Raw genomic sequence first — 55,430 nt, forward strand, 5'->3', positions numbered from 1 at the left:
TTTGCTCGGCCAGTGAACTAGCACAGCCGGCTGAACACCACGAGAGCGGAACGATCGGTCGGAATAGGACCGTTCGTTCACAGCGTCCTCGCTGTGTGCCACCCCGGAGGGTGGACTTTTTCAAAGGAACCTCGACCATCCGAAGATGGACGGGGTATCAACTAATCTGGCGTTGATTTTTGGCACGCTGTTGAGTTCTCAAGGAACGGACGCTTCCTTCGTACTCACCCTCTCGGGCTTTCCTCCGGGCTTTTCCCTTCGGTCTTTCGTGTTTCCAACCTTACCAGATCCTTTTCCGTTCCGTTTCCGGTTCGGATTTTGTTTCCGGTGGCCTGTTGGCTGCCTTGCCTTTCGGCGTGGTCACTACTTTAGCCGAATTCCCCTGCGACTCATAATCGAGCCATTCGGACTGGATTTCGGCATGCCGAAATCCGCACCCGTTGGGGTTCGTCGTAGGTAGTGGATGGCCGCTTCGCGGTGCTTGAACAAGCACGCCCCGTTTCAAGCGGCTCGCCTACGTTAGGCGTCCGCAGCACCCGAGTCAAGTCGGGTCAAGAGGACCTCTTGCGGGGCACATGGGCGCGGTACGGACTCACCGTCGGATCGTCGTCGATCCAGAAGCGCCACGGGTGCGGGGCTCCGTCGCCGCCCACTCCCGTACGGGGGCCGTTGCGCACCAGGTCGGACGTGGGTGGGGTGCCTGAGAGAAGGGAGAGAGGGGCGTCGGGGCCGGCGCAGGTGTCGGTGCCGTTCAAGGAGAGGGAGACGTCGAGGGCAGTGGCCAGGCGGGCCGGGCCCTTGGCCAGTTCTCTGTCGTATCGGGCCGAAAGTCGACGTTTGCGGGCCTGGTCGGCGCCCTCCAGGACCTGGCCCGCCCGCAGCAGCACCCCGCTCGCGTGGCCCTCGGGGCCGCACACCAGGTTGAGGCAGTGCCACATGCCGTAGGTGAAGTAGACGTACGCGTGTCCGGGCGGGCCGAACATCACCGCGTTGCGGGCGGTGCGGCCGCGGAAGGCGTGGGAACCGGGGTCGATGGCGCCGGCGTACGCCTCGACCTCGGTGAGGCGGAGTTCGAGGCGTCCCTCGCTCGTTCTCCGTACGAGGATGCGGCCCAGCAGGTCCGGGGCGACCTCCAGTACGGGGCGGTCGAAGAAGGTCCGCGGGAGCGGCGTACGGTCGGGGCTCTCGCTCATGGCGTCCGAGCGTACTGGGGTGCTCCGGGAAGTGCCGGGGAACCGGCTACGGTCGTCGCGCGTATGTAGAGGTCAAGGCCAAGCAGGTCCAAGAGGGAGTGTTCATGGGATTCAAGAAGCTGCTCGCGAGCCTGGGCGCCGGCGGCGCGTCCGTGGAGACGGTGCTCACCGAGGAGAACGTCGTCCCCGGTGGCGTCGTCCAGGGCGAGGTGCGGATCCAGGGCGGTTCGGTCGACCAGCAGATCGAGGGGCTCTCCGTCGGGCTGCAGGCGCGGGTCGAGGTCGAGGGCACCGATCAGGAGACGAAGCAGGACATCGAGTTCGTGAAGGTACGGCTCGGCGGTGCGTTCACGGTGCAGGCGGGTGCGGTGCACGTCGTGCCGTTCGGCCTGGAGATCCCGTGGGAGACGCCGGTCACCTCGATCGCGGGGCAGCAGCTGCGCGGGATGAACATCGGTGTGACCACCGAGCTGGAGATCGCCCGTGCGGTCGACTCCGGTGACCTGGACCCGATCAACGTGCACCCGCTGCCGGCGCAGCAGGCGATCCTGGACGCCTTCATCCAGCTGGGCTTCCGCTTCAAGAGCGCGGACATGGAGCGCGGGCACATCCGCGGGACCCGGCAGAAGCTGCCGTTCTACCAGGAGATCGAGTTCTTCCCGCCGCAGCAGTACCGCGGTCTCAACCAGGTCGAGGTCAGCTTCGTCGCGGACGACCGCGAGATGGACGTCGTCCTGGAGATGGACAAGAAGCCGGGGCTCTTCAGTGAGGGCAGCGACTCCTTCCGTGCTTTCAAGGTGGGGCTGAACGACTTCCACACGACCGACTGGGTCGCTTACCTGAACCAGTGGCTCGCCGACGTCGGTGGCAAGCGCAACTGGCTCTAGGCTCAGCCGGGTACAGCAGATCGGGCGATACGGAGGTACGGACGTGGCCGAGGGGAAGAGGGCGCCGCTCCCTCACGACTTCCATCCGCCGGTGCCGGCGTTCACCGTGGTGAGCGACGACATCGTGCCGGGCGGAGTGCTGAAGGACGCTCAGGTGTACGGGGAGGGGAACGTCTCTCCGCAGCTGAGCTGGGAGGGGTTCCCGGCGGAGACGAAGAGCTTCGCCGTCACCTGCTTCGACCCTGACGCGCCGACCGGCAGCGGGTTCTGGCACTGGGTGCTGTTCGACATCCCGGCGACGGTCACCGAACTGCCCGCCGGTGCGGGTTCCGGTTCCTTCGAGGGGCTGCCGGCCGGTGCCGTGCAGGTCCGTAACGACTACGGCTCGAAGGAGTTCGGAGGCGCCGCTCCCCCGGCCGGTGAGAACCACCGGTACGTCTTCACCGTGTACGCGGTGGACACGGAGCGGCTCGGGCCGGACGCCGACGCCTCGCCGGCGGCCGTCGGGTTCAACCTGCGGTTCCACACGCTGGGGCGCGCGCAGCTCGTCGCCGAGTACACGGCTCCCGCGGACAGCTGAGCGTTCGTTTGTTGTTTGCCCGCTTCTGGTCTTGGAGAGATCAGAAGCGGGCATCTTTCGTTGCGCAGAGATATTGCGTTGTCCTACCCGGCGCGCCCGGCCAGAGTTGATCCGAGCCCGGAGCCCTGTATCGGGGCGGGGCCGGCACACGGGAGGTGGGCACAATGCGGGACACGCTGGTACTCAACGCGAGCTTCGAGCCGCTGTCGACGGTCACACTCAACCGTGCGGTGGTGCTTGTCCTCCAGGACAAGGCCGTCGTCGAGCAGGTCCACCCCGAGCTGCGCATGCGTGCCGCCGCCGTCGACATACCGGTGCCCCGGGTGATCAGGCTCTGCCGCTACGTCAGGGTGCCGTTCCGAAGACAGGCTCCGTGGTCGAGACGGGGTGTGCTGGTCCGGGACCAGCACCGGTGCGCGTACTGCGGGAGACGGGCGACGACCGTGGACCACGTGGTGCCGCGGGCTCAGGGTGGTGGGGACAGCTGGCTGAACACGGTGGCGTCCTGCGCCGAGGACAATCACCGCAAAGCGGACCGGACGCCGGAGCAGGCGGGGATGCCGCTGCTGCACGAGCCGTTCGTGCCGACGCCCGCGGACGCGATGCTGCTGGCGATGCGGGCCGGTGAGCGGGCGGAGCTGCCGCAGTGGCTGGCCGGTTCGGCGGCCTGATCCGTATCCGTGGCTGTACGGGCCCGCTCCCCTCGGGGGGAAGCGGGCCCGTGTCGTTCAGCGGAGCAGCAGCTGCACGATGGCGGCCGTGCCGACGACGACGATGACGGCGCGCAGGACCGGGGGCGGGAGGCGGCGGCCGACCCTGGCGCCGACCTGGCCGCCGATGGCCGAGCCGACGGCGATGAGCAGGACGGCGGTCCAGTCGAAGTCGGCGACGAAGAGGAAGAAGAGCGCGGCGATGCTGTTGACGATCGCGGCGAGGACGTTCTTGACGGCGTTGAGGCGTTGGAGGGTGTCCGCGAGGAGCATGCCCATGAGGGAGAGGTAGATGATCCCCTGGGCCGCGGTGAAGTAGCCGCCGTAGACGCTCGCGAGGAGCAGGCCGGTCAGCAGGAGCGGGCCGCCGTCGGGGTCTCCTGGGCTGCCGCTGCGCTCGCGGCGGGCCTGGACGGCCTTGGAGATGCGGGGCTGGAGGATGACCAGGACCAGCGCGAGGGCGACGAGGACGGGGACGATGGTCTCGAAGGCCTGGGCGGGGAGGGTCAGCAGGAGGACGGCTCCGCCGAGTCCGCCGATCGCGGCGACGGTGCCGAGGCGCAGGATGCGGCGGCGCTGGCCCTTGAGCTCCTCGCGGTAGCCGATGGCTCCGCTGATGGAGCCGGGGATCAGGCCGAGGGCGTTGGAGACGGTGGCCGTGACCGGTGGGAGTCCGGTCAGGAGGAGGACGGGGAACGTGATGAGCGTTCCCGATCCGACGATGGTGTTGATGGTGCCGGCCCCGACGCCGGCCGCGAAGACCGCCAGTACTTCCCAGATGGACAACGCCATCTCCTTACAAGATCAGAGGCTCGCCTCCCCGCCCTGACGTCCGTCGGGGTCGAGGGGCTCGCACTGATCATGCACGACCGTGTGTACGCGTCAGTCGAGCGGGGGCGCTTCGCGGCGCTCGGAGTCGTTGCCGTTGCGGCTGCCGGGCACGGCGCCGGTGTTGAAGCCGGGCGCTCCGCCTCCGAGGTTGCCGAAGGCGCCGGAGAGGCCCTTGAGGGCGTCGCCGATCTCGCTGGGCACGATCCAGAGCTTGTTGGCGTCGCCCTCGGCGATCTTCGGGAGCATCTGGAGGTACTGGTACGAGAGGAGCTTCTGGTCCGGGTCGCCGGCGTGGATGGCCTCGAAGACCGTACGGACGGCTTGGGCCTCGCCCTCGGCGCGCAGGGCGGCGGCCTTGGCCTCGCCCTCGGCGCGGAGGATCGCGGACTGCTTCTCGCCCTCCGCGGTGAGGATCTGCGACTGGCGGATGCCCTCGGCGGTGAGGATCGCGGCGCGCTTGTCGCGGTCGGCGCGCATCTGCTTCTCCATCGAGTCCTGGATGGAGGTCGGCGGCTCGATGGCCTTGAGCTCGACGCGGTTGACGCGGATGCCCCACTTGCCGGTGGCCTCGTCGAGGACTCCGCGCAGGGCGGCGTTGATCTCCTCGCGGGAGGTGAGGGTCCGCTCCAGGTCCATGCCACCGATGATGTTCCGCAGGGTGGTGACGGTGAGCTGCTCGATGGCCTGGATGTAGCTGGCGACCTCGTAGGTCGCGGCCCGGGCGTCGGTCACCTGGTAGTAGATGACGGTGTCGATGTTGACGACGAGGTTGTCCTGGGTGATCACGGGCTGCGGCGGGAACGGGACGACCTGCTCACGGAGGTCGATCCGGTTGCGGATCGAGTCGATGAACGGGACGACGATGTTCAGCCCCGCGTTGAGCGTGCGGGTGTAGCGGCCGAACCGCTCGACGATCGCGGCGCTCGCCTGCGGGATGACCTGGATCGTCTTGATCAGGGCGATGAAGACAAGCACCACCAGAATGATCAGGACGATGATGACTGCTGACATCGTGTTCCCTGTGCCCTTCGCTGCCGGTTCTCTGCCGGGTGTGCCGGGTTGGTTTCGATGATCGAGTTTCCCAGAAGGCGGGCCGCCGTGTGTGGCGTTCGGTCAAGCGGCTCGGGTCACATGACCACGGCGGTGGCCCCGTCGATGTCGACCACGTCGACCTGGTCGCCGGGTTCGAAGCTCAGTCCGGAGTCGAGCGCGCGGGCGGACCAGACCTCGCCGGCGAGCTTGATACGGCCTCCGGCGCCGTCGACCCGTTCCAGTACGACGGCCTGACGGCCTTTCAGTGCGTCGATGCCCGAGGCGTGCTGGGGCGGTCCGTTGCGGTGCCGTGCCGCGATGGGGCGGACCACCGCGAGCAGCGCGACGGAGACGATGACGAAGACGACCACCTGCGCGACGATGCCGAACCCGAGAGCCGCGGTGACGGCTCCGGCTATCGCGCCGACGGAGAACATGCCGAATTCGGGCATCGCGGTGAGGACGAGCGGAATGCCCAGTCCCACGGCGCCGATCAGCCACCAGACCCATGCGTCGATGTCCACGTGGTCATGGTAGGGCGGTGGGGACGAGTCGGACAGGGCGCGATGCTGTGCGGTCGCGGCGCCCTGGCTCCGACTCCGTTGTGCGTCCCGCTACTTCAGCGGAAGGCCCTGTGCGGTGTAGCGGTCGCCGACGTGCTCGACGACGAGCGGGAGGCCGAAGCAGAGGGAGAGGTTGCGCGAGGTGAGCTCGGTCTCCATCGGGCCGGCGGCGAGCACCTTGCCCTGTCGGATCATCAGCACGTGGGTGAAGCCGGGGGCGATCTCCTCGACATGGTGGGTGACCATGATCATGGAGGGGGCGTACGGGTCGCGGGCGAGGCGGCCGAGGCGGCGGACGAGGTCCTCACGGCCGCCGAGGTCGAGACCGGCGGCGGGCTCGTCGAGGAGGAGGAGCTCGGGGTCGGTCATCATCGCGCGGGCGATGAGGGTGCGCTTGCGCTCGCCCTCGGAGAGGGTGCCGAACTTGCGGTCCAGGTACTCGGTCATCCCGAGGCGGTCGAGGAAGGCGCGGGCGCGCTGCTCGTCGACGGCGTCGTAGTCCTCGTGCCAGGTGGCGGTCATGCCGTACGCGGCGGTGAGGACGGTCTCCAGGACGGTCTGCCTCTTGGGGAGCTTCTCGGCCATGGCGATGCCGGCCATGCCGATGCGGGGGCGGAGGTCGAAGACGTCGACCTTGCCGAGCCGCTCGCCCAGGATCCTGGCCTTGCCGGTGGTCGGGTAGAGGTAGCTGGAGGCGATGTTGAGGAGGGTGGTCTTGCCGGCGCCGTTGGGGCCGAGGATGACCCACCGCTCGCCCTCCTTGACCGACCAGGAGACATCGTCCACCAGAGCCCGTCCGTCGCGGACCACGGATACGTCCACCAGCTCCAGTACATCGCTCATGAGCGCGTTGTCTCCCCTTGCGGTCGAGTCGTGTCGTCGCCGTGCGCCTGTGGGCGCGGCGTCCAGGGAAAACCTACGCCACTGTCGGAGCGGGCCGGTCCTTAGGTCCGGTACTTCCGTTCTCCGGTGCGGGGAGTCCCTACGCTGTGGGCATGCTTTCGGAACCACGCTCAGGACGGCTGGCCGCTTGGGGCAATGCCCTGTTGGCCGGATCGGTGTCGCCGGACGACGCGGCACTGGCCATTGTCGGGAACGACACGGTGCACCGCGTCGAGGGGCTGCCGGGTGAGGCGGCGCAGGTCGGCCTGACCCTGGCGCTCGGCCGGCTGCGGCGGCTCGGGGTGACCGGGTGGCGGGTGGCGCTGCCGACGCCGGGGCATCCGCTGGGGCTCAGCGGGCCTCCGGACTTCAACGCGAGGGCGCTGGAGGCGGAGGAGGCGGTGGTCGGTTTCGGCGCTCCGTACGGTCTGGTGCCCGAGGTCACCGAGGCGGGTCCGGCGGGTGACGTGCATGTGGAGGTGGTCTGGCGCTGCCTGACCGTGCGGGAGGCCCCGCCCGCGGACGTGCCGTCGCTGGGCGAGGCGGAGCGGGAGCTTGCGGAGGCGCTGCGCGAGGCGACGGCGGTGCTGACGCGGCTGGACGTGGCGGCGTCGGGCCCGGTGGCGGACGCGGCGCGCGACGCGTACCGGGCCCGGGCGGAGGCGGGCCGCGAGGTGCTGGCCCCGGGCTATCCGGCGCGCGCGGTACGGGTGTTGGAGCTGGCCCAGCGGGTGGGCCTGCTGATCGACCTGGCGTACGACCACGGGCACGGCGGCGCGGTCAGCGCCTCGGAGATGGCGGCGAGGGGGGCGGCTCTGCGGCCGGTGGAGCGGGTGGCCAGGCGGGCGCAGGTCGCCGCGTACAACGCGTATGTGGAGGAAAGGGAACGGGAACGCTGAGTCGCCGGTCGCGCGGGGGCTTCGGGGTACGGCTGAGCCCGGCGGCCCGGGGGGATGGTCCGGGGCGCCGGGCTCGTGGCGGGGGCGTCAGTGGTTGACGGCGCCGTTGCCGAAGGCCGGGTTGAGCAGGCCGATCACGTTGACCGTGTTACCGGAGACGTTCACCGGGACGTGGACCGGGACCTGCACCAGGTTGCCGGACGCGACGCCCGGCGAGTTGAGGGCCTGGCCGTGCGCGTCCGCGCCGTGCGCGGAGGCGACACCCGCACCCGCGGCGACGATGCCGCCGGCGACCATGGTGAGGGCAGCGGCCTTCTTCAGGTTCTTCACTTCAGGATCCTCCTGGTATTCGCCGCGGCCGGCCGCCGCAGCACGCCATGGAGAACGCCCCCGCCCCCGTCGGGTTGCGCCGAACGGGGGACATACACACGACGGTATGAAGATGAGAACGGAGGTGCCCCCTCCGCCTCATGCGTCTCACGTGGTCAGGCCGTGCCGCACCGCCCAGAGCGCCGCCTGCGTCCGGTCCGCCAGGTCGAGCTTCATCAGAATGTTCGACACGTGCGTCTTCACCGTCTTCTCCGAGAGGACGAGCGCCCGCGCGATCTCCCGGTTCGACCGGCCGTCGGCGATCAGGCCGAGCACCTCCTGCTCCCGCTCCGTGAGCGTCGTGCCGCGCCCCGTCCCTCCGTGCCCCTCCTCCGGGGAGAGCAGCGCCCCGGCCACCTCCGCATGGAGCAGCACATGGCCGGCGTGCACCGAGCGGATGGCGCCGGCCAGGGCGTCCGGGTCCACGTCCTTGTAGACGTACCCGGAGGCGCCCGCGCGCAGCGCGGGGACGACCGTGCGCTGCTCGGTGAAGCTGGTGACGATCAGCACCTTCGCCGGATTCGCCAGCTCCCGGACCTTCCGCAGCGCCTCGATGCCGTCCATGCCGGGCATCTTGACGTCCATCAGGACCACGTCCGGCCGCAGCTCCTCCGCCCGCGCGACGCCCTCGGCGCCGTCGGAGGCCTCCCCCACGACCTCTATGTCGTCCTGGACCTCCAGGAACGTCCGCAGGCCGCGCCGCACCACCTGGTGGTCGTCGACCAGCAGAACGCGAATGACCTTGTCAGCCACCGGGAACCTCCATCTCGATCGTGGTGCCTCCGCCCGGCTCCGATGTCACGGTGAGTCTGCCCCCGACGCCGCCCGCCCGGTCCCGCATGGAGACCAGGCCGAGGTGCCGGCCGGCCCGGCGGACCGTACGGGGGTCGAACCCCTTGCCGTCGTCGGTGACGGTGAGCAGCGCGCCCTGGCCGTGCCGGAAGAGCGAGACGGCGACCCGCTCCGGCTCCGCGTGCCGCAGGGCGTTGTGCAGGGCCTCCTGGGCGACCCGGAGCATGGCCTCCTCCTGGGCGGCGGGCAGCGCGCGCACGCCCGAGCTGTCGAAGGTGACCCGTGCGGTGTGGGCCCGGTCGAGGACCTGGATCTGCGTACGGAGGGTGTGGACGAGGCCGTCCTCGTCGAGCGCGGCCGGGCGCAGCTCGACGACGGCGGCGCGCAGCTCGTCCGCGGCCTCGGCGGCGAGGGCGGCGACCTGCTGGAGCTCGCCCTTGGCCCGGGCCGGGTCGCGGTCGACGAGGGCGGCGGCGGCCTGGGCGGTGAGCCGGAGCGAGAAGAGCTTCTGGCTGACGGCGTCGTGGAGCTCGTGGGCCAGGCGCGAGCGCTCCTCGGCGATGGTGAGCTCGCGGCTGCGCTCGTACAGCCGGGCGTTGGTCAGGGCGATGGCGGCGTGCTGGGCGAGGATCGAGAGCAGCTCCTCGTCCGCCTCGGTGAAGCCGCAGCCTCCGTCCGGCTTGGGGCAGCGCTTGTTGGCGAGGAAGAGGGCGCCGATCGTCTCCTCGCCGTCCTGGATGGGCAGGCCGAGGAAGTCGGACATGTCCGGGTGGGCGGACGGCCAGCCTTCGAAGCGGGGGTCCTTGCGGACGTCGTCGAGGCGCTCGGGCTCGGCCTTGTGGAGCATCGCCGCGAGGATGCCGTGCTGGCGGGGCAGCGGGCCGATCGCCCGCCACTGCTCGTCGCTGACGCCGTCGACGACGAACTGGGCGAAGCCGCCGTGGTCGTCGGGGACGCCCAGCGCCGCGTACTCCGCGTCGAGCAGCTCACGGGCGGAGGCCACGATCGTCTTGAGGACGTCGCGCACCTCCAGGTGGCGGCTCATCGCCAGGAGCGCGGTGCTCACGGCGGCGAGGCCGGAGCTAGGCCCTGTCGTCACCATGGCCCCCTGCTCCCGACCCCTGGCACGGCACCTCGCCGCGTGTCGGAGTCGCCCGAGTACGTCCGGTACGAGGGCGATCCTCCGCCTTGCGATGCGCTGCGCCAGCCGCCGCTCGCGGCCGGTGGTCATTTCGACGACACGAGCTAGGTCGGTGACTCATGGATCCACCGTACCGGCGGGCTGTGACAGTCCGTATCCGTCCGGGGACGGCGATCGCCTAGGACCGAGGGACTAGGCCGAAGTGCCGTGCGCGGTCGGGGCCCGCGGACGAGGCGGCGGGCGGGGCGGCCGCCGGAGGCTGGGTCCATCACCGGAAGAGGGGATGGATGCCATGGCTGTCGCGATCATCACGGGGGCGTCGAAGGGGCTCGGCCGCGCACTGGCCGGTGCACTGGCGGGGCGGGGCTGGGATCTGGTGCTCGACGCGCGGACGCCGGGGGCGCTCCAGGAGAGCGCCGAGGCGGCACGCGCGCGGGGGGCGCGGGTCGTGGCGCTCGCCGGGGACGTGACGGACGCCGCGCACCGCCGGGCACTGGTGGCCACCGCGCGGGAGCTCGGGGGGCTGGATCTGCTGGTGAACAACGCGAGCGCGCTCGGGGCCGAGCCTCTGGTGCGGCTGGAGGCCCTGCCGCCGGCCGGTCTGCGGGCGGCGCTGGAGACGAACGTGGTGGCCGCGCTGGGTCTCGTACAGGAGGCCCTGCCGCTGCTCAGGGCGAGCGCGGAGGGGACGGTGGTCGCGGTGTCGTCGGACGCGGCGGTCGAGGCGTACGGGACGTGGGGCGGTTACGGGGCGTCGAAGGCCGCGCTCGACCAGCTGGCGGCGGTGCTGGCCGTCGAGGAGCCGGGGCTGCGGGTGTGGGCGGTGGATCCGGGTGACATGGCGACGGATCTGTACACGGCGGCCGTCCCGGACGACGACGATCCGCGTCCCGCGCCGGAGTCGGTGGTGCCGGGGTTCCTCGCGCTGCTCGACCGCAGGCCCCCGAGCGGGCGGTACGCGGCGTCGGACCCTGCCGGGCCGGATCCGACGGATGCGGGGACGGCCGCGGGGACGGTTCGGGCGGAGGGGGTCCGATGAGCCTGCTGGAGAGTCTCGGGGTGCCCGCGGAGCTGTCGGCGCGGGTCCCGGCCGAGCAGCGGGGGCCGGGGCTGGGGCGGGACGACGTACGGCTCATGGTGTCGCGGGGGACGGAGGTGTCGCACCACGCCTTCCGGGAGCTGCCGGGGGTACTGCGGGCCGGGGACGTGTTGGTCGTGAACACGAGCACGACGCTCGCTGCGGCCGTGACGGGCCGGCTGGGCGCGGACGGCGGCGGCGACCCGGTCGTCGTGCACTTCTCGACGCGGAGGGACGGCGGGCATCCCCGGACGCGGTCCGGCGGCGGCCGCTGGGCCGTCGAGGTGCGGGAGCCGGACGGCAAGGGAAGCACGCTGCCGCGGCCGGGCGGTCCGGCGGGGTCGGTGATCCGGCTGCCGGGTGGCGCCGCTCTCGTCCTGACGGATCCGCTGCTTCCGGGGGCGACGAGGCTGTGGTGGGCGCGGGTGGACACCCCCGTACCGGCTCTGCTGGCGCGGTACGGGCGCCCGATCCGTTATGGGTACACGGAGCGGGACCAGCCGCTCTCCGTGTACCAGACGGTCTTCGCGCTCCCCTCCCCCGACGGCGCGGGGTCGGCGGAGATGCCGAGCGCGGGCCGGCCCTTCACGGCCCGGCTGGTGGCGGAGCTGGTGAGTCGGGGGATCCAGTTCGCTCCGCTCACGCTGCATACGGGGGTGGCGTCGGCGGAGGCGCACGAGCCGCCCTATCCGGAGCGCTTCGAGGTGCCGGCGGCGACGGCCCGGTTGGTGAACGCGGCGAGGGCGGGCGGGGGCCGGGTGATCGCCGTGGGGACGACGGCCGTGCGGGCGCTGGAGTCGGCGGCGGACGGCGGGGGCGTGGTGCGGCCGGAGTCGGGGTGGACCGAGCTGGTCGTGACCCCGGCGCGCGGCGTGCGGGCGGTGGACGGACTGCTGACCGGGCTGCACGAGCCCGAGGCCTCGCATCTGCTGATGCTGGAGGCGATCGCCGGGCGGCCCGCTCTGCACCGGGCCTACACCGAGGCGGTACAAGGGCTCTACCTCTGGCACGAGTTCGGCGACGTCCATCTCGTCCTCCCGGAGGAGGGCACTCACTGAGTGCATTGCGCGAGCAACGCCTGGTGAGTTCGTTACGTGCCCGATGTGAGCCCGGGCATAGGACCCACGTCACTTACGAAGGCTTCTAGTTGTCCGTTTTCGGCAGATGAGGGCCGTATAAGCAGGCCTCATGGGGGTTTTGGTGCGCTATGCACAGGCCCCTGATCCACTACCCGAGGTCGTACGTCACACCTTTGCCACAGCATTTTGCTGCCGCTAAGAATTGCGTTCGTCGCCGCCGAGCAGGCGCAGCGCCGCCCCGGCCTGAGCGACCCCCCAGCGATTCGAAGAGGTAGTCCCGCATGTCCAACATTCCTGGTCACTATCGCCTGAAGAAGACGCACAAGGCTTCCCTGGCCGGCGTCGCCGCCCTTGGCGCCGTCGCCCTCGGCTTCACTCTGGTCCCCGGCAACGCCGCCGCGGAGACCGAGCCGCAGGCACTCGGCAACACCCAGCAGGTCGCGTTGGCCTACGACGCGAACAGCCCGCAGGCCAAGGCGCTGCACACGAGCCTCACCGCTCAGCAGGACGCGATCAGCCTGAAGGCCAAGGCCGAGGCGGAGGCCGCGGCCGCCGCCAAGGCGAAGGCCGCCGCCGACGCGAAGGCCAAGGCCGCCGCCAAGGCGAAGGCCGAGGCCAAGGCCAAGGCCGACGCGAAGAAGCGCGCCGAGGCGAAGGCGGCCGCGAGCCGTGCCGCCGCCCGCACGCCCGTCTTCGCGAACAACCTCGACGGCTGGATCCGCGAGGCGCTGTTCATCATGGACAAGCACAACATCCCGGGCACGTACAACGGCCTGCACAAGAACATCATGCGTGAGTCCAGCGGTAACCCGCGGGCCATCAACAACTGGGACATCAACGCCATCAACGGCGTCCCGTCGAAGGGCCTGCTGCAGGTCATCTACCCGACCTTCAAGGCCTACCACATCCCCGGCACCAAGTTCGACCAGTACGACCCGGTCGCCAACCTCGTCGCCGCCGCCAACTACGCGGCCGACCGTTACGGCTCGATCGACAACGTCAACAGCGCCTACTGAGCCTGTCAGGACACGCGAAAGGCGGCACCCCGCGCAGGGGTGCCGCCCTTCGGCGTCTCGTGGGGCCCCGCGGCTACTTGCGCATGACCTCGGGCTCGTGGCGGCGCAGCAGACGCGCCACGGCGACGCCGCAGACGATGCCGATGACGAGCAGGACGGTGAGGTTGAAGCCCCACTGGCCGACCGTGTGGTCCCACAGCGGGTCCAGGTTGGTCGGGTCCTTGTGGTCCCACGGCGGCATCAGGTGCGCGAGGTCCAGGGTCGAACCCGCGGCGGCGATGGCCCAGCGGGAGGGCATGAGCCAGGCGAACTGCTCCAGGCCGGGCGATCCGTACACCTGGAAGAGGATGCCGGTGAACACGACCTGGACGATCGCGAACATCACGAGCAGCGGCATCGTCTTCTCGGCGGTCTTCACCAGCGAGGAGATGACCAGGCCGAACATCATCGAGGTGAAGCCGAGCGCGATGATCGTGACGCAGAGCTCGACGGCCGGCGGCATGACCAGGCCCTCGGCCGGCAGCTCACGGGTGGCGAAGCCGATGCCGCAGATGATCACGCCCTGGAGGGCGGTGATCACGCCGAGGACGATGACCTTGGACATCAGGTACGCCGAGCGGGACAGGCCGGTGGCCCGCTCCCGTTCGTAGATGACCCGTTCCTTGATCAGCTCTCGTACGGAGTTGGCGGCGCCGGAGAAGCACATGCCGACCGCGAGGATCAGCATGATCGTGCCGGCGTCGCCGTTGAACCGGGACGGCGGCTTGGGCGCCGCGAGACCGAAGTCGGCCGGGATGACGACCGACACCAGGCCGAGGACGGCCGGCAGGATCACCATGAGGCCCAGGAAGCCCTTGTCGGACGCGATCACCGAGGAGTAGCGGCGGATCAGCGTCCACAGCTGGGAGCCCCAGCCCTGCGGCTTGGGCGGCCTGGCCATCGCCTGCTGCGGCATCTGGACGGGCTGGGCGGCGACGGCGTCGATGTCCGCGGCGTACATCTGGTAGTGCTGCGAGCCCTTCCAGCGGCCCGCCCAGTCGTAGTCGCGATAGTTCTCGAAGGCGGAGAAGACATCCGCCCAGGTGCTGTAGCCGAAGAAGTTCAGCGCTTCCTCCGGCGGGCCGAAGTAGGCCACCGAGCCGCCGGGCGCCATCACGAGCAGCTTGTCGCAGAGACCGAGCTCGGCCACCGAGTGCGTGACGACGAGGACCGTGCGGCCGTCGTCGGCGAGACCGCGCAGCAGCTGCATGACGTCGCGGTCCATGCCCGGGTCGAGGCCGGAGGTCGGCTCGTCCAGGAAGATCAGCGACGGCTTGGTGAGCAGCTCCAGGGCGACGGAGACGCGCTTGCGCTGGCCACCGGAGAGGGAGGTGACCTTCTTCTCCTTGTGGATGTCCAGCTTGAGCTCGCGCAGCACCTCGTCGATGCGGGCCTCGCGCTCGGCCGGGGCGGTGTCGCCCGGGAAGCGGAGCTTGGCCGCGTAGCGCAGCGCCTTCTGGACGGTCAGCTCCTTGTGCAGGATGTCGTCCTGCGGGACCAGACCGATGCGCTGGCGCAGCTCGGCGAACTGCTTGTAGAGGCTGCGGTTGTCGTAGAGGACGTCGCCCTCGTTGGCCGGGCGGTAGCCGGTGAGCGCCTTGAGCAGCGTCGACTTGCCGGATCCGGACGGGCCGATGACGCCGATGAGCGACTTCTCCGGGACGCCGAAGGTGACGTCCTTGAGGATCTGCTTGCCGCCGTCGACCGTCACCGTGAGGTGGCGGGCCGAGAAGGAGACCTCGCCGGTGTCGACGAACTCCTCGAGCTGGCCGCCGACCATACGGAAGGTCGAGTGACCGACACCGACGATGTCGTTGGGGCCGATGAGGACGGAGCCGCCCTTGGCGATCGGCTGACCGTTGACGTACGTGCCGTTGTGAGAGCCGAGGTCGCGGATCTCGAACCGGCCGTCGGGCGTCGCGTGGAACTCGGCGTGGTGGCGCGAGACCTGGAGGTCGGAGACGACCAGTTCGTTCTCGAGCGCACGACCGATGCGCATGACGTGACCGAGGGCCAGCTGGTGGAACGTGGTGGGGCTGCGGTCGCCGTAGACCGGCGGCGCCCCCGCGACGCCGCCTCCCTGGCCGGGCACCTTCTGCGCCAACTGCTCGGCGGGGCCGCCCTGCTGGTGCGGGACGTGCGACTGCTGCTGGGGCTGCGGAGCCTGCGGGGCCTGCTGCTGCCAGCTCTGCTGGGGCGGCGGTGCCTGGTGCGTGGCCCAGTCGGCCTGTACGGCGGCCTGCTGGGCGTTGGCGGCGGCGGGCGCCGCGGCCTGCTGCGAGGCCGGGGCACCGGCGGCGAGATTCAGCCGCGGCCCGTCGGTCGCGTTGCCGAGGTGCACCGCGGATCCGGGGGCGATCTCCATCTGGTGGATCCGCTGCCCCTGGACGAAGGTGCCGTTGGTCGAGCCGTGGTCCTCGATGACCCAACTCCGGCCGCCCCAGCTGATGGTGGCGTGTCGCCACGAGACCCTGGCGTCGTCGATCACCAGGTCACCCTGCGGATCGCGTCCCAGGGTGTACGACCTGGACGGATCGAGAGTCCAGGTCCTTCCGTTCAATTCCAGTACGAGTTCTGGCACTCCATGCCCCACTATTTGTCCCCCGATGTACCCCCGTCGATGGGAGTCTAGGGATGGCGAACATCGGGGGGAACTATTTCAGGCCGGGCCCCTACTCCGAAAGTCGGGCTGTGTGAAGACCCCGCAGAGAGGGTCCGGCTCGCGACGGGGTTGCGCCGGAGCGCTCGCGAAGGTCGGCGGGAGGGGTCGGCGGGAAGCCTCCGCGAAGGTCCGCGGGAGGGCTCCGCGAGGGTCGGTGCGAGGACTCCGCGAAGGGCGGCGGTAGGGCCCCGCGAGGGTCGGCGGGAAGGGTCGGCGAGGGTCGGTGTGAGGGCCGCGCGAGCGTCGGTGCGAGGGCTCCGTCGCGGGCGGCGTCATGCCGCGGTGGGAGTCCGCGTGGAGCTACGGTGGCTGGTGTGCCGTCGGCCGCGTGTCCGGTACGCGGGACGGGGTGACTGGTGGCACGCGGTGCCCGATACGGTGGAAGCACCATGAGCGCATCGCAGACCTCAGACGTTCCCACCCTTCTCGTCAAGATCTTCGGGAAGGACCGTCCCGGGATCACCGCCGGGCTCTTCGACACCCTCGCCGCCTACTCCGTCGACGTCGTGGACATCGAGCAGGTCGTCTCCCGCGGCCGCCTCGTCCTGTGCGCGCTCGTCACCGAGCCGACCGTCGCCTCCCAGGGCGAGCTGCGGGCGACCGTCCACAGCTGGGCGGAGTCGCTGAAGCTCCAGGCCGAGATCATCTCCGGCACCGGTGACAACCGTCCGCGCGGCAGTGGCCGCTCGCACGTCACCGTGCTCGGACACCCGCTGACCGCCGAGCAGACCGCCGCCATAACGGCGAGGATCGCCGGGACCGGCGGCAACATCGACCGTATCTTCCGGCTGGCGAAGTATCCGGTGACGGCCGTCGAGTTCGCCGTCTCGGGCTGCGAGACCGAGCCGCTGCGGACGGCCCTGGCCACCGAGGCGCACGGCATCGGGGTGGACGTGGCCGTGGTCTCGGCCGGACTGCACCGCCGCGCCCAGCGCCTGGTCGTCATGGACGTCGACTCCACGCTCATCCAGGACGAGGTGATCGAGCTCTTCGCGGCGCACGCCGGCTGCGAGGACAAGGTCGCCGAGGTCACGGCGGCCGCGATGCGCGGCGAACTGGACTTCGAGCAGTCGCTGCACGCGCGTGTGGAGCTGCTGGCCGGGCTCGACGCCTCGGTGGTGGACAAGGTCCGCACCGAGGTGCGGTTGACCCCCGGTGCCCGCACCCTCATCCGTACGCTCAAGCGGCTCGGGTACCAGGTCGGTGTGGTCTCGGGCGGGTTCACCCAGGTCACGGACGACCTCAAGGAGCGGCTGGGGCTGGACTTCGCCTCGGCCAACACCCTGGAGGTCGTGGACGGGAAGCTGACGGGCCGGGTCACCGGCGAGATCGTGGACCGGGCGGGCAAGGCGCGGCTGCTGCGCCGGTTCGCGGCGGAGGCGGGTGTGCCGCTGTCCCAGACCGTGGCGATCGGCGACGGCGCCAACGACCTCGACATGCTGAACACGGCCGGGCTCGGCGTGGCCTTCAACGCCAAGCCGGTGGTGCGCCGGGCCGCGCACACCGCGGTGAACGTCCCGTTCCTCGACACCGTCCTGTACCTCCTGGGGATCACCCGCGAAGAGGTCGAGGCGGCGGACGGCGACGAGGATCTGCTGCACTGAGTGCACCCTGCGTATACGGCGGAAGGCCCGGTCACCCCTCGGTGACCGGGCCTTCCGGCATACGCCGGGGGGTCAGCTGTGCGGCGCCCAGTAGTCGACCAGGGTGCCCTTGCCGAGCTCCAGGGACTTCCAGGAGCCGTCGAAGGACAGGACGGAGAAGGCGGCGGTCGGGAAGCCGCTCCGGGTCATCCGGGCCAGCGCATCGCCCTCGGCCGAGCCCGCGAGGGAGTCGGAGAGCGCGTGCATTCCGGGGTTGTGGCCGATGAGGACGACGGACCGCACCTCGTCGGAGACCTCGTTGAGCAGGGCGACCAGCTCGCCGGGCGAGGCATCGTAGAGCCGCTCCTCATAGACGGTCCTGGGGCGGTGCGGCAGCTCGTGAACGGCCAGCTTCCAGGTCTCGCGGGTCCTGGCGGCGGTCGAACAGAGGGCCAGATCGAAAGTGATCCCGGTGTCGGCGAGCTTGCGGCCCGCCACGGGGGCGTCCGTGCGGCCGCGCTCGGCGAGCGGTCGCTCGTGGTCGGACACCTGGGGCCAGTCGGCCTTGGCATGCCGGAGCAGCACAATCCTGCGGGGTGTATCGACGCTCATGGACTCCAGCTTCCCATGAAACGGGCCGCCGGGCGCAGGGTGTTGGGTCTGCCGCGGGCGGTGGGGTCAGCGGGGCAGTGTCTGCTGGATCTGCTCCAGGAGACGGCCGACCGACGGGTCCCCTTGGGCGGCGTGGGCCCCGCCCGGTCCCGCTATGAGAAGGAAGAGGGCGACGAACGCGGCCACGGGCAGGGCCAGCACCCACCAGGGCAGCCGGGTGTCGACGCCGCCGGTGGACGGCGGCGGGGTCCGGGTGTGCGTGCGGGCCGGCATGGCCGCCTCCGTGGGTCGGGACGACGTCCGCAGCGGTGACTGCGGCGATGTCCCCACGCTACGGAGCGTGGACCGGCGGGCCCATCCGGTGATCCACCCACTTCACCCTGACACTCGCCCCCTAGGGGATGGAGGGGATAACCCCACCGGAGTGCGGGGCACCGAGGCGGAGCCCGCCGCAGGTGTCCGCCGGCACGACGGAGGCCGGCACGACGGGGACCGGCCGGCGGGGGTCGAGGATCAGGGGGAGGCGAACGTGGCGATGACGGCGATGACGACCGAGATCCCGAGCATCGCGCCGAGCACGAGCAGGAGCTTCTTCTGGCCGTTCTGAGGGTTCGGGTCGAGCACTGGCATGGAGACAGTCTCGCATCTCAGCATTGGTCCTCGACGGTCCGGGCCCTGCCCGCGAGGGTGCCGACGATCATCTGCGGGATCATCAGCCCGGCCATCAGCGCGAGGGGCAGTCCCCAGCCGCCGCTGTGCTGGTAGAGCACGCCCACCAGGAGCGGGCCGGGGATGGAGATGAGGTAGCCGACGCTCTGCGCGAAGGCGGAGAGCCGGACGACGCCCGCGCCGGTGCGGGACCGCAGGCCGATCATGGTGAGCGCGAGCGGGAAGGCGCAGTTGGAGACGCCGAGGAGCAGCGCCCAGACCCAGGCGCCCCCGGCGGGGGCCAGGTAGAGGCCGCTGTAGCCGACGAGGCCGCAGAGGCCCAGGGCGACGACGATCGGCCCCTGGGTCCTGAGCCGGGTCGCGAGGCCGGGGATGACGAAGGCGAGCGGGACGCCCATCACCATCGTGACCGCGAGCAGCACACCGGCCGTGCCGGCGGGGACGCCGGCGTCGCGGAAGATCTGCGGCATCCAGCCCATGGTGATGTACGCGCCGGTGGCCTGGAGGCCGAAGAAGGCGGCGAGGGCCCACGCGGTGCGGCTGCGGGTGATCCGGAGCGGAGCGGCGGCCGGGGCGCCGGCCTCGGCGCCCCCGGGGGCGGTGCCGGCGGTCGACCGCGCACCCCGGTCGCGCACGAGCGGGATCCAGGGCAGGACGGCGAGGGCGGCGAGGACGGCCCACACACCGATGCCCATGCGCCAACTGCCGCCCATCGCCTGGGTCATGGGCACGGTGGCAGCGGCGGCCAGGGAGGTGCCGAGGGCGAGCGCCATGGAGTAGAGCCCGGTCATGGTGCCGACGCGACCGGGGAAGTACCGCTTGACGATCACGGGCATCAGGACGTTGCTGACGGCGATCCCCATGAGGGCGAGGGCGCTGGCGGCGAGGAAGCCGACGGTGCCGGAGGCGAAGGGGCGGACCGCGAGGCCCGCGAAGATCGCCGCCATGCCGGCGCAGACGACGGCGGCGGGGCCGAAGCGGCGGGCGAGACGGGGCGCGGTGATGCCGAAGACCGCGAAGCAGAGCGGGGGGACGGAGGTGAGGACGCCGGCCACGCTGCCGCTCATGTGGAGCCCGTCGCGGACCTCTTCGAGGAGGGCGCCGAGGCTGGTGATGGCGGGGCGGAGGTTGAGCGCGGCGAGCACCAGTGCGACGACGACGAGCCGGGTGATCCAGACGGCCGGACGGTCCGGTGCGGGAGAATCCCCCGTGGCGGCGGCCGTGGCGGTGACGGGGGTGCGGGCCGACGGGGCGGCCGTCTTGAGGGTCTGCGGCTCGTCATGCATGAGCGCCATCATAGAATCATGGGATGATTGGTTGTCCAATCCGGAACGAGTCCGGAACGGGCCGGAACCGATCCGGACCGAAATGGAAGGTGTGCCATGGCGCTCGGCTCTCCCCGGCGTTCCGGGCTCTCCGATCAGGTGATCACGGAGCTGCGGAACCAGATCACCTCGGGTGAGTGGCCGGTCGGTTCACGGATCCCGACCGAACCGGAGCTGGTCGAGCAGCTGGGCGTGGCCCGCAACACCGTCCGCGAGGCCGTGCGGGCGCTCGCGCACAACGGGCTGCTCGACATCCGGCAGGGCTCGGGGACCTACGTCGTCGCGACGAGCGAGCTGGCGGGGGTCATGCACCGGCGGTTCGCCGGGTCCGATCCCCGGCACATCGCGGAGCTGCGCTCCACGCTGGAGTCCTCGGCGGCGCGGCTCGCGGCGCAGCGGCGCACGGACCGCGACCTGAAGCAGCTGGACGCCCTGCTCGCGGGGCGCGAGGAGGCGTTCGCCTCGGGGGACACCGAGCGGTTCGTGATGGCGGACGGCGCCTTCCACCACGCGGTGGTGATCGCCTCCCACAACGAGGTGCTGACCGAGCTGTACGCCGACCTCGGTCACGTCCTGCGGCAGTGGCTGCGCGACGACGTGGGTCAGGAGCTGCGGCCGGAGCACCACATGGACCACGGGCGCCTGGTGGAGGCGATCCGGGCCGGCGACGCGGAGACGGCGGCGGCCGAGGCGGCCGGGTATCCGTTCATGTGCCTGAGGAACCTGGGGACGACGGGAGGGGCTCGGCCGGCTGGTGCGTGAGCCAGGCGGAGCGGACCTCCTTCCAGCAGCGGCCGGTGAGCTGGGCGTATGCGGTGGGGCCGACGTCCACGGGGGCACTGTCGGTGTCCACGTCCCACCAGCGGTCGCACTCGACGTGCAGCCGGACGCGGTCGGTGGTGGGATACGGGTTCTGGCAGTACGCGACGACCCGGGAGCCCACGATCTCCGTACGGCACGAGGCCCCGAAGTTCTCCGGCGCCCGGGCCGTCGGAACCGGGGCCTCCTCCGCGGGGGCGGGAGCGGCACGGACCTCGGCGGCGACGGCGAGTCCGGCGAGAAGAGCGACGGCCGACGCGAGAGCGGCGACCCTGCGGTGCGGCGCGCGCATGCCCGTACCTCCTCCCCATTAGCCGGATGTCACGCTCTGATCCAGTTTGGGGTGGGTCGCCGGACTTTTCGACTCGGGGGGCGCGCGGCCGGTACGCGGGGGGTGGGCGGGCGGTACGACGAAGGCCGGGCGGGCCTCCGTGGAGGGCCGCCCGGCCTTCGTCAGGTCGTCGCCTGTGCGAGCGCCTACGCGCCGATCGCGTGCAGACCGCCGTCGACGTGGATGATCTCGCCCGTGGTCTTCGGGAACCAGTCGGACAGCAGGGCGACGACGCCCTTGCCCGTCGGCTCCGGGTCGGCGAGGTCCCACGCGAGCGGGGACCGGGTGTCCCAGACGGCGGCCAGGTCGGAGAAGCCGGGGATCGACTTCGCGGCCATCGAACCGAGCGGGCCCGCGGAGATCAGGTTGCAGCGGATGTCCTGCTTGCCCAGGTCACGCGCCATGTAGCGGCTGGTGGCCTCCAGCGCGGCCTTGGCCGGGCCCATCCAGTCGTACTGCGGCCAGGCGAACTGCGCGTCGAAGGTGAGGCCGACGACCGAGCCGCCCTGGTGCATCAGCGGCAGCAGCGCCATCGTCAGGGACTTCAGCGAGAAGGCCGAGACGTGCATGGCGGTGGCGACGGACTCGAACGGCGTGTTCAGGAAGTTGCCGCCGAGCGCGTCCTGCGGGGCGAAGCCGATGGAGTGGACGATGCCGTCGAGCCGGTCACCGAGGTGCTCGCGGACCTGGCCCGCAAGGCGGGCGAGGTGCTCGTCGTTGGAGACGTCGAGCTCCAGGACTTTCACCTTGTCGGGGTGGGGCAGCTTCTTGGCGATGCGCTCGGTCAGCGTCGGCCGCGGCCAGGCGGTGAGGATGATCTCCGCGCCCTGCTCCTGGGCCAGCTTGGCGGTGTGGAAGGCGATGGAGGACTCCATCAGCACACCGGTGATCAGGATGCGCTTGCCCTCGAGAATTCCGCTCATGGTGATCAGTGACCCATGCCCAATCCGCCGTCAACCGGGATGACGGCTCCAGTGATGTACGAGGCGTCGTCGGAGGCGAGGAACTTCACCGCTGCGGCGATCTCCTGGGGCTGCGCGTAGCGGCCCAGCGGCACCTGGGACACGATGCCCGCGCGCTGCTCCTCGGTCAGCACCGCGGTCATGTCGGTGTCGACAAAACCGGGGGCGACGACATTGAACGTGATGTTGCGCGAGCCGAGCTCACGGGCCAGGGAGCGGGCGAAGCCGACCAGTCCGGCCTTGGAGGCGGCGTAGTTCGCCTGCCCCGCCGAGCCGAGGAGACCGACGACCGAGGAGATCAGGACGACGCGGCCCTTCTTGGCCCGCAGCATGCCGCGGTTGGCGCGCTTGACGACCCTGAAGGTGCCCGTCAGGTTGGTGTCGAGGACGGAGGTGAAGTCCTCCTCGCTCATGCGCATCAGGAGCTGGTCCTTGGTGATCCCGGCGTTCGCCACCAGGACCTCCACCGGACCGTGCTTCTCCTCGATCTCCTTGTACGCCTGCTCCACCTGCTCGCCGTCGGTGATGTCGCACTTGACGGCGAGACAGCCGAGATCGGTCAGGGCGGCCGGCGGCTCACCGGACCGGTACGTGATCGCGACCTTGTCGCCGGCCTCGGCGAACGCGCGGGCGATGGCGAGGCCGATGCCCCGGTTTCCTCCGGTGACGAGAACCGAGCGGCTCAACGGATCACCCTTTCGATAGCGGTCTGGATACCGAAAACCTATCGGTCCGCTTCCTTCCGCGAGGACACGGCCCCTGACAGTGGCGTACGGATGTCACTGTCGGGTCCCTACATAAAGCTCTGGGCGCGGCGGCCCAAAGCGCGACATGATCGGGGATGACCGGTCTCACACGACAGGAGACAGCTGTGCCATCTGGCATCCATTCCCTCGACGCGGCCTTCACGGCACTGCCGCTGCGGGCGCTCGCCGACGCGGCGCTCGCACGCGCGCGTGCCCTCGGCTCCGACCATGCCGACTTCCGTCTGGAGCGGGTGCGCAGCGCCTCGTGGCGGCTGCGCGACGCCAAGCCCTCGGGTTCATCGGACACCACGGACCTCGGCTACGCGGTGCGGGTGGTGCACGGCGGGGCGTGGGGGTTCGCCTCCGGGGTCGACCTCACCATGGACGGGGCGGCGCGGGTCGCCTCGCAGGCCGTCGCCATGGCCAAGCTGTCCGCCAAGGTGATCGCCGCGGCGGGCTCCGACGAGCGCGTGGAGCTGGCCCCCGAGCCGGTGCACGCGGAGAAGACCTGGATCTCCTCGTACGAGGTCAACCCTTTCGACATCCCCGGTGCGGAGAAGAGCGCGCTGCTCGCCGACTGGAGCGACCGACTGCTGCGGGCGGAGGGCGTGGCGCACGTGGACGCCTCGCTGATGACCGTCCAGGAGAACAAGTTCTACGCGGACACCGCGGGCACCGTCACCACCCAGCAGCGGGTGCGGCTGCACCCGCAGCTCACCGCGGTCGCCGTCGACGAGACGACGGGCGAGTTCGACTCCATGCGGACGATCGCGCCGCCGGTCGGGCGGGGCTGGGAGTACCTGACCGGCACCGGCTGGGACTGGGCCGCCGAGCTGGAGCGGATCCCGGAGCTGCTCGCCGAGAAGATGCGCGCACCGAGCGTGGAGGCGGGGACGTACGACCTGGTCGTCGACCCGTCGAACCTCTGGCTGACGATCCACGAGTCGATCGGCCACGCCACCGAGCTGGACCGGGCGCTGGGGTACGAGGCGGCGTACGCCGGTACCTCGTTCGCCACCTTCGACCAGCTGGGGAAGCTGGCGTACGGCTCGTCGATCATGAACGTGACGGGCGACCGCACCGCCGAGCACGGCCTCGCGACGGTCGGGTACGACGACGAGGGCGTCCAGGCGCAGAGCTGGGACCTGGTGAAGGACGGCACGCTCGTCGGCTACCAGCTGGACCGGCGGATCGCGCAGCTGACGGGCCTCGGCCGGTCGAACGGCTGCGCGTTCGCCGACTCCCCCGGGCACGTGCCGGTGCAGCGGATGGCGAACGTCTCGCTCCAGCCGGACCCGGGCGGGCTCTCCACGGAGGACCTGATCGGGGGCGTCGAGCGGGGCATCTACGTGGTCGGCGACCGCTCGTGGTCGATCGACATGCAGCGGTACAACTTCCAGTTCACCGGACAGCGCTTCTTCCGCATCGAGAACGGCAAGCTGGCCGGGCAGCTGCGGGACGTCGCGTACCAGGCGACGACGACCGACTTCTGGGGCTCGATGGAGAAGGTCGGCGGCCCGCAGACGTACGTCCTGGGCGGCGCGTTCAACTGCGGCAAGGCCCAGCCGGGCCAGGTCGCGGCGGTCTCCCACGGCTGCCCGTCCGCCCTCTTCCGGGGCGTCAACATCTTGAACACCACGCAGGAGGCGGGACGATGACCGGTCACCACGGAATCTGCCGGGGGTCCGGGGGTCGGCCCCCGGGCAAGCACAGTTTGAACACCACGCAGGAGGCCGGTCGATGAGCTCCCGTATCACCAAGCCGCACGAGATCGTCGAGCGGGCGCTCGAGCTGTCCCGGGCGGACGGCTGTGTCGTCATCGCCGACGAGGAGTCCTCCGCCAACCTCCGCTGGGCGGGCAACGCGCTCACGACGAACGGCGTGACCCGGGGCCGTACGCTCACGGTCGTCGCCACCGTGGACGGCGCTCAGGGGACCGCGTCCGGTGTGGTCTCGCGCTCGGCCGTGACCCTCGACGACCTGGAGCCCCTGGTGCGGGCGGCGGAGGCCGCCGCACGGGCCGCGGGGCCGGCCGAGGACGCCCAGCCGCTCGTCGAAGGCGTGGACACCTCCCCGGACTTCATCGACGCGCCGGCCGAGACCACCTCCGCCGTCTTCACGGACTTCGCGCCCGCGCTCGGCGAGGCCTTCGCCCGCGCCCGGGCGGGCGGCCGTGAGCTGTACGGCTTCGCCAACCACGAGCTGACCTCGACCTACCTGGGCACGTCGACGGGGCTGCGGCTGCGGCACGACCAGCCGAACGGCACCCTGGAGCTCAACGCCAAGTCGCCGGACCGCTCGCGCTCCGCGTGGGCCGGGCGTTCGACGCGGGACTTCAAGGACGTCGACCCGGCGGCGCTCGACGCCGACCTGGCGAAGCGGCTCGGCTGGGCGGAGCGCAGGATCGAGCTGCCCGCCGGGCGGTACGAGACGCTGCTGCCGCCGACCGCCGTGGCCGACCTGCTGATCTACCAGCTGTGGTCGTCGGCGGCCCGGGACGCGGTGGAGGGCCGTACGGTCTTCTCGAAGCCCGGCGGCGGCACCCGGCTCGGCGAGACGCTCTCCCCGCTGCCGCTGACCCTGCGCAGCGATCCGAACGAGCCGGGTCTGGAGTCCGCGCCGTTCGTGATCGCGCACTCCTCGAGCGACGACTCCTCCGTCTTCGACAACGGTCTGCCGCTGCCTCCGATCGACTGGGTACGGGAGGGGAGGCTGGAGCACCTGATCACCACGCGGCACACCGCGGGCCTCACCCGCCTGCCCGTGGCGCCCGGGGCCGGGAACCTGATCCTGGACGGCGGAGGCGAGCGTTCGCTGGAGGAGATGGTGGCCTCCACCGAGCGGGGGCTGCTGCTGACCTGCCTCTGGTACATCCGCGAGGTCGACCCGGCGACGCTGCTGCTGACGGGGCTGACCCGGGACGGCGTCTACCTCGTGGAGAACGGGGAGGTGGTCGGCGAGGTGAACAACTTCCGGTTCAACGAGTCGCCGGTGGACCTGCTGTCGCGGGCCTCGGAGGCCGGCCGGACCGAGAAGACGCTGCCGCGCGAGTGGAGCGACTGGTTCACCAGGGCGGCGATGCCCGCGCTGCGGGTGCCGGACTTCAACATGAGCTCGGTCAGCAAGGGCGTGTGACCCGCCTAGACTGAGGGACGGCGTGACGACTATCGATCAAGGAGACCGGACACCGTGACGGACATCGTCGACGAGCTGAAGTGGCGCGGGCTGTTCGCCCAGTCCACTGACGAGGACGCATTGCGCAAGGCTCTCGCGGACGGTCCCGTCACGTTCTATTGCGGTTTCGACCCGACCGCGGCCAGTCTCCACGTCGGTCACCTGGTCCAGGTGCTCACCGTCCGCCGGCTCCAGCAGGCCGGTCACCGGCCGCTGGCGCTGGTCGGCGGGGCCACCGGCCAGATCGGCGACCCGCGGCCGACGGCCGAGCGCACCCTGAACGACCCCGAGACGGTCGGGAACTGGGTGAACCGGCTGCGGAGCCAGATCGAGCCGTTCCTCTCCTTCGAGGGGGAGAACGCGGCGGTCATGGTGAACAACCTGGACTGGACCGCGAACATGTCCGCGATCGAGTTCCTGCGGGACATCGGCAAGCACTTCCGGGTCAACAAGATGCTGACCAAGGACTCGGTCGCCCGGCGGCTGGAGTCCGAGCAGGGCATCAGCTACACCGAGTTCAGCTACCAGCTGCTCCAGGGCATGGACTTCCTGGAGCTGTACCGGCGTCACGGCTGCACGCTCCAGCAGGGCGGGTCCGACCAGTGGGGCAACCTGGTGGCCGGCCTCGACCTGATCCACAAGCTGGAGCCGGGCGCCGACGTGCACGCGCTGGCGACGCCGCTGATGGTCAAGGCCGACGGCACGAAGTTCGGCAAGACCGAGGGCGGGGCCGTCTGGCTCGACCCGGAGATGACGACGCCGTACGCGTTCTACCAGTTCTGGCTGAACGTGGACGACCGGGACATCTCGACGTACATGCGGATCCTCTCCTTCAAGTCCCGTGAGGAACTGGAGGAGCTGGAGCAGCTCACCGCCGAGCGGCCGCAGGCGCGGACCGCCCAGCGGGCCCTCGCCGAGGAGCTGACGACGCTGGTGCACGGCGCCGGGCAGTGCGCGGCCGTCATCAACGCCTCGAAGGCGCTCTTCGGTCAGGGCGACCTGGCCGAGCTGGACGAGGCCACGCTGGCCGCCGCGCTCTCCGAGCTGCCGCACGCGCGGGTGGCCGAGCTCGGGCAGGTCGTGGACCTGTTCGTCGAGGTCGGTCTGGCGCCGAGCAGGTCGGGCGCGCGCCGGACGGTGAAGGAGGGCGGGGCCTACGTGAACAACGTGAAGGTGACCGCCGAGGACGCCGAGGTGTCGGCGGACGAGCTGCTGCACGGCCGCTGGCTGGTGCTGCGCCGGGGCAAGAAGAACCTGGCGGCGATCGAGGTCGGCGCGCAGGGCTGACGGCCCGGGGCATGACGTGACGGAGGCCGGTACGCGCACGGGGCGCGTACCGGCCTTCGCCGTGTCCGTGGCCTTCGCCGTGTCCGTGGCCTCCGCATGGCCGTGGCCTCCGCCGTGGCCTCCGCGTGACCGTGGCCGTCACGTGGCCCTGGCCTTCACGCTCGTTGCTTGTTGCTCCTGATCGCGTTCCAGACCATGTCGCCCAGGAACACCACGAGGACCGCGCCGGCGAGTTGGAGCAGGTGGCGTGTCCAGTCGATGCCCTTGGTGTCCTCGACGCCGATCCAGGTCGCGACGGAGTTACCGAGAACACTGCCGATGATGCCGAACACGGTCGTCAGCCACAGCGGGATCTCCTGCTTGCCCGGGATGATCGCCTTGGCGATCAGGCCGAGCACGAAACCCACGATGATTGCCCACAACCAACTCATGGTCGCCTCCTCATGCGGCGCAATCTGCGCATGTGGGCCCAGTCTCGGCCCATCCGCCATACGCCGCATGTCGGAAGGGGCCATACGTGACCCGGTCTGCTCCGTCTCGGACGTCGGGCGTACCGTGGAGACAGGTCCGGACCGGGGAGGGTCCGGCGTGGACGGTGGTGGTGGAACGCGATGCGGAAGCACGGCGGTACAGAGGTCTTCCGGATCACCGGAGCCCGTCAGGGCCTGACCGACGATGTGCGCGGCCGGGAGCGCCGGTATGTGATCTCCATGTCGGTGCGGACGCTGTCCGTCATCGCCGCGGTCGTCCTGTGGAACGTCGAGCGTCATGTGGCGATCGTGGCGCTGGTGCTCGGTGCGCTCCTCCCCTATGTCGCGGTCGTCATCGCCAACGCCGGGCGGGAGAGGCCGCCGGCCCTTCCCTCCACGTTCGTACCGCCGCCGAGCCGGCCCGAGCTCCCCCTCGGGGACGTCGCCGCGGACGCGGGAACGGAGCCGCGGAAGGACGCGGGAACGGAGGCGGGAACGGAGGCTCCCGCGGAAGGCCACGCGGAGCGTTCCCCGGGTCAGAGTTGATCACCACGGCCCGCACGAAGCTCAAGAAGAGCTCAGATCAATCATGAAGTTCCAGTGCACCTGACCCCATCCCCCGTGACATACTGCCTACGCGCTCCGCATCCCCCGTCGGAGCGACGGACCGATGCCGGGCAGCTCCCCCCGTGGCTGCTCGGCATCGCCATTGCTGGACAATGACCGTGTGATCAATCCGGTGAGTGACGAGACCCCGATCGAGACGCCGATCTGCTCCGCCAAGGGCTGCCGCGCCGACGCCGTGTGGGTACTGGCCTGGAACAACCCCAAGCTGCACACGCCGGAGCGCCGCAAGACCTGGCTCGCCTGCGAGGAGCACCGCGAGCATCTCTCCCAGTTCCTGGGTGTACGGGGATTCCTCAAGGACGTCGTCCCGCTCGCCGAGTGGGAGTCACCCACCGATCGCTGACATCGGGCGCTCGGGCTGCAGGAAGCTCGGGTCGTCCAGACCCGACCCGGCCTTCTTGCCCCACATCGCCAGCTTCCAGATCCGGGCGATCTCGGCATCCGGTGCCTCCGAGCGCAGCGCGGCCCGCAGGTCGGTCTCCTCGGTGGCGAAGAGGCACGTGCGCACCTGACCGTCGGCGGTGAGCCGGGTCCGGTCGCAGGCCCGGCAGAACGGGCGGGTGACGGAGGCGATGACGCCGACCGTGTGCGGTCCGCCGTCCACGACCCAGCGCTCGGCGGGGGCCGAGCCGCGTTCGTCCGCGCCCTCGGGGGTCAGCGTGAAGCGGGTGCGCAGCGACTCCAGGATGTCGCCCGCGGTGATCATGCCGTCCCGCTTCCAGCCGTGCTGGGCGTCGAGCGGCATCTGCTCGATGAAGCGGAGCTCGTACGCGTTCTCCACGGCCCATGCCAGCAGGTCCGGGGCCTCGTCGTCGTTGAGTCCGGGCATCAGGACCGCGTTGACCTTGACGGGCGTGAGCCCGGCCTCGCGCGCGGCGGCCATGCCGTCGAGCACGTCGTGGTGGCGGTCGCGGCGGGTCAGGGTCTTGAAGACCTCGGGCCGCAGGGTGTCCAGGGAGACGTTGACCCGGTCGAGTCCGGCCGCCTTCAGTGCGGCGGCGGTGCGCTTGAGTCCGATGCCGTTGGTGGTCAGGGACATCTTGGGGCGGGGCTCCAGGGCCGCGCATCGCTCGACGATGCCGACGAGCCCGGGGCGCAGCAGCGGCTCGCCGCCGGTGAAGCGGACCTCCGTGACGCCGAGGTCGGTGACCGCGATCCGTATCAGCCGGACGATCTCGTCGTCGGTCAGCAGATCAGGCTTGGCCAGCCACTGCAGGCCCTCTTCCGGCATACAGTACGTACACCGCAGATTGCATCGGTCGGTGAGCGAAACACGCAGGTCAGTGGCGACACGGCCGTAGGTGTCGATGAGCACGGTGTGCCCCCTCCCTGTCGTTCGGTGATTTCTCCAACGAGCCTACGCGAGAGGGCCGACAAGCAGCAGAGCCGATTGGAACGAGGACCGGAGCGGCCTCGTCGTAGGACTCTACGACGAGGCCGCTCCGCGATCGCTCACCGTGTACGGATCAGTGCGCTCCGACACCGGTGAGGGACTTGACCTCGAGCTCCGCGTACTTGCCCTTGTCCGGCTCCTCCTTGGAGAGGAGCGAGCCGAGCCAGCCGAGGAGGAAGCCGAGCGGGATCGAGACGATGCCGGGGTTCTCCAGGGGGAACCAGTAGAAGTCCACGGTCTTGAACATCGAGGTGGGCTTGCCGGAGACGACCGGCGAGAAGAGCACCAGGACGACCGAGGAGATCAGACCGCCGTAGATCGACCAGAGCGCGCCCTGGGTGGTGAACCGCTTCCAGAACAGGCTGTAGAGGATCGTCGGCAGGTTGGCCGACGCGGCGACGGCGAAGGCGAGGGCGACCAGGCCGGCGACGTTGAGGTCGCGGGCGAGTGCGCCGAGCGCGATCGAGACGACTCCGATGAGGACGGTGGCCCAGCGGGCCGCGCGGACCTCCTCCTTCTCCGTGGCCTTTCCGCGCCGGATGACGTTGGCGTAGATGTCGTGCGCGAAGGAGGACGACGAGGCCAGCGTCAGTCCGGCGACCACGGCGAGGATGGTGGCGAAGGCGACGGCGGAGATCACCGCGAGCAGGATCGCGCCGCCGGTGGAGCCGGAGCCGCCGCCGATCTCCAGGGCCGCGAGCGGGGCGGCGGTGTTGCCCGCCTTGTTCGAGGCGATGATGTCGCTGTTCTTCAGCAGGGCCGCGGCGCCGAAGCCGAGGACGATCGTCATCAGGTAGAAGGCGCCGATGATGCCGATGGCCCAGTTGACCGACTTACGGGCGGCCTTGGCGGTCGGCACCGTGTAGAAGCGGATCAGGATGTGCGGCAGGCCGGCGGTGCCGAGGACGAGCGCGATGCCGAGCGAGATGAAGTCCAGCTTGGAGATGCCGGTGGCCCCGTACTTGAGCCCGGGCTCCAGGAAGGCCGAACCCTTGCCGCTGTTGGTGGCGGCCGCGCCGAGCAGGTCGGAGAGGTTGAAGCCGAACTTCAGCAGGATGAGGAAGGTGATCAGGAGCGTGCCCGCGATGAGCAGGACGGCCTTGACCATCTGCACCCAGGTGGTGCCCTTCATGCCGCCGATGGTGACGTACACGATCATCAGGACGCCGACGAGGGCGACGATGGCGATCTTGCCGCCGTCGCTGGTGATCCCGAGGAGCAGCGAGACGAGCACGCCCGCGCCGGCCATCTGCGCGAGCAGGTAGAAGATCGAGACGACGATCGTGGAGGTGCCGGCGGCGGTACGGACCGGGCGCTGGCGCATCCGGTAGGCGAGGACGTCGCCCATGGTGAACCGGCCGGAGTTGCGCAGCGGCTCGGCGACCAGGAGCAGGGCGACCAGCCAGGCGACCAGGAAGCCGATCGAGTACAGGAAGCCGTCGTAGCCGAAGAGCGCGATGGCGCCCGCGATGCCGAGGAAGGAGGCGGCGGACATGTAGTCGCCGGAGATCGCGAGGCCGTTCTGGAAGCCGGTGAACTGGCGGCCGCCGGCGTAGAAGTCGGCGGCGCTCTTGGTCTGGCGGCCGGCCCAGACGGTGATGACGAGCGTGGCGACGACGAAGGCCCCGAAGAGGGTGATGATCAGCGGCCGGTGCTCGCTGGTGGCGTTGCCCGCCGCGAGGAGAAGAGTGCTGCTCACGCGCCGGCCTCCGGGTTCTCCATGCGGGACTTGATGGCGTCGGCCTTCGGGTCGAGGCGATTGGCCGCGTGCCGCGAGTAGAGCCAGGCGATGAGGAAGGTCGTGGCGAACTGCCCGAGGCCGAGCACGAGGGCCACGTTGATGTTGCCGAAGACCTTGGTGCCCATGAAGCCGCCCGCGTAGTTGGAGAGCAGCACGTAGAGCAGGTACCAGGCGATGAAGGCGATCGTCAGGGGGAAGGCGAAGGAGCGGTACGTGCGGCGCAGTTCGCCGAACTCCGCACTCTCCTGCATCTCGACGAACGCCTCGGTCGTGGGCTGGGCGGGGCCGGTGGGGGCGTCCGTTCCGCCTGGGGGTGGCGGCAGTGCTTCGGTTGCCACGGAATCTCCTCGCGACGCGGGTGCTGTGGGCATGGACAAAGGGGCCTCACTGGGGGGATGGGGGACGGGGCTCCGTGCGGAGCTCCTCCCCTGCACAACGGCACGGGGCGCGCGGCGAAGCGGTTCATCGGGAGTGGTTTTCTTCCTGGATCTTCCTCCGGATCTGCATCAAGTCCTCTCAACTCATTGATGAGGCGGGAAGATCAGCGATAGCTTCACTCGTCATGCACCTGTCCGTCCGCAATCCGCGGTCGGGCAGTACATACGGATGATGTGGAGAACCCATGGCTCATCTGGGATCGAGACGCGGCCGAGTACTCGCTCTGCCTGTCGGTCTCGCGCTCACGGCCTCGCTCGGCTTCCTTCCGGCCGGCGCGTCCGCCGCCGAACTGAGCGATGCCCCGGCGACGCCCGCCGTCTCGACGAGTGCCCCGAAGCTGTCCTACGTCGTCAACGTCGACGGACGGCGCGGGACGACCGCCTCGGTGAAGAAGGCGATATCCAGGGCCGGCGGCACGGTGGTCATCTCCTATGACCAGATAGGCGTGATAGTCGTCCACTCGCAGAACCCCGAGTTCGCGAAGACGATTCGCAAGGTCCGCGGTGTGGTGTCGGCCGGATCGACGCGCACCGCCCCGCTCTCCGTCCAGACGGACACGTCCGTCGGCGAGGGCGGCCAGGCGCTCACCCCGTCCGAGGCCACCGCCGCCGCGGCCCGCGCCGACGAAGCCCAGGACGCGCTCGAGCCGCTGCAGTGGGACCTCCCCGCCATCAAGGCGGACAAGGCCCACCGCAAGACGCTCGGCAGCAGGAACGTCACTGTCGGCGTGATCGACACGGGTGTCGACGACACCCACCCGGACCTGGCGCCGAACTTCGACGCCCGCGCGTCCGCCAACTGTGTGACCGGCAAGCCGGACATCACCCCCGGCTCGTGGCGTCCGAACCCGGGCGAGAGCGACCACGGCACGCACGTCGCCGGCACCATCGCCGCCGCCAAGAACGGCACCGGCATCACCGGTGTCGCGCCGGGCGTGAAGGTCTCGGGCATCAAGGTGTCCACCCCCGACGGCTTCTTCTACACCGAGGCCGTCGTCTGCGGCTTCGTGTGGGCGGCCGAGCACGGCGTCGACATCACCAACAACAGCTACTACACCGACCCGTGGCTGTTCGCGTGCAAGAACGACGACGACCAGAAGGCCCTGATCGAGGCCGTCACCCGTGCCACCCGCTACGCGGAGCGCAAGGGCACGGTCAACGTGGCGGCGGCCGGCAACTCGGACATGGACCTGTCGGCGGACGAACTCACGGACGCCACCAGCCCGAACGACACCACGCCGGTGACCCGGGTCGTCGACCCCAAGGAGTGCCTGGACTACCCGGCGATGCTGCCCGGCGTGGTCACGGTCTCCGCGACGGGTGCCAAGGACCTGAAGGCCTCGTACTCCAACTACGGTCTCGGTGTCGTCGACATCGCGGCGCCCGGCGGCGACCGCACCGAGTACCAGACCCCGGAGGCGCCGGCGATCAACGGCCGGATCCTGTCGACCACGGTCAACGGCGGCTTCAACTACAAGGCCGGTACGTCGATGGCCTCGCCGCACGCCGCCGGTGTGCTCGCGCTGCTGAAGTCGACGCACCCGAAGGCGAGCCCGGCCTCGCTCAAGGCCCTGCTCTACGCGCAGGCCGACGACCGCGCCTGCACCAACCCGTACGACATCGACGGTGACGGCGCCGTCGACGCCGTCTGCGAGGGCGGCAAGAACAAGAACGGCTTCTACGGAACCGGTCTCGTGGACGCGCTCGACGCGGTCCGCCGGTAGGCGCATGCCTTAGGCGCACATGCGGAGGGGCCCTGGTGTGGTGCGCCACGCCGGGGCCCCTTCGCGTGGCACCGGGTGCCATCATGCGCGGATGGACAACACAGTGCGTACCGGTACGGAGTTGTTGTGGTCGGCCCTGGGCGGTGATCCCGCCCTGCTCGACCGGGTCGCCCACACAGGCACCTCGGGGCTGCTGCCGGCGCGGCTGCCGGTGATGGACCTGGCCCGGGCGACGGTCGCGGTCGCGGGTCTCGCCGCGGTGGAGCGGGGCGGTCTGCCGGGGAAGGTCCGGGTGGACGACGGAGCCGTCGCCACGGCCTTCGTGAGCGAGCGTCACCTGCGGGTGGACGGCCGGGCCCCGGTGAGCTTCGCGCCGCTGTCCCGCCTCTGGCGCGCCTCCGACGGCTGGGTCCGTACGCACGCCAACTATCCGCACCACCGGACGGCGCTGCTGTCCGCGCTGGGTGTGCGGGAGGAGTCGGTGGAGGCCGTGGCGGCGTCGGTCGCCGAGCGGAAGGCCGTCGAGACGGAGACGGCGGTGTACGCGGCCGGGGGGCTGGCGGTCGCCCTGCGCACCCCCGAGGAGTGGGCGGCGCACGAGCAGGGCCGTGAGGTGGCGGCGCGGCCGCTGCTGACGCGGGAACGGCTGGACGACGCGGCCCCGCGACGGCGCTCGGGCCCGCTGCGGGTCCTGGACCTGACCCGGGTCCTCGCCGGGCCGGTCGCGACCCGCACGCTGGCGCTGCTCGGTGCGGACGTGCTGCGCGTGGACCCGCCGGGCAATCCCGAACTGCCCGACCAGCACGCGGACACGGACGTCGGCAAGCGGACGGCCGCGCTCGACCTGGACAGCCCGGCGGACCGGCGTGCCCTGGGTGAGTTGCTGGACGCGGCGGACGTCCTGGTCACCGGCTACCGCCCCGGCGCCCTGGACCGTTTCGGTCTGCACCGGCCCGGTCTGGTGGTCGCGCGGCTCTCGGCGTGGGGCGACTACGGGCCGTGGGCCGGGCGGCGCGGCTTCGACAGCCTGGTGCAGGTGGCGACCGGGATCGCGGTGACCGAGGGGTCGGCGGACCGGCCTGGGGCGCTGCCCGCACAGGCCCTGGACCACGGCACGGGCTATCTGCTGGCGGCGGCCGTGCTGCGGTCCCTGACCGAGCAGGAGAGGGACGGCGGCACGCGTCTCGTACGCCTGGCCCTGGCGCAGACGGGGCACTGGCTGACGCACGCCCTGCCCCGGTACGAGCCGGAGCGGTACCTCACGGAGACGGACGGCCCGCTGGGCCGGCTGCGGCACGCGCTGTCGCCCGTCTCGTACGAGGGCGGCCCGGCGGGCTGGTCGCGCCCGCCGGGCGTCCAGGGCGGGGACGATCCGGTGTGGCTCGGCACGTGAGGGCGGTGCCTGAGGGCCGGCCGCCGGCAGGATCCGGCTACGGCTTGACGAGGACCTTCAGCGCGGTGCGCTCGTCCATGGCCTTGTAGCCGCCCGGGACACCGTCGAGGCCGACCGTCAGGTCGAAGACCGGGGAGGGGTCGATGGTGCCGTCGAGGATGTCCGGGAGCAGCTCGGGGATGTACGCCCGGACCGGCGCGACGCCGCCGCGCAGGGAGATGTTCCGGTCGAACATGACGGAGAGGTCGAGTCCCGTACCGCTGCCGTGCGGAACGCCGACGTAGCCGATGGTGCCGCCGTCGCGGGCGATCGCGACGGCCGTGCGCATCGACTGCTCGGTGCCGACGGCCTCGATGACGGCGTGGGCGCCCTGGCCGCCGGTGAGCTCGCGGACGGCGGCCTCGGCGGCCTCGCCGCGTTCGGCGACGACGTCGGTGGCGCCGAAGGTGCGGGCGATGTCGGTACGGACGGTGTGGCGGCCGAGCGCGATGATCCGCTCGGCGCCGAGCCGCTTCGCGGCGAGGACACCGCACAGGCCCACGGCGCCGTCGCCGACGACCGCGACGGTGGAGCCCTTGCGGACGCCCGCGCCCAGGGCGGCGTGGTGGCCGGTGCCCATGACGTCGGAGAGGGCGAGGAGCGCGGTGAGCAGGCGGTCGTCGGAGGCGGCCTCGGCGGGCAGCTTGACGAGCGTGCCGTCGGCGAAGGGGACGCGGACGGCTTCGCCCTGGCCGCCGTCGGAGCCGACGGAGCCCCAGAAGCCGCCGCGCGGGCAGGAGGTCTGCAGGCCCTCGGAGCAGTACTCGCAGGTGCCGTCGGACCAGACGAAGGGGGCGACGACGAGGTCGCCGGCGGCGAAGCCGGAGACGTCCGCGCCCGCCGCCTCGACGATGCCGAGGAACTCGTGTCCGATGCGCTGACCGGGCTGCCGGGCCGCCTCGCCGCGGTAGGCCCACAGGTCGCTGCCGCAGATGCAGGCGCGCAGGACCCGGACGACGACGTCGGTGGAGTCCTGGACCACGGGGTCGGGCACGTCCTCCACGCGCATGTCGAACGGGGCGTGGATGGTGGTGGCGCGCATGGGGGGCGGTCCTTGCTCTCAGTCGGCGGTGCTCCGATCACCGTACGCCTGTGTGAGCACCCCCGCAGTCAGCAGGTACTGGGCGGCGATGTAGGTGGCCATGACCCAGAACGCGGAGGCCGGCGGCCGGGGCCACTCGGCGATGCCGGTCGCGATGAGGGTGTCCGAGAGCAGGAACAGCGCGCCGCCCGCGCCGGCCGTGAGCCCGAGGGAGCCGGAGCGGCAGGCCAGGGCGGTGAGCAGGAGCGAGTAGCCGACGACGGGTATCCGCAGCTCGGCGGGGAGGTCGGGCCACAGGAGCGCGACGGTGCCGAGGAGGACGGCGGTGTAGGCGAGGCCGAGGGGGACGGAGGCCCTGCGGCGGCCGAAGAGGATCAGGTAGCAGACGTGCCCGGCGGCGAAGGAGCCCATCCCGGCGAGGAAGGCCCCGTCGGCGTCGGAGAGCAGGAGGACGTCGCCGCCCCAGCCGAGGAGCAGCGCGGCGAGGAGGAGTTTCGGGGCGCCTCGGGTGGCGGCGTACGCGGCGAGCAGCGGCATGAGCAGCGGCTTGGCGATCCGGTGTCCGAGATCGGCGCCGGCGAGGAGGGAGACCAGGTCGACGGCGACGGCGAGCGCGAAGGCGGCGAGGAGGGCGCGGGAGAGCGCGCTCGCCACGGCGGGAGGGGGCGTGGCCGTGGCTCCCGCGGTGGTCGCATCCGGGGGCGCGGCCGTGGTCGTGGTCGCATCCGGGGCCTTGGCTTTGGCTTTGGCGGTACGGGCGCTCATGTGGCGGGCTCCGCGGCGGCGGGGCCCGCGGCCTCGCCGGCGGCGGGTCGGGGCGTGGCGTCCGGCTGCCAGCCCGGCCCCCTCAGGACCCGCCCGGCGCGCTCGCGCCAGCTGGTCGCGGCCCGGACGTCACGGGCGATGGCGGCGTACTCGTGGGTGGCGACGCGCAGCGGGTTGTACGTCTCGATGTTCTTGGTGAGCCCGTAGACGGGCCGCTCGGTCTCGCCGGCCCAGGAGCCGAACAGCCGGTCCCAGACGATCAGGATCCCGCCGAAGTTCCGGTCCAGGTAGCCGCCCTGCGAGGCGTGGTGGACGCGGTGGTGGGAGGGGGTGTTGAGGACGTACTCGAAGGGCCGGGGCAGCCGGTCGACGCGCTCGGTGTGGATCCAGAACTGGTAGACGAGGCTGACCGAGGAGCAGAAGGCGACGGCGGCCGGGTGGACGCCGAGCGCGACCATCGGCAGGTAGAACGGCCACGAGGTGACGCCGGTCCAGGGCTGGCGGAGCGCGGTGGAGAGGTTGAACTTCCGGCTGCTGTGGTGCACGACGTGGCTGGCCCACAGGATCCGGACGACGTGGTGGCCGCGGTGGGACCAGTAGTAGAAGAAGTCCTGGGCGAGCAGCATCAGCGGGATGGTCCACCACAGGACGGGGACGCGGAGCGGGGTCAGCCCGTAGACCGCCGTGTAGAGCGCGACGACCGGGATCTTCCACAGGAGGTCGAAGAAGAGGCTCCCGAGGCCCATGCCGATGCTGGTGGCGGCGTCCTTGGCCTCGTACCCGGCGGCGTCCTCGTCGGGACGGAGCCGGTAGCTGACCATCTCCACGACGGTGAGCAGGACGAACGCCGGTATGGACCAGAGCACGACATCGGGCAGGTTCGGCATGCCGACGACGGTAGGGGCGCGGGTCGGGCCGCGACTAGACGCCGTTACCCACAAGTATGCGAGACGACTTGTCAGCAGGCTTTGGCACCTTCCGACAACGTGGGCGCCGGCTCCGGGCAGGGCGGCCCGGAGCCGGTCGAGGCGGACGCCCAGACGGACGCCGAGACCGCCGCCGTGGGCTTCGTCGTGGGCTTCGTCGTGAGCCGGGCGCTTCAGTCGCCCGGGGAGGGTCTCAGGCGGCCCGTCACCAGACCCGGACCGACCCGCCCGGGGCGAAGGCGGGGCTGGTGGCGGCGGGCGGGATCTCCTTCAGCGGCTCGGCGATCTCCTCGACGGTCGGGCCGTGGACGGCCGCCAGGGAGTCCAGGTACGGCAGGTCGAAGCCGTAGACGCGGGCCGCGTTGCCGCCGGCCATCGCCGCGACCTCCTCCCTCGGCAGCCCCGCGTAGGCGATGCGGAGGCCTTCGCGGGAGTACGGCGTCGTGCCCTCGTCGTGCGGGTAGTCGCTGCCCCACATGATCTTGTCGAGGCCGATCCGGTCGCGCAGCGGCACCTCGTGCGGGCGCATGAAGCTCGCGCCGACGAAGCAGTTGTCCCGCCAGACCTCGCTCGGACCCTTGCCCATGGACTCCGCGAGCCCCGCGCCGAACCTGGACTCCGCCGTGGCCGCCCGGGAGGCCGCCGCGACCAGACGGGCGTGGTAGTAGTCCAGCATCTCGACGACCCCGGGGATCCAGCCCGAGCCCTGCTCGGTGAGGACGAGGGTGAGCTCCGGGTGCCGGCGGAAGGCGCCGCCGAAGACGAGGTGCCACAGCGCCCGGTGCGAGAACCAGGTCGTCTCCACCATGAACACCGCACGGGCGGCCGGTTCGTCGCCGAGCGGCGGCGAGGCGGAGCCGCCGTGGTGGTTGACCGGGACGCCCAGCTCCGCGCAGACCGCCCAGATCGGGTCGTACGTCTGCGAGTACAGCTCCGGGATCCCGCTGCCGGGCGGGGCGCCGGGGAGGAGGATGCCGCCGGTGAGGCCGGCCTCCTTGGTGCGCCGGATCTCCTTCACCGCCTCGTCGACGTCGTTGAGGAGGATCTGCGCCACGCCCGCCCGGCGGCCCGGCGCGTCCGCGCAGAAGTCGGCCAGCCAGCGGTTGTGGGCGCGCAGCCCCGCCCAGCGCTGTTCGAACTCCTCGCGGGTGGGCGCGGGGGCCATCAGGGAGGCGGAGGGGAAGAACGGCGGGATGGTGTTGGGGAAGACGACCTCGGCGACGATGCCGTCCTCCTCCAGCTCGCGCAGCCGGCGGCCGGAGTTCCAGTTGCGGTCGGCGGTGTCGGCGAGCAGGTCCTCGTACGGGTTGACGTAGCCGGCCGCCCAGGCGTCGAAGGCCTCGTGGTGCTTCTTCTCCAGGTACGGCCGGTAGTCGAGGAGGTCGGCGCCGGCGTGGCAGTCCGCGGAGATGACGGTGTAGCGGTCCATCAGCTCACTCCCAGGGTGGGGAAGTCGTGGTCCGTCAGCCAGTGGCGGCCGACCTCGCGCGAGCGGGCCCAGGAGGCCTCGACCGCCGCCTGGTCGGGCGACTGGCCGAGGTCGGCAGGGGTCGGACCGATGCGCTTGGCGATCGGATCCAATATTCGAATATCGAATCCGAAGACCTCGGCGGCGGCCAGTCCCAGCATCCGCCGCGTCTCCGCCACGGGAATGTCGTGGAAGGTGTTCCGCAGCCACGCGCGCGTGTGGGGCCAGGTCCCCTCCGGATGCGGGAAGTCCGATCCCCACAGGATGTTGTCCACGCCGATCTCGTACCGCTGCGCCAGCTCTCGCCGTTTGGTGTTGGTGGCGCAGACGAAGACCTGACGGTCCAGGTACTCGCTGGGCGGCCGCCTGAGCTCGGCGAACGGGGAGAGCTTCTTGCCGCCGTGGGCGCCGAGGTAGAGCCGGTCCATGAACCAGAGCAGGTTCGGCAGCCACCAGCAGCCCGACTCGGCGACGCCGAACCGCAGCCCCGGGTGCCGCTCGAAGACCCCGGACCAGAGCAGGAACCACAACGGCCTGGCCGGCCACCAGGTCACCTCGCTGACGTAGATGCCGAGGTGGTCGCCGTACTCCTCGCGCGGCGCCGCGCCCGAGTGGGTGAGAAGCGGCATGCCCGTCTCGGCGGCGGCCGCCCAGATCGGGTCGTAACGCCGGTCGTGGTAGGGCTCCTTGTCCACCCACATCGAGGGGATCATCAGCGCCCCGAGCCCGGACTCCTTGGCCCGGTGGATCTCGGCGACGACCTTCGACGGCTCGGCCGTGATCGGCAGCAGCGCCACCCCGCAGTGCCGCTCGGGATTCTGCCCGACGAACTCGGCGAGCCAGCGGTTGTGCGCCTGCGCGCCCGCCATGCCGAGCTCCGGGTCCTGGTCGCCGGAGAGGCCGAGGCCGACCCCGAAGGGCGCAGCGGTCTGGCTGTCGACGGCGTCCGCGTCGGGGAAGACGACCTCGGCCGCCACGCCGTCGCCGTCGAGCTCCTTGAGCCGCTGGGCGCTGTCCCAGCCGCCCCGCAGCCCTTCCTCGTTGTCGCTGAACCACTTGTTCGCGAAGTCCTCGTTGCGCACCCCGAGCCGGGTCATGGCCTCGCGGCGGGCGTCGCGCCCGGCGAGGAAGTCGTCGAAGGCGCGGTGGAACCGGGGGTCGAGATAGGGCCGGTAGCGCTCGGTGGGCAGACCGGCGTGGCAGTCGGAGGAGATGATCAGATACGGGTCTTCATGACTCATGGCGTACCCCTCAGTCGCGAGTCAGTCGAGGATGAAGCTCTCCAGGTACGACGGGTCGGCGCGGTCGAGCATCGACTGCGAACGCGCCCTGATCTGCCGGTCGCTGTGCTCGCTCGCCGGGAGCATCCAGAACCTGTCGGCCCGGATGCCCTCCACGACGTGCTCCGCGACCTCCTCGACGGGGGTGAAGGCGACCTCGTGCCCGGCGTCCTTCATGGCCGCCTCCCACTGGTCGAGGCTGCGGTACGGGGTCCTGCGCGGCCGCTCCTTGGCGTACCGCTCCGGCCGGTTGCGGTGCGACTCCCACAGGCCGGTGCGGAGCATGTGCGGGCCAGGGAAGAGCACGGACGCCCCCACGCGCGCGTGGTCGGCCTTCAGGTGCGCGTAGAGCGACTCGGTCATCGTCACGACGGCCGCCTTGGTGACGGCGTAGACGGAGGCGGTGGGCAGCGGGGCGATCCCGCCGTCCCCGGAGGAGGTGTTCACGACGTGTCCGGGCTCGCCGCCGGCGATCATGCGGGGGACGAAGGCCTGGATGCCGTGGAAGACGCCCCAGACGTTGACGGAGAAGGCCCACTTCCAGTCGTTGGGCTCGTGCTCCCACATCCGGCCCTCGGCGCCCGAGCCGACCCCGGCGTTGTTGCACAGGACGTGCACGGCGCCGAAGGTCTCGAACGCCGCGTCCGCGAAGGCCCGTACGGACGCGGCGTCGCTGACGTCGACGGTGCGGGCGAGGACCCGGGCACCGCCCTCCGTCAGCTCCCCGGCCGCCTTGGCGAGCGCGGCCTCCTCGACGTCTCCGAGGACGACGGAGAGCCCTTCGTCGGCGAAGCGGCGGGCCATCGCGAGGCCGATACCGCTCCCCGCGCCGGTGACGACCGCGACCTGCCCCTGGCGCAGCTCCATCAGACGCTCCCTTCCGGCGGTCCGTCGAGGATCTGCTGGGGGTCGTCGTAGCGCTGGTGGATGTACGGCAGGAGGGCCTCGGCACTCACCCGTTCCGCGACCCGCCCCTTCTGGTCGGTGGTCTTCTCGCCGATGGTGATCTCGACGATCCGGCGTACGGGAAGGTCGGCGACGGGGTCGTACATGGACTCGCGGAGCACGACGTCTCCGGTGATCCGCTCCAGCCTGCGCACCTTCTCGCCCCGGACGCAGTGGACGAGGACGGGCTCGGCGTCGAAGCCGGTGCCGTCCACGCCCGGCAGGAACTTGAAGTAGAAGTCGGTCTTCTCGGCGGGCTCCGGCAGTGGCAGCGGTCCCGAGACCGCGCCGCGCACCTCGACGAAGTCGATACCGTGCCGGCCGAGGGAGGCGCGGACGACGAGCCCGTCGCGTTCGACGACGACCTCGCCGAGCTTCTTCGGCTCGCCGAAGACCTCACGGCCGCCGACGAGGGCCCGCTCCAGGGTCATCGGCATGACGAGCGGATACCAGCCCTCCTGGTCGCCGTGGGCGGCGGCGACGGCGACCGATCCGGCGCCGAGGGGGTAGCCGGGCAGGTCGACCTGGGAGATGTTGGCCCGGACGAGGGGCCGTTCGGTGGGTTTGAGCGGGGGCGGCAGGACCGCCGCGACCACGTCCGGATCGGTCTCCCAGACGGCGACCACTCCGGTGGACCAGATGTCGGGAAGCTTGCTGCTCCTGGCGCGGGCCGCCGTGATCTCGGCGTCGGTGCGCGCGCCGTACCGTACTCGTGCCATGACGTACCACCCTTCAGGGACCGTCGGCCTGTAACACAGTTACACCGACGGCGAACAAGGGTAAATAGGCGTGCACGCAAGAGAATTGGGGGGACGATGGCGCGCACCGCACTCACCCGCGAGGAGGTCCTTGAGACCGCCGCCGCTCTGGTGAAGCAGCACGGCCCGGACGCCCTCACCATGCGCAGGCTCGCCGCCGAACTCGGCACGGCGGTCACCTCGATCTACTGGCACGTCGGCAACCGCGAGTCGCTGCTCGACGCCCTGGTGGAGCGGACGGTCGCCGATCTCTCCGCGATCACCCCGCGCGGCCGCACCCCCGCCGCCCGGATCGTGTCGGTGGCGCGCGCGCTCCGCCGCGAGCTGCGCGGACGCCCGCACCTGGTGGCGATGGTCCACGAACGGGGGCTGACGGAGCGGATGTTCCTGCCCGCGCAGCGCGCCCTGGCCGTCGAGGTGCTCGCGGCCGGCCTGCGCGGCGCTCGGGCGGCGGAGGCGGTCCGGGCCGTGCAGGTCCAGGTCGTCGGCCACCTGCTCGTGGAGCGCAACCGCGAACGGGCCCCGGTCCAGTCCCCCGCCGAGGTGGAACTCTGGGAGACGGAGACGACCGACCCGGACGACCCCGCGTTCACCCGCGCCCTGGCCCGCCCGATCGACCCGGAGCGTCTCTTCACCGCCTCGGTGCGGGCCCTGGTGGAGGGGCTGCTGGGCGCGGACGCCCGCCGTCCTTCCGGGAGTCCGCCCGACTCCGGTGCGGGGCAGGAGGATCCGGCGGACTAAATCGGTGGCACGCGCGCGTGGCGCCGTCCTAGGCTGCGTTCTCGCGGGGACGGCTCCGCAAGCGTGCTTCCTTCTCCTTTTCTCTGACATCCGTAGCGCGCTCACTCTCCGTCCCCGCCTCACTCTTCCCCTCCCTCCTGGAGATCCCTTTTTGTCTGTGGTGTCGTCCGTCCTGCTCCGCCGTCTCCGTACGGTCTACGTCGATCAGGCCGGGCCCCGCCCCGGCGACCCGTCCACCGCCGAAGGGCTCACCGCGCTGGAGGCAGAGCTCCTCGACCGCGGCTTCGCCCCGACCGCCGAACTGCGCGAGGCACTCGCCTGGCTCGGTCCCGCCGGACTCGCGGACGCGGGCAAGCAGTTGCTCCGCCATCTCGACGCGGAGTCGGGGGCCGACCGCCCGCACATGCCGCTCTTCCGGTCCTTCCCGGCCTCCGTCCCCGACGACACGTTCTCGCTCTACGTCGACCGGGTCTTCGCCCTGCTGTTCCAGTGGCCGACGCAGCCGTGCGTCCTGTGCGGCACCGCCGGCACCGTCCATCCGGTCTCGCCCTGCGCACACCTCGTGTGCCGCAGGTGCTGGGACGGCGCGGAGTACGACGGCTGCCCGGTCTGCCACCGCCGGATCGACCCCGCGGACCCGTTCCTGAAGCCGCCTCCACCGGTCGCCCGGGACGACGACAGCGACGAGGACGACGCGTCCTCCGTCGGACCGCTCCGGCTGCTGGCGCTCGGCCGGAACCGCCCGGCGGACGCCGCGCGGGCGCTGCTCACACTGCTGGCCCGGCGCACTCCGCTCTCGCCGGACGACCGCGGCGACCTGAAGGTGCTGCTCACGCAGGCGCCCACGACGCTCGACTGGCTCCCCGCCGAGATCCCGGTCCGCGAGACCAAGGCGCTGCTCCTGGGCACGCTGCTGCTCGACCCGGCCACCAGGGAGGCGGTGCTGCCCGAGCTGGACGTCCGGCTCACCACCGCGACCGACGTCCTCCGGCTGCTCGCCGTCTGGTCGGGCGGCGAGGCGGACCTGCTGGAGCCCCGCCGCTTCCGCTCGCTGCCGCGCCCGCTGCGCCGCCGGCTCCTCGCCGTCCTGGACGGTCTGGACGTCGCCTCGCTCGTCGAGGATCTGGCGCGTCACCCGGGTCTGTGGAAGAAGGCCGCCGAGACGCTTCACCCCTTCGAGCGACACGACCGGCACCCTCGGGCGGCCATGGCGTTCGCGGTGCTCCGCGGCACCGACACGACCGCCGTCTCGCACGGCGAGGAGCTGCGGCGGACGGCCGCCCGCCATCCCCACGCGGTACGGATCGACGGCGGCCGCCTCAAGCCGCACACCTGGACGGGTCGCGTCGAGACGGCCCTGGCCGCACGGGACATGGACACCGCGCTCACACTGCTCGGCGGGCGCCCCGGCGAGCTGGTGCGCCGGCTGGACCATCTCCTGCGGCTGTACGGCTCCGGCACGCTCCACGCGCGCGTGGCCGAGGTCCTGCGCCGCGCCCTTCCGGGGGCGGGGCCCGGGCCGCTGCTCGCGGCGCTCGGGCAGCTGCGGACCCGTCATCTGCCGGGTGACCGGCGGGTGTTCTTCCCGCGGGGCCGGGTGACGCACGCCTTCACCCTGGACGACCCGCGCCCGCCGATGGCGGCCCCGCTGACCGGGGAGGTCTGCCGCCTGCTGGAGAGCGAGGTGCTGCGCCGGCTCGGCGCGGCGCCCCGCTTCGACACGGCCGTCCTGGACTCCGCGCTTGCGGGTCTCGCCGTGCCGTCGGCGGAAGGCGCCGCGGCCAAGGCGCTGGTGGCGGTTCCCCGGGGATCGACGCAGCCGCTCCCCCGGGGCGAGGTGCTGCGGATGTTCCTGCACTGGACGCAGCCGACCCGGAAGCGGGTCGACCTGGACCTGTCCGTCGCGCTGTACGACGCGGACTGGTCGTACGTCGGGCTGTGCGACTACACCCACCTCGTCTACGGCGCGCGGGCCGTCGTCCACTCCGGCGACCTCACCTCGGCCCCGGCGCCCAAGGGCGCGACCGAGTACGCCGATCTGGACCTCGCGGCGCTCGCCGAGGCCGGTGTGCGGTTCGCGATGCCGATCGTCTTCAGCTACAACAACGTGCCGTTCGAGGAGCTCCTCGACGCCTTCGCCGGATTCATGGCCCTCCCTTCCAGGGAGGGCAGGGGCGCGACGTACGACCCGAGGACCGTGCGCCAGCGGTACGACCTCGTGGGCGACTCCAAGATCCATGTACCGATGCTCGTCGACCTGGAGCACCGCACCTTCCTGTGGACGGATCTGCATCTGCCGCCTTCCGAGGGGTTCCAGAGCGTGTGGTCGCACAGCGGGGACCTGGGGCGGGTCGGCAAGGATCTCCACCAGTACTTCTCGACCGGGCGGACCACGCTGTGGGACCTGGCGGTCTGGCACGCCGCGGCCCGGACCGACGAGGTGACCGTCCTGCGACGGGCGCACGAGGGCCCGGACGAGGTCTGGGAGTACCGGCGCGGGGGCGGGGAGTCCGTGGAGTCCTTCGCGGACCGGATCCGTACGTCCGGCGCGCCGCAGCGGCGCCGTACGGCCGAGGACGGACCGGCTCGGGCCGCGGCCGCCGCTGCCGGCCGGAACGTGTTCCTCGCCCTCCTCGACGGCGACGTGGTGCCGGAGGGCGCGACGGGGACGGTCTACCGTCTGCTGCCGGGACCGGTGGACGGCTGCGGGCTCGAACAGGCCGCGGCCGGCGACCTGGTGGCGAGCCTCGGCTGAGCCCGGCCGGCGGCTGCGGCGAACTCCCGTACGGGGCGGGCGCCGTGGCCGCCGGGCGGCGACCGGACGGCCGGTTCCGGGCGCCGGTGGGGCACCGGGGGGCGGGGGTGTCGGTCCGGGCCCGTATTCTCAATGACCATGCTCGACGACCGTACGACAGCAGCAGCGTGGCCGGCCGCCTACCCACAGGGGTACGCGGTCGTCGACGTGGAGACCACCGGACTCGCCCGCGACGACCGGATAGTGTCGGCTGCCGTCTACCGGCTGAACGCCCAGGGCGATGTCGAGGACCACTGGTACACGCTCGTCAACCCGGAGCGGGATCCCGGGCCGGTCTGGATCCACGGCCTGACCCGTGACGTCCTGGCGGACGCGCCGCTGTTCCCGGAGATCGCGGCCGAGTTCTCCGAGCGGCTCGACGGCCGGGTCCTGGTGGCGCACAACGCGCTCTTCGACTGGTCGATGATCTCCCGGGAGTACGCGCGGGCCGAGCGCACCGCGCCCGTGCGCCAGCGGCTGTGCACGATCGCGCTCTCCAAGGAGCTGTCGCTTCCGCTGCCCAACCACAAGCTGGAGTCGCTGGCCGCGCACTTCGGTGTCGTCCAGCAGCGGGCGCACAACGCGCTGGACGACGCGCGGGTGCTGGCCGAGGCGTTCCGCCCGAGCCTGCACGCGGCGGCGGAGCGGAACGTACGGCTGCCGCTCCTGGAGTGCCGACCGCTGACGGAGTGGGTGTCCACGCCCGCGCCGGCCAGGATCGGCTACCAGGCCTCGTACCACGCGAACGGCTGGCGTCCTTCGCGGAAGCGGCCGCCGTGCCCGTACCCGAACCCCGGACGTTACGAAGTGGACAAACCGCTCAAACAGGGCATGCGGGTGGCGTTCTCGGGCGACACGTCCATCGACCGTGAGCTCCTGGAGGACCGCGCGGTCGAGGCGGGGCTCCATGTCGCGACGAGCGTCTCCCGGCTGACGAGCCTGCTGGTGACGAACGACCCGGACGCCGCCACCTCCAAGACGGTGAAGGCGAAGTCCTTCGCCACCCCGATCGTCGACGAGGCCGCGTTCACCCAGCTGCTGCGCGACGTGGCCCCGGCAGACGGGTGACGCGGCGGGCGTGCCGCCCGCACCTCGCCCGGCTCCCGTCGCACCCTGTGGCGCATGGCACGTTGTGAGGTCTGCGGAAACGATTACGGCATGTCCTTCGAGGTGCACGCGCAGGGCGCGGTGCACGTCTTCGACTGCTTCTCCTGCGCCATTCACCGCATGGCGCCCATCTGTGAGCACTGCAAGGTCCAGATCATCGGCCAGGGCGTCGAGGTCTCGGGCACTTGGTACTGCGGCGGGCACTGCGCCCGTGCGGAGGGGAAGGTGGGAATCGTCGACCACGTCTGAACCCCGCCCGCCCCGGGCGACCGGAACCCCCGTGCGTGCACCCCATGACCACAGTTGTACGGTCATGGGGTGTACCGCTTCCTGTTGTCCCGGCAGTGGGTGATCCTCACCCTCATCGCTCTCGTCCTCGTCCCGACGATGATCGAGCTGGGCTTCTGGCAGTTCCACCGGCACGAGCGCCGGGTCGCGCAGAACGCCCTCATCGCGCGCAACCTCGACACGCGGCCCCTCCCCGTCGAGAAGCTGACCTCCCCCGGTCACACCGTCCCGCGCGCCGACTACTGGCGCCAGGTCACGGCCACCGGCACCTTCGACACGGCGCACGAGGTCGTCGTCCGCCGCCGCACCAACGCCGACGACCAGGTCGGCTTCCTCGTCCTGACCCCGCTGGCGCTCAAGGACGGCCGGATCGTCGTCGTGAACCGCGGCTGGGTCCCGGCCGCGGCCGACCAGAAGGCCTTCCCTCCGGTCCCGCCAGCCCCCGGGGGCGAGGTGACCGTGACCGGCCGGCTCAAGGCCGACGAGACGACCGGCGCCAGCGGGATCAAGGACCTGCGCGGGCTGCCGGACCGTCAGGTGATGCTGATCAACAGCGTCCAGCAGGCCGGACTCACCGGCCGCACGGTGCTCGGGGGCTACATCGAGCTGACGGCTCCCGAGCCGGCCGGGGACACCCCCGAGCTGATCCCCGACCCCGACCACGACTCGATCGGCGCCCACATGGCGTACGCCGTGCAGTGGTGGCTCTTCGCGGCCGGCGTGCCGGTCGGCTGGGTGATCCTGGTACGCCGCGAGAAGCATGACCGGTCCGCGGCCCGCGCCGACGACGGCGCCGGCACGCCCGAGCCGGAGCCCGCCGCGGCATAGGCCCTGCCGTCTCTTCTGATTGACCGTCGTTTCTTCCGGGAACACGCCAGAGCGTGACGCAACGTATCGACGACTACGCCCTCATCGGCGATCTCCAGACAGCCGCGCTCGTCGGACGCGACGGGTCGATCGACTGGCTGTGCCTGCCGCGCTTCGACTCGGCCGCGTGCTTCGCCGCGCTGCTCGGCGACGAGGACAACGGCCACTGGCGGATCGCTCCCAAAGGCGCCACGACCTGCACCACCCGGGGCTATGCCGGGGACTCCCTCGTCCTGGAGACGTACTGGGAGACACGCACCGGCACCGTGAAGGTCGTCGACTTCATGCCGCAGCGCGACAAGGCGCCGGACGTCATGCGGATCGTGGAGGGCATCAGCGGCAGCGTCGAGATGAGCGCGGCGCTGCGGCTGCGCTTCGACTACGGCTCGATCGTGCCGTGGGTCCGCCGCAGCGACGGCCACCGGGTGGCCGTGGCGGGACCCGACTCGGTGTGGCTGCGCAGCGAACCGCCGGTGAAGACCTGGGGGCAGCAGTTCGCCACGTGGTCGTCGTTCACGGTCGACGCGGGCGAGAAGGTGGCGTTCGTACTCACCTGGCACCCCTCGCACGAAAGGCGCCCGGAGCTCATCGACCCCTACGGCGCGCTGGAGGACTGCCTCAGGGACTGGCGCGACTGGTCGGCGCGCTGTACGTACCAGGGGCCGTACCGCGAGGCGGTGCTGCGCTCGCTACTCACCCTCAAGGCGCTCACCTACGCGCCGACGGGCGGCATCATGGCCGCCCCCACGACCTCGCTCCCGGAGGAGCTGGCCGGCGTACGGAACTGGGACTACCGCTCCTGTTGGCTGCGCGACTCGACCCTCACGCTCGGCGCGCTGCTGTCCGCCGGCTATGTCGACGAGGCGGTGGCGTGGCGCGACTGGCTGCTGCGGGCGGTGGCGGGCGATCCGGCCGATCTGCAGATCATGTACGGGCCGGGCGGTGAGCGGCGGCTGCCCGAGATGACGGTGGACTGGCTGCGCGGCTACGCGGACTCGGCGCCGGTCCGGATCGGCAACGCGGCGGTGGAGCAGTTCCAGCTCGACGTGTACGGCGAGGTCATAGACTCACTCGACATGGCGCGGGCGGCGGGGATCCCGGCCGAGCCGCACGCCTGGAACCTCCAGCTGAGCCTCCTCGGCTTCCTGGAGTCGACCTGGCGGGAGCCGGACGAGGGGCTCTGGGAGGTCCGCGGGCCGCGCCGCCACTTCGTGCACTCCAAGGTGATGGCCTGGGTCGCCGCCGACCGGGCGGTGCGCACGCTGGAGGCCGACCCCTCGCTGAACGGGGACCCGGCGCGCTGGCGGACGATGCGGGACGAGATCCACGCGGAGGTGTGCGCGAAGGGGTTCGACCCCGACCGCAACACCTTCACCCAGTCGTACGGCTCGCGGGAACTGGACGCGGCGACGCTGCTGATCCCGCGCGTCGGGTTCCTGCCGGCGGACGATCCCCGGGTGGTGGGCACGGTCGACGCGGTGCGCGAGGAGCTGACGCACCGCGGCCTCGTCCGCCGCTACAGCACCGAAGGGGTCTCGGTCGACGGCCTGCCCGGTGGCGAGGGAACGTTTCTCGTCTGCTCCTTCTGGCTCGCGGACGCGCTGCGGATGACCGGCCGGAAGGACGAGGCGCGGGAGCTCTTCGAGCGGCTGCTCACCCTGCGCAACGACGTGGGGCTGCTGGCGGAGGAGTACGACCCGGTGGCCAAGCGCCAGCTGGGCAACTTCCCGCAGGCGTTCAGCCACGTCGGACTGGTGGGCACCGCTCTCGCGCTGCCGTGGGAGGAGACGGCAGGATAGGCCCATGGATCTTGGACTGAAGGACCGGGTGTACGTGGTGACCGGCGCGACGCGGGGGCTCGGCCGTGCCTCGGCCGAGGCGCTGCTCGCCGAGGGCGCGAAGGTGCTGGTCACCGGCCGCGAGGAGAAGACGGTCGCGGAGGCGGTCGCGGAGCTGGGCCCGGGCGCGGCCGGTCTGGCCGCCGACAACGCCGACCCCGGGGCGGCGGCCCGGCTGATCGCGGAGGCGCGGTCCCGCTTCGGGCGCTTCGACGGCATCCTCGTCAGCGTGGGCGGGCCCGCGCCGGGCTTCGCCGCGGACAACACCGACGAGCAGTGGGCGTCGGCGTTCGAGAGCGTCTTCCTCGGGGCGGTACGGATGGCCAGGACGGCGGCCGAGGCGCTGACCGAGGGCGGGGTCATCGGCTTCGTGCTCTCGGGCTCGGTCCACGAGCCGATCCCCGGCCTGACGATCTCCAACGGGCTGCGCCCGGGTCTCGCCGGGTTCGCGAAGTCGCTGGCGGGGGACCTGGGGCCGCGGGGCATCCGGGTGGTGGGCGTGCTCCCCGGCCGCATCGACACGGACTGGGTGCGTCAGCTCGACGCGCTCTCGGGCGACGCGGAGGCGTCGCGGGCGGCGAGCGAGTCCCGTATCCCGCTGCGGCGCTACGGCACGCCGGAGGAGTTCGGCCGCACGGCGGCGTTCCTGCTGTCGCCCGCGGCGTCCTATGTGACGGGTGTGATGGTGTCGGTGGACGGCGGGGCCCGGCACGGGTTCTGACGGCCGGGCACGGCACGGGCTCTGACGGCCCGGGCACGACGCCTGTGCCGACGGGGTCCGGCGCGGGTTCCGCACGGGGCGCCGGACCGCGACGGCGTGTCAGGTCACCCGACGCGCGCGGTGTTTGACCGCCCGGAAGCGGGCCTCCGTCGGAAGCGTGCTCAGGCCCACCGAGGTACGGGCGTTGGCCAGGCCCTCCGTGGTCAGGGTCGTGAGGGCGGCGCCCGGGGAGGCGTACGGCTCCAGGCGCATCGCGACGCGGGTGCGCGGGGCGGTGCGGCGGCCCGACAGGGCGACCCTGGCCCGGGCCACCCCGTCCTGGGCCGCCGCGTCCGCCTCGAGGACGGTCTCCAGGGTGCGACCGCGTACCGTCGCCACCTCCCCGTCGCCCGTGTCGATGAGGATCTCCGCGAGCCGGGCGCGGCGGAGCTGCGCCAGCAGCCACCACAGGGCCAGGAGCACGATCACACCGAGGACGGCGATCACCACGGGCCACCACCAGCCCTCGTCACGCCACCGCTGCCGGTCGGCCCGGCTCAGCAGGACGTCGGAGGGGCCCGACCACGGCCACCACGAGGGCACCGCCAGGTCGAACCCGGACGCGAGCACCGCGCCGCCGAGGACGACGAGCAGCAGGCCCACCAGTCCGAGCACGATCCGGTTGACGCGCCGGAGAATGACGGTCACTGCTTCACCCCTTCTTCGGCGGTCGGCCGACCCGTACGGTCAGCGCCGGGGGCCGGGCGAGGCCCAGTTCGTCGATGCCCGTCTTCAGCACGCTCTCCACGTCGGCGCTCACGCGGTCGAGTTCGCGGAAGTGCGAGACCGCCCGGACGGCCACCTTCCTGCGCCTCATCCGTACCCGTACCGACTGCACGCCCGAGACCTCCATCGCCCGGTCGCGCAGCGCCAGGGCCGCGGCCTCGCGGTCGAGTCCGGCGCGTACGTCGGCGTGGTCGCGCCGCATGGGGAGCACCTCGCGCAGCCCCGGGGTGGCCGCCAGGATCAGCAGCCAGAGTCCGAGGAGCACGGCGATACCCGCGCCGATCCGCACCCAGACGTCGTCCAGGGGCCGGGTCGCCAGCGCGTCAGCGAGTTCGCTGCGCCAGCTCATGGCCGTGCGGTCGGCCCGTACGGCCGCGACGTCGTAGAGCAGGAGCCCCGTGCCGCAGAGGAGGATCAGCGCGAGCAGCGCCGCGGGGATCCGCCGTACCGCCCAGAAGCGGCGCGCGCGGGGCGTGGCCGGTGCCTCTGCCGGCGGTTCCTCCGGTACGGGCGCGGTGTCGTTGCCCGTGTCGGTGTCAGTGGTCATCGCAGCTTCCGCCCGCCCGACTCACGGGCCGTACGCGGGGAGTGGAGGCGTTCGACATGGACGGCCACCTCGGGGACCTCCATGCCCGCCAGCTCCCGGACCCGGTGGATCACCCGGCTGCGGACCGCGAGGCACTGCCGGCCGAGGTCGGCGGGGTAGCCCAGCTCCAGACTGACCGAGACCCGCGCCGAGTCACGCTGCACGACGACCGAGGCCTGCGGCCCGGAGGCGCCCGGGGGCACCCGGCCGATCGCCTCCCGCGCCGCCCGCGCGGCGATCTTCGCGACGACCCGGTCGGCGATCGTGGTCGCCCCACGGCCGGCCGGGCCCACCCTGTCGACGGTCACCCCCGGTCACCGCCGCCGCTCGCCGCGCTCGCGGCCTCGGAAGAAGTCGCCGGGTTCGAGGTCCCCCTCCAGGAACCGCCCGACGACGAAGCCGATCACGCCCAAGGCCGCGACCAGCACGAACGCCCCGAATCCGCCGAAGTATCCGGCGAAGCCGAGGGCCATTCCGGCCACCAGGCCGACCATCGCCATGCTCATGTTGAGCCCTTTCAGTCGGAGCGCCGCCGGCTACTGGAGCCGCGACTCCGGCTCCTCTTCCTCGTCCTCCGGCAGCTTCACGTCACTCACCGCGATATTGACCTCGACGACCTCCAGACCGGTCATCCGCTCCACTTCCGCGATGACGTTCTCGCGCACCGCCCCGGCCACGTCGGCGATGGAGGCGCCGTACACGACGACGATCTCCAGGTCGAGCGCGGTCTGCACCTCGCCGACCTCGGCCTTGACGCCCCGGGTGGCGCCCGCCTTGGTTCCGCCTCCGCCGGGGACCCGGTCGCGCACGGCGCCGATGGTGCGGGAGAACCCGCTCCCCATGGCGTGGACGCCGTCGACCTCGCGTGCGGCCAGACCGGCGATCTTCTCGACGACACCGTCGGCGATGGTGGTCCGGCCACGGGTGGCGGGGTCACCGCCGCCGCGCTTGGTCACGGACGGTTCCCTGGGGTGTGCGGGGTCATTCATCACCGTTCATCCCTTCTGTGCACCTATATGTCTCTTTGCCCACATTAGGCTGGGGCAATGACGACGACATCTGGGGTGGGACGGATGGGCGCGGTGCGCGAGCGGCTCGGGCCGCGCCGCCTGCTGCCCCTGGGCGAGGCCGCGGACGGTGTGTGGCTTGCGGAGGGCGCGGCCCGGAGGGTCCTGCTGCGGGCGGTGGCGACCGTGCGGGGCGTGGTGCCGGGGACGCTGCGGGTGGGGCTCGCGGAGGAGGGGCCGGACGCGCCGTTCCCCGTACCTCCGGGCGGGCTCCCGCCTGGCCGGCTGCGGATCGCGGCCGAGTTCGCGACGGAGGTCGCGCAGGCGGCGGACCGGCCGTTGCTGGGCGTGGCGGAGGAGGTGCGCGGGGCGCTCTTCGCCTCGGCGGACCGGGAGTTGGGCCTCGTGGTCGTGACCGTCGACCTGCGGGTGACGGGGCTGGCGGAGCGGGCCGCGGATTCGTCGGCCGCCACTCCCCCAGTCGGGCGATTCGCCGGGGTGTCGGAAGACCCGGCCGCCCACGCCCTGCTCGGCATCCCGGGCATCGCGGGGCTGACGTCCGCCCTGGGCTCCCCGGTCCACCGCACGCCGGGGGCGCTGCGGATGGAGCTGGCGGTGGCCGCGGGACACCGCGCCCTGGACGTGGCGCGCGCCGCCCGCGCCCGGGCTGCGGAGACCGCCCCCGAAGGGACGGCGGTCACCGTCCTGGTGTCGGAGATCCAGTGAGGTCACGGCCGCCGACGCGCTGACCGACTGCGACACCAGGGCGAAGCCCGACCCCGGCGTGGCGCACGCCGAGAGAGCGCGCGGGCCCGGGCCCGCCGGGCGGCCAAACGGTCGAACCGAGCCGGCCTACGGGCAGGCGCGGAAGCCGCGCGGCGGACCGGCGCCTTCGGTCGCCGAGCCCCGCCAAGGCGCGCAGACGGCGCGCTTGGGCCGGCACGCTCAGCGGTGCGAGCCCGCGGCGGACCCGCGGCCTCGGTCGCTCGGCCCCGCCAGGTCGCGCAGGGCGGAGGGCCTGGGCGGGACGCTCGGCGGTGCGAGGCGCGCGGCGGACCCGCGGCCTCGGTCGCTCGGCCCCGCCAGTCGCGCTGGGCGGCTGCCTCAGTCGCCGAGCCCCGCCAGGTCGCGCAGGCGGCGGGCCTGGGCGGCGCGTTCGGCGGTGCGCTGGGCCTCGTAGGTACGGTCGGTGGCGCCCTGGAGCAGCGCCTTGGTCTCGATCACGGCGTCGCGCGGCGCGGCGAGCAGCGCGGCGCTCAGGTCCTGTACCGCGCCGTCGAGTTCGTCGACGGGCACGGCGATGTTGGCGAGGCCGATGCGCTCGGCCTCCTGCGCGTGGACGAAGCGGCCCGTGGCGCAGATCTCCAGCGCACGGGCGTAGCCGACAAGACCCACGAGGGGGTGCGTGCCGGTGAGGTCCGGCACGAGCCCCAGGCTGGTCTCACGCATCGCGAACTGCACGTCGTCGGCGACGACCCGCAGATCGCAGGCGAGGGCGAGCTGGAAGCCGGCACCGATGGCGTGCCCCTGGACGGCCGCGATCGACACGATGTCGCTGCGGCGCCACCAGGTGAACGCCTCCTGGTACTCGGAGATGACCGCGTCCAGGTCCTCGTCCGAACCCCGTGCCAGGTCCAGGAAGGACGGCTCTCCGTCGAAGCCCTCGGGCGTGAACGCCTGCCGGTCGAGCCCGGCGGAGAAGGACTTGCCCTCACCGCGCAGGACGACGACCCGCACGCTGCCCGGCAGTGACCGTCCGGCCTCCGTCAACGCCCGCCACAGAGCGGGAGACTGGGCGTTGCGCTTCGCCGGGTTGGTCAGGGCCACCGTGGCAACGGCGTCCTCGACGGTGAGCCGTACACCGTCCTTGTCGAACACGAGCACAGAGTCGAGCGAAGTCATGGGGCGCCTCCGGTTCCGGTGCAGCACTGCTAAGTGACTGCACAGTAACCACCCGGTCGACCGCACGGGCGACCGGGTGGCCACCGCGAGAACCGATGGACCCGACGAACCGCGCCCGATCAGGCCGAGGCGGCCTTCTTGCCCCGGGTCGCTCCGCCGCGTCCACGCAGCGTGACTCCGGACTCACTGAGCATCCGATGGACGAATCCGTAGGAGCGGCCGGTTTCCTCGGCCAGCGCCCGGATGCTCGCACCGGAGTCGTACTTCTTCTTCAGGTCTGCCGCGAGCTTGTCGCGCGCGGCGCCGGTCACCCGGCTGCCCTTCTTCAGAGTCTCGGCCACCCGTGCCTCCTCATGGGAAGTGCGCTCTGGACTTCTCATGATCACCCCTCCCGGACGTCCTGGCCACCCATTCGACAAGGTCTGTGCCACCAGGTTTGCGGACAGGGAAGCTCTCACCACGAGCGGAATGAATGATTCCGGGTGATGCGATCCGCGCTCCGGGACACGCCCGGCCAGGAAGTGCCAGGTCAGCGCCGCGCCGGG

The 55,430-nt window shown here is 71.6% G+C and carries 58 protein-coding genes; 24 read left to right on the top strand and 34 right to left on the bottom strand.

Annotated features, from left to right (window positions below):
• Window positions 1-551 precede the first annotated feature (551 nt).
• Entirely contained in the window at window positions 552-1,193 is a 642-nt protein-coding gene (locus tag M5362_RS17485) for a DNA-3-methyladenine glycosylase (protein ID WP_260228501.1), read from the bottom strand.
• A gap of 104 nt (window positions 1,194-1,297) precedes the next feature.
• Between M5362_RS17485 and M5362_RS17490 the strand changes: the two genes are divergently transcribed.
• From M5362_RS17490 to M5362_RS17500, 3 genes are all read left to right on the top strand, one after another.
• Window positions 1,298-2,080, top strand: coding sequence for a sporulation protein (locus M5362_RS17490; protein WP_260228502.1), 783 nt, complete (start codon window positions 1,298-1,300; stop codon window positions 2,078-2,080).
• 43 nt (window positions 2,081-2,123) lie between these two features.
• Window positions 2,124-2,660, top strand: coding sequence for a YbhB/YbcL family Raf kinase inhibitor-like protein (locus tag M5362_RS17495; protein ID WP_260228503.1), 537 nt, complete (start codon window positions 2,124-2,126; stop codon window positions 2,658-2,660).
• Window positions 2,661-2,824: 164 nt separating this feature from the next.
• Window positions 2,825-3,331 carry an HNH endonuclease gene (locus M5362_RS17500; protein ID WP_260228504.1) on the top strand — a complete coding sequence of 169 codons (507 nt, stop codon included), beginning with the start codon at window positions 2,825-2,827 and terminating at the stop codon, window positions 3,329-3,331.
• 57 nt (window positions 3,332-3,388) lie between these two features.
• Here M5362_RS17500 and M5362_RS17505 read toward each other — a convergent pair whose 3' ends face one another.
• From M5362_RS17505 to M5362_RS17520, 4 genes are all read right to left on the bottom strand, one after another.
• Complete coding sequence (locus M5362_RS17505) at window positions 3,389-4,156, bottom strand: sulfite exporter TauE/SafE family protein (RefSeq protein WP_260228505.1); 768 nt, start codon at window positions 4,154-4,156, stop codon at window positions 3,389-3,391.
• Between the two features lie 96 nt (window positions 4,157-4,252).
• Window positions 4,253-5,212: an SPFH domain-containing protein gene (locus M5362_RS17510; protein WP_260228506.1), complete on the bottom strand. Its 960-nt coding sequence runs from the start codon at window positions 5,210-5,212 to the stop codon at window positions 4,253-4,255.
• A gap of 116 nt (window positions 5,213-5,328) precedes the next feature.
• Window positions 5,329-5,757: an NfeD family protein gene (locus M5362_RS17515; protein ID WP_260228507.1), complete on the bottom strand. Its 429-nt coding sequence runs from the start codon at window positions 5,755-5,757 to the stop codon at window positions 5,329-5,331.
• 90 nt (window positions 5,758-5,847) lie between these two features.
• Window positions 5,848-6,639, bottom strand: a complete 792-nt coding sequence (locus M5362_RS17520; protein WP_260228508.1) for an ABC transporter ATP-binding protein — start codon at window positions 6,637-6,639, stop codon at window positions 5,848-5,850.
• Window positions 6,640-6,791: 152 nt separating this feature from the next.
• On the opposite strand from M5362_RS17520, the gene M5362_RS17525 reads away from it, so the two are divergent.
• A complete protein-coding gene (locus tag M5362_RS17525; protein ID WP_260228509.1) occupies window positions 6,792-7,577 on the top strand; it encodes a hypothetical protein in 786 nt (261 codons plus the stop codon).
• An 87-nt stretch (window positions 7,578-7,664) separates the two neighbouring features.
• Here M5362_RS17525 and M5362_RS17530 read toward each other — a convergent pair whose 3' ends face one another.
• The 3 genes from M5362_RS17530 to M5362_RS17540 form a co-directional block, all read right to left on the bottom strand.
• Window positions 7,665-7,907, bottom strand: a complete 243-nt coding sequence (locus tag M5362_RS17530) for a chaplin (RefSeq protein ID WP_260228510.1) — start codon at window positions 7,905-7,907, stop codon at window positions 7,665-7,667.
• A 147-nt stretch (window positions 7,908-8,054) separates the two neighbouring features.
• Complete coding sequence (locus tag M5362_RS17535) at window positions 8,055-8,699, bottom strand: response regulator transcription factor (RefSeq protein WP_260228511.1); 645 nt, start codon at window positions 8,697-8,699, stop codon at window positions 8,055-8,057.
• A complete protein-coding gene (locus M5362_RS17540) occupies window positions 8,692-9,837 on the bottom strand; it encodes a GAF domain-containing sensor histidine kinase (protein WP_260228512.1) in 1,146 nt (381 codons plus the stop codon). The genes M5362_RS17535 and M5362_RS17540 overlap by 8 nt, the downstream gene beginning before the upstream one ends.
• Before the next feature lie 334 nt (window positions 9,838-10,171).
• On the opposite strand from M5362_RS17540, the gene M5362_RS17545 reads away from it, so the two are divergent.
• The 3 genes from M5362_RS17545 to M5362_RS17555 all read left to right on the top strand — a co-directional run bounded on the left by M5362_RS17545 (window position 10,172) and on the right by M5362_RS17555 (window position 13,052).
• Window positions 10,172-10,918, top strand: a complete 747-nt coding sequence (locus M5362_RS17545) for an SDR family oxidoreductase (RefSeq protein WP_260228513.1) — start codon at window positions 10,172-10,174, stop codon at window positions 10,916-10,918.
• Window positions 10,915-12,015: an S-adenosylmethionine:tRNA ribosyltransferase-isomerase gene (locus M5362_RS17550; protein WP_260228514.1), complete on the top strand. Its 1,101-nt coding sequence runs from the start codon at window positions 10,915-10,917 to the stop codon at window positions 12,013-12,015. Before M5362_RS17545 ends, M5362_RS17550 begins: the two co-directional genes overlap by 4 nt.
• A 302-nt stretch (window positions 12,016-12,317) precedes the next feature.
• On the top strand, window positions 12,318-13,052 hold the full coding sequence (locus M5362_RS17555) for a transglycosylase SLT domain-containing protein (protein WP_260228515.1): 735 nt from the start codon (window positions 12,318-12,320) through the stop codon (window positions 13,050-13,052).
• Window positions 13,053-13,125: 73 nt separating this feature from the next.
• On the opposite strand, the gene M5362_RS17560 is transcribed toward M5362_RS17555, so the two are convergent.
• Window positions 13,126-15,684 (bottom strand): FHA domain-containing protein, encoded by a 2,559-nt coding sequence (locus M5362_RS17560; RefSeq protein ID WP_260228516.1) that lies wholly within the window; start codon window positions 15,682-15,684, stop codon window positions 13,126-13,128.
• A gap of 458 nt (window positions 15,685-16,142) precedes the next feature.
• Here M5362_RS17560 and serB point away from each other — a divergent pair, with 458 nt between their 5' ends.
• Window positions 16,143-17,357 carry a phosphoserine phosphatase SerB gene (gene serB / locus M5362_RS17565; RefSeq protein ID WP_260228517.1) on the top strand — a complete coding sequence of 405 codons (1,215 nt, stop codon included), beginning with the start codon at window positions 16,143-16,145 and terminating at the stop codon, window positions 17,355-17,357.
• A 72-nt stretch (window positions 17,358-17,429) separates the two neighbouring features.
• Here the strand turns inward: serB and M5362_RS17570 are convergent, their stop codons facing one another.
• From M5362_RS17570 to M5362_RS17585, 4 genes are all read right to left on the bottom strand, one after another.
• Window positions 17,430-17,948, bottom strand: coding sequence for a histidine phosphatase family protein (locus M5362_RS17570; RefSeq protein ID WP_260228518.1), 519 nt, complete (start codon window positions 17,946-17,948; stop codon window positions 17,430-17,432).
• 66 nt (window positions 17,949-18,014) lie between these two features.
• On the bottom strand, window positions 18,015-18,221 hold the full coding sequence (locus M5362_RS17575; RefSeq protein ID WP_260228519.1) for a hypothetical protein: 207 nt from the start codon (window positions 18,219-18,221) through the stop codon (window positions 18,015-18,017).
• 240 nt (window positions 18,222-18,461) lie between these two features.
• The gene (locus M5362_RS17580; protein WP_260228520.1) at window positions 18,462-18,578 is read right to left on the bottom strand and encodes an SGM_5486 family transporter-associated protein; all 117 of its coding nucleotides are present in this window, start codon (window positions 18,576-18,578) and stop codon (window positions 18,462-18,464) included.
• A gap of 17 nt (window positions 18,579-18,595) precedes the next feature.
• Window positions 18,596-19,903, bottom strand: coding sequence for an MFS transporter (locus tag M5362_RS17585; protein ID WP_260228521.1), 1,308 nt, complete (start codon window positions 19,901-19,903; stop codon window positions 18,596-18,598).
• A 96-nt stretch (window positions 19,904-19,999) separates the two neighbouring features.
• Here M5362_RS17585 and M5362_RS17590 point away from each other — a divergent pair, with 96 nt between their 5' ends.
• Window positions 20,000-20,704, top strand: coding sequence for a FadR/GntR family transcriptional regulator (locus tag M5362_RS17590; RefSeq protein WP_260228522.1), 705 nt, complete (start codon window positions 20,000-20,002; stop codon window positions 20,702-20,704).
• Here the strand turns inward: M5362_RS17590 and M5362_RS17595 are convergent.
• From M5362_RS17595 to fabG, 3 genes are all read right to left on the bottom strand, one after another.
• Entirely contained in the window at window positions 20,649-21,053 is a 405-nt protein-coding gene (locus tag M5362_RS17595; RefSeq protein ID WP_260228523.1) for a hypothetical protein, read from the bottom strand. The genes M5362_RS17590 and M5362_RS17595 overlap by 56 nt on opposite strands.
• 185 nt (window positions 21,054-21,238) lie before the next feature.
• Window positions 21,239-22,015, bottom strand: a complete 777-nt coding sequence (fabI, locus tag M5362_RS17600; protein WP_260228524.1) for an enoyl-ACP reductase FabI — start codon at window positions 22,013-22,015, stop codon at window positions 21,239-21,241.
• A gap of 5 nt (window positions 22,016-22,020) precedes the next feature.
• A complete protein-coding gene (gene fabG, locus M5362_RS17605) occupies window positions 22,021-22,740 on the bottom strand; it encodes a 3-oxoacyl-[acyl-carrier-protein] reductase (RefSeq protein WP_260228525.1) in 720 nt (239 codons plus the stop codon).
• A gap of 197 nt (window positions 22,741-22,937) precedes the next feature.
• Here fabG and M5362_RS17610 point away from each other — a divergent pair, with 197 nt between their 5' ends.
• From M5362_RS17610 to tyrS, 3 genes are all read left to right on the top strand, one after another.
• The gene (locus tag M5362_RS17610; RefSeq protein ID WP_374214493.1) at window positions 22,938-24,458 is read left to right on the top strand and encodes a TldD/PmbA family protein; all 1,521 of its coding nucleotides are present in this window, start codon (window positions 22,938-22,940) and stop codon (window positions 24,456-24,458) included.
• Window positions 24,459-24,540: 82 nt separating this feature from the next.
• Window positions 24,541-25,935 carry a metallopeptidase TldD-related protein gene (locus M5362_RS17615; protein WP_260228527.1) on the top strand — a complete coding sequence of 465 codons (1,395 nt, stop codon included), beginning with the start codon at window positions 24,541-24,543 and terminating at the stop codon, window positions 25,933-25,935.
• A 54-nt stretch (window positions 25,936-25,989) separates the two neighbouring features.
• Window positions 25,990-27,261, top strand: a complete 1,272-nt coding sequence (tyrS, locus tag M5362_RS17620) for a tyrosine--tRNA ligase (RefSeq protein WP_260228528.1) — start codon at window positions 25,990-25,992, stop codon at window positions 27,259-27,261.
• Between the two features lie 155 nt (window positions 27,262-27,416).
• Here the strand turns inward: tyrS and M5362_RS17625 are convergent, their stop codons facing one another.
• Entirely contained in the window at window positions 27,417-27,692 is a 276-nt protein-coding gene (locus tag M5362_RS17625; RefSeq protein ID WP_260228529.1) for a GlsB/YeaQ/YmgE family stress response membrane protein, read from the bottom strand.
• A 180-nt stretch (window positions 27,693-27,872) separates the two neighbouring features.
• Here M5362_RS17625 and M5362_RS17630 point away from each other — a divergent pair, with 180 nt between their 5' ends.
• Window positions 27,873-28,277, top strand: a complete 405-nt coding sequence (locus M5362_RS17630; protein WP_260228530.1) for a DUF3099 domain-containing protein — start codon at window positions 27,873-27,875, stop codon at window positions 28,275-28,277.
• Between the two features lie 193 nt (window positions 28,278-28,470).
• Window positions 28,471-28,701 (top strand): hypothetical protein, encoded by a 231-nt coding sequence (locus M5362_RS17635; protein ID WP_260228531.1) that lies wholly within the window; start codon window positions 28,471-28,473, stop codon window positions 28,699-28,701.
• Here the strand turns inward: M5362_RS17635 and moaA are convergent.
• The 3 genes from moaA to M5362_RS17650 all read right to left on the bottom strand — a co-directional run bounded on the left by moaA (window position 28,684) and on the right by M5362_RS17650 (window position 31,830).
• On the bottom strand, window positions 28,684-29,673 hold the full coding sequence (gene moaA, locus M5362_RS17640) for a GTP 3',8-cyclase MoaA (protein WP_260228532.1): 990 nt from the start codon (window positions 29,671-29,673) through the stop codon (window positions 28,684-28,686). The genes M5362_RS17635 and moaA overlap by 18 nt on opposite strands.
• Window positions 29,674-29,824: 151 nt before the next feature.
• Window positions 29,825-31,450, bottom strand: coding sequence for a cation acetate symporter (locus tag M5362_RS17645; protein WP_260228533.1), 1,626 nt, complete (start codon window positions 31,448-31,450; stop codon window positions 29,825-29,827).
• Window positions 31,447-31,830, bottom strand: a complete 384-nt coding sequence (locus M5362_RS17650; RefSeq protein ID WP_260228534.1) for a DUF485 domain-containing protein — start codon at window positions 31,828-31,830, stop codon at window positions 31,447-31,449. Before M5362_RS17650 ends, M5362_RS17645 begins: the two co-directional genes overlap by 4 nt.
• Before the next feature lie 284 nt (window positions 31,831-32,114).
• Between M5362_RS17650 and M5362_RS17655 the strand changes: the two genes are divergently transcribed.
• On the top strand, window positions 32,115-33,653 hold the full coding sequence (locus M5362_RS17655; RefSeq protein ID WP_260228535.1) for a S8 family serine peptidase: 1,539 nt from the start codon (window positions 32,115-32,117) through the stop codon (window positions 33,651-33,653).
• A gap of 91 nt (window positions 33,654-33,744) precedes the next feature.
• Complete coding sequence (locus M5362_RS17660) at window positions 33,745-35,046, top strand: CoA transferase (protein ID WP_260228536.1); 1,302 nt, start codon at window positions 33,745-33,747, stop codon at window positions 35,044-35,046.
• Between the two features lie 37 nt (window positions 35,047-35,083).
• Here M5362_RS17660 and M5362_RS17665 read toward each other — a convergent pair whose 3' ends face one another.
• The 7 genes from M5362_RS17665 to M5362_RS17695 form a co-directional block, all read right to left on the bottom strand.
• Window positions 35,084-36,127, bottom strand: a complete 1,044-nt coding sequence (locus M5362_RS17665; RefSeq protein WP_260228537.1) for a zinc-dependent alcohol dehydrogenase family protein — start codon at window positions 36,125-36,127, stop codon at window positions 35,084-35,086.
• An 18-nt stretch (window positions 36,128-36,145) separates the two neighbouring features.
• On the bottom strand, window positions 36,146-36,892 hold the full coding sequence (locus tag M5362_RS17670) for a lysoplasmalogenase (protein ID WP_260228538.1): 747 nt from the start codon (window positions 36,890-36,892) through the stop codon (window positions 36,146-36,148).
• The gene (locus M5362_RS17675) at window positions 36,889-37,779 is read right to left on the bottom strand and encodes a sterol desaturase family protein (RefSeq protein ID WP_260228539.1); all 891 of its coding nucleotides are present in this window, start codon (window positions 37,777-37,779) and stop codon (window positions 36,889-36,891) included. The genes M5362_RS17670 and M5362_RS17675 overlap by 4 nt, the downstream gene beginning before the upstream one ends.
• A 244-nt stretch (window positions 37,780-38,023) precedes the next feature.
• Window positions 38,024-39,247, bottom strand: a complete 1,224-nt coding sequence (locus M5362_RS17680; protein ID WP_260228540.1) for an amidohydrolase family protein — start codon at window positions 39,245-39,247, stop codon at window positions 38,024-38,026.
• Window positions 39,247-40,527, bottom strand: a complete 1,281-nt coding sequence (locus tag M5362_RS17685; RefSeq protein WP_260228541.1) for an amidohydrolase family protein — start codon at window positions 40,525-40,527, stop codon at window positions 39,247-39,249. Before M5362_RS17685 ends, M5362_RS17680 begins: the two co-directional genes overlap by 1 nt.
• 21 nt (window positions 40,528-40,548) lie before the next feature.
• The gene (locus M5362_RS17690; protein ID WP_260228542.1) at window positions 40,549-41,433 is read right to left on the bottom strand and encodes an SDR family NAD(P)-dependent oxidoreductase; all 885 of its coding nucleotides are present in this window, start codon (window positions 41,431-41,433) and stop codon (window positions 40,549-40,551) included.
• Complete coding sequence (locus tag M5362_RS17695; protein ID WP_260228543.1) at window positions 41,433-42,230, bottom strand: acetoacetate decarboxylase family protein; 798 nt, start codon at window positions 42,228-42,230, stop codon at window positions 41,433-41,435. The genes M5362_RS17690 and M5362_RS17695 overlap by 1 nt, the downstream gene beginning before the upstream one ends.
• 96 nt (window positions 42,231-42,326) lie before the next feature.
• Here M5362_RS17695 and M5362_RS17700 point away from each other — a divergent pair, with 96 nt between their 5' ends.
• The 7 genes from M5362_RS17700 to M5362_RS17730 all read left to right on the top strand — a co-directional run bounded on the left by M5362_RS17700 (window position 42,327) and on the right by M5362_RS17730 (window position 50,625).
• Complete coding sequence (locus tag M5362_RS17700) at window positions 42,327-43,010, top strand: TetR/AcrR family transcriptional regulator (protein ID WP_260228544.1); 684 nt, start codon at window positions 42,327-42,329, stop codon at window positions 43,008-43,010.
• A 151-nt stretch (window positions 43,011-43,161) separates the two neighbouring features.
• Window positions 43,162-45,765 (top strand): MXAN_6230/SCO0854 family RING domain-containing protein, encoded by a 2,604-nt coding sequence (locus M5362_RS17705; RefSeq protein ID WP_260228545.1) that lies wholly within the window; start codon window positions 43,162-43,164, stop codon window positions 45,763-45,765.
• A gap of 132 nt (window positions 45,766-45,897) precedes the next feature.
• The gene (locus M5362_RS17710; protein ID WP_260228546.1) at window positions 45,898-46,872 is read left to right on the top strand and encodes a DEDDh family exonuclease; all 975 of its coding nucleotides are present in this window, start codon (window positions 45,898-45,900) and stop codon (window positions 46,870-46,872) included.
• Window positions 46,873-46,926: 54 nt separating this feature from the next.
• Complete coding sequence (locus M5362_RS17715) at window positions 46,927-47,160, top strand: hypothetical protein (RefSeq protein ID WP_260228547.1); 234 nt, start codon at window positions 46,927-46,929, stop codon at window positions 47,158-47,160.
• A 69-nt stretch (window positions 47,161-47,229) separates the two neighbouring features.
• A complete protein-coding gene (locus M5362_RS17720; RefSeq protein ID WP_260228548.1) occupies window positions 47,230-48,027 on the top strand; it encodes an SURF1 family protein in 798 nt (265 codons plus the stop codon).
• A 53-nt stretch (window positions 48,028-48,080) separates the two neighbouring features.
• Complete coding sequence (locus M5362_RS17725) at window positions 48,081-49,865, top strand: glycoside hydrolase family 15 protein (RefSeq protein WP_260228549.1); 1,785 nt, start codon at window positions 48,081-48,083, stop codon at window positions 49,863-49,865.
• Window positions 49,866-49,869: 4 nt separating this feature from the next.
• Window positions 49,870-50,625 (top strand): SDR family NAD(P)-dependent oxidoreductase, encoded by a 756-nt coding sequence (locus M5362_RS17730; protein ID WP_260228550.1) that lies wholly within the window; start codon window positions 49,870-49,872, stop codon window positions 50,623-50,625.
• A 99-nt stretch (window positions 50,626-50,724) separates the two neighbouring features.
• Here the strand turns inward: M5362_RS17730 and amaP are convergent, their stop codons facing one another.
• From amaP to M5362_RS17755, 5 genes are read right to left on the bottom strand one after another with little or no spacing between them, the layout of a single operon-like run.
• Complete coding sequence (gene amaP / locus M5362_RS17735; RefSeq protein WP_374214486.1) at window positions 50,725-51,312, bottom strand: alkaline shock response membrane anchor protein AmaP; 588 nt, start codon at window positions 51,310-51,312, stop codon at window positions 50,725-50,727.
• Window positions 51,313-51,316: 4 nt separating this feature from the next.
• Entirely contained in the window at window positions 51,317-51,937 is a 621-nt protein-coding gene (locus tag M5362_RS17740; protein ID WP_260228551.1) for a DUF6286 domain-containing protein, read from the bottom strand.
• A complete protein-coding gene (locus M5362_RS17745) occupies window positions 51,934-52,284 on the bottom strand; it encodes a hypothetical protein (protein ID WP_260228552.1) in 351 nt (116 codons plus the stop codon). Before M5362_RS17745 ends, M5362_RS17740 begins: the two co-directional genes overlap by 4 nt.
• 6 nt (window positions 52,285-52,290) lie before the next feature.
• Window positions 52,291-52,482 (bottom strand): hypothetical protein, encoded by a 192-nt coding sequence (locus M5362_RS17750; protein ID WP_260228553.1) that lies wholly within the window; start codon window positions 52,480-52,482, stop codon window positions 52,291-52,293.
• 30 nt (window positions 52,483-52,512) lie between these two features.
• Window positions 52,513-52,965: an Asp23/Gls24 family envelope stress response protein gene (locus M5362_RS17755; protein WP_260228554.1), complete on the bottom strand. Its 453-nt coding sequence runs from the start codon at window positions 52,963-52,965 to the stop codon at window positions 52,513-52,515.
• A gap of 57 nt (window positions 52,966-53,022) precedes the next feature.
• On the opposite strand from M5362_RS17755, the gene M5362_RS17760 reads away from it, so the two are divergent.
• On the top strand, window positions 53,023-53,709 hold the full coding sequence (locus tag M5362_RS17760) for a hypothetical protein (protein ID WP_260228555.1): 687 nt from the start codon (window positions 53,023-53,025) through the stop codon (window positions 53,707-53,709).
• Between the two features lie 378 nt (window positions 53,710-54,087).
• On the opposite strand, the gene M5362_RS17765 is transcribed toward M5362_RS17760, so the two are convergent.
• The gene (locus tag M5362_RS17765; protein WP_260228556.1) at window positions 54,088-54,885 is read right to left on the bottom strand and encodes an enoyl-CoA hydratase/isomerase family protein; all 798 of its coding nucleotides are present in this window, start codon (window positions 54,883-54,885) and stop codon (window positions 54,088-54,090) included.
• Between the two features lie 119 nt (window positions 54,886-55,004).
• A complete protein-coding gene (locus M5362_RS17770) occupies window positions 55,005-55,226 on the bottom strand; it encodes a helix-turn-helix domain-containing protein (RefSeq protein ID WP_006123601.1) in 222 nt (73 codons plus the stop codon).
• Between the last annotated feature and the right edge of the window lie 204 nt (window positions 55,227-55,430).

The sequence above is a fragment of the Streptomyces sp. Je 1-79 genome (assembly GCF_025195125.1).
In the GTDB taxonomy this organism is placed as follows: domain Bacteria; phylum Actinomycetota; class Actinomycetes; order Streptomycetales; family Streptomycetaceae; genus Streptomyces.

Coding starts and splice junctions, on each gene's coding strand:
- M5362_RS17485 (WP_260228501.1), bottom strand. CDS start 1,193: ATGAGCGAGAGCCCCGACCGTACGCCGCTCCCGCGGACCTTCTTCGAC.
- M5362_RS17490 (WP_260228502.1), top strand. CDS start 1,298: ATGGGATTCAAGAAGCTGCTCGCGAGCCTGGGCGCCGGCGGCGCGTCC.
- M5362_RS17500 (WP_260228504.1), top strand. CDS start 2,825: ATGCGGGACACGCTGGTACTCAACGCGAGCTTCGAGCCGCTGTCGACG.
- M5362_RS17510 (WP_260228506.1), bottom strand. CDS start 5,212: ATGTCAGCAGTCATCATCGTCCTGATCATTCTGGTGGTGCTTGTCTTC.
- M5362_RS17520 (WP_260228508.1), bottom strand. CDS start 6,639: ATGAGCGATGTACTGGAGCTGGTGGACGTATCCGTGGTCCGCGACGGA.
- M5362_RS17525 (WP_260228509.1), top strand. CDS start 6,792: ATGCTTTCGGAACCACGCTCAGGACGGCTGGCCGCTTGGGGCAATGCC.
- M5362_RS17545 (WP_260228513.1), top strand. CDS start 10,172: ATGGCTGTCGCGATCATCACGGGGGCGTCGAAGGGGCTCGGCCGCGCA.
- M5362_RS17550 (WP_260228514.1), top strand. CDS start 10,915: ATGAGCCTGCTGGAGAGTCTCGGGGTGCCCGCGGAGCTGTCGGCGCGG.
- M5362_RS17555 (WP_260228515.1), top strand. CDS start 12,318: ATGTCCAACATTCCTGGTCACTATCGCCTGAAGAAGACGCACAAGGCT.
- serB (WP_260228517.1), top strand. CDS start 16,143: ATGAGCGCATCGCAGACCTCAGACGTTCCCACCCTTCTCGTCAAGATC.
- M5362_RS17570 (WP_260228518.1), bottom strand. CDS start 17,948: ATGAGCGTCGATACACCCCGCAGGATTGTGCTGCTCCGGCATGCCAAG.
- M5362_RS17575 (WP_260228519.1), bottom strand. CDS start 18,221: ATGCCGGCCCGCACGCACACCCGGACCCCGCCGCCGTCCACCGGCGGC.
- M5362_RS17580 (WP_260228520.1), bottom strand. CDS start 18,578: ATGCCAGTGCTCGACCCGAACCCTCAGAACGGCCAGAAGAAGCTCCTG.
- M5362_RS17585 (WP_260228521.1), bottom strand. CDS start 19,903: ATGCATGACGAGCCGCAGACCCTCAAGACGGCCGCCCCGTCGGCCCGC.
- M5362_RS17590 (WP_260228522.1), top strand. CDS start 20,000: ATGGCGCTCGGCTCTCCCCGGCGTTCCGGGCTCTCCGATCAGGTGATC.
- M5362_RS17595 (WP_260228523.1), bottom strand. CDS start 21,053: ATGCGCGCGCCGCACCGCAGGGTCGCCGCTCTCGCGTCGGCCGTCGCT.
- fabI (WP_260228524.1), bottom strand. CDS start 22,015: ATGAGCGGAATTCTCGAGGGCAAGCGCATCCTGATCACCGGTGTGCTG.
- M5362_RS17615 (WP_260228527.1), top strand. CDS start 24,541: ATGAGCTCCCGTATCACCAAGCCGCACGAGATCGTCGAGCGGGCGCTC.
- M5362_RS17625 (WP_260228529.1), bottom strand. CDS start 27,692: ATGAGTTGGTTGTGGGCAATCATCGTGGGTTTCGTGCTCGGCCTGATC.
- M5362_RS17630 (WP_260228530.1), top strand. CDS start 27,873: ATGCGGAAGCACGGCGGTACAGAGGTCTTCCGGATCACCGGAGCCCGT.
- M5362_RS17655 (WP_260228535.1), top strand. CDS start 32,115: ATGGCTCATCTGGGATCGAGACGCGGCCGAGTACTCGCTCTGCCTGTC.
- M5362_RS17660 (WP_260228536.1), top strand. CDS start 33,745: ATGGACAACACAGTGCGTACCGGTACGGAGTTGTTGTGGTCGGCCCTG.
- M5362_RS17665 (WP_260228537.1), bottom strand. CDS start 36,127: ATGCGCGCCACCACCATCCACGCCCCGTTCGACATGCGCGTGGAGGAC.
- M5362_RS17670 (WP_260228538.1), bottom strand. CDS start 36,892: ATGAGCGCCCGTACCGCCAAAGCCAAAGCCAAGGCCCCGGATGCGACC.
- M5362_RS17675 (WP_260228539.1), bottom strand. CDS start 37,779: ATGCCGAACCTGCCCGATGTCGTGCTCTGGTCCATACCGGCGTTCGTC.
- M5362_RS17680 (WP_260228540.1), bottom strand. CDS start 39,247: ATGGACCGCTACACCGTCATCTCCGCGGACTGCCACGCCGGCGCCGAC.
- M5362_RS17685 (WP_260228541.1), bottom strand. CDS start 40,527: ATGAGTCATGAAGACCCGTATCTGATCATCTCCTCCGACTGCCACGCC.
- M5362_RS17690 (WP_260228542.1), bottom strand. CDS start 41,433: ATGGAGCTGCGCCAGGGGCAGGTCGCGGTCGTCACCGGCGCGGGGAGC.
- M5362_RS17695 (WP_260228543.1), bottom strand. CDS start 42,230: ATGGCACGAGTACGGTACGGCGCGCGCACCGACGCCGAGATCACGGCG.
- M5362_RS17700 (WP_260228544.1), top strand. CDS start 42,327: ATGGCGCGCACCGCACTCACCCGCGAGGAGGTCCTTGAGACCGCCGCC.
- M5362_RS17710 (WP_260228546.1), top strand. CDS start 45,898: ATGACCATGCTCGACGACCGTACGACAGCAGCAGCGTGGCCGGCCGCC.
- M5362_RS17715 (WP_260228547.1), top strand. CDS start 46,927: ATGGCACGTTGTGAGGTCTGCGGAAACGATTACGGCATGTCCTTCGAG.
- M5362_RS17730 (WP_260228550.1), top strand. CDS start 49,870: ATGGATCTTGGACTGAAGGACCGGGTGTACGTGGTGACCGGCGCGACG.
- M5362_RS17740 (WP_260228551.1), bottom strand. CDS start 51,937: ATGACCACTGACACCGACACGGGCAACGACACCGCGCCCGTACCGGAG.
- M5362_RS17750 (WP_260228553.1), bottom strand. CDS start 52,482: ATGAGCATGGCGATGGTCGGCCTGGTGGCCGGAATGGCCCTCGGCTTC.
- M5362_RS17755 (WP_260228554.1), bottom strand. CDS start 52,965: ATGAATGACCCCGCACACCCCAGGGAACCGTCCGTGACCAAGCGCGGC.
- M5362_RS17760 (WP_260228555.1), top strand. CDS start 53,023: ATGACGACGACATCTGGGGTGGGACGGATGGGCGCGGTGCGCGAGCGG.
- M5362_RS17765 (WP_260228556.1), bottom strand. CDS start 54,885: ATGACTTCGCTCGACTCTGTGCTCGTGTTCGACAAGGACGGTGTACGG.